This window comes from Shewanella waksmanii, from assembly GCF_043643685.1.
Taxonomy (GTDB): Bacteria; Pseudomonadota; Gammaproteobacteria; order Enterobacterales; family Shewanellaceae; genus Shewanella; species Shewanella waksmanii_A.
Window position 1 is genome coordinate 1 of record NZ_JBHZSN010000017.1, and the last position, 57,671, is coordinate 57,671.

Below are 57,671 nucleotides of genomic sequence, written 5' to 3' on the forward strand. Positions count from 1 at the left end.
TAAAATACAAAACGCCCGATGAAGTTCATCGAGCGTTTTAAACTGAAAAAGTGTCAACCTATTTCAGGACTAGTCACAATCATTGCTAATTACTTTAATGTCGTTAAGTAAAACGCAATATCTTGCAGTTCTTGGTAGCTGCTAATTGAACTATTCTCGATACGGTACTTACCGTTAACCACAATCGCAGGAACCCCAGAGATTTGCGCATTTTCTGTAGCACGTTTCATTTGTGACATCTGCGCATTGACCATAAATGAGCTCGCCGCAGCATCAAAATCTTTGGCCTCAACACCATAAGCAACAAATAGCTTTTTGATGTCATCTAAATTAGTAAAACGTTGCTTCTGATCGTGAATCGCTTTAAATAAAGCACCTTCAATTTTGTCTTCAACTTTTAATTGGTGAGCAATCGCAAATGCACGTGACATTTCCACACCCATGTTACGACCGATAAATTCAACATGGTTCTGCTTGAACGTTACTCCTTCAGGTAGATCCTTTTTAATTGCAGGAATCGCAGTCTTGTAGAAGTTATAACAGTGACCACAATAAAAAGAGAAAAACTCAGCAATTTCTGGCTTAGCGGTCGCAGGACCTTGGTTGATGACCGTGTAATGTACGCCTTCTTTATAGTTGGCAGCGAATGCGGCCATCGGTGCCATAATCAAAGCCAAGGCGACTAAGAATGCTTTTTTCATATTGTTGATATCCTTTGTTTGCAACAAACAGTTCATTTTCAAGTTGTGCCTAACATAATCAAATATTGGAGATTATCTCAAGCATTAAGTTCATTCTTGTGTGACAAAATGCGTCGAAAAGTTTACAAATCACACCTGACACAAATTAATAGTGTGGCGTTAATGACAAAGCGGGTTCATCTAACTTTGCTAACTGCTCTTTAAATCCTAAAATTTGCTGCTCCCAATATTTATCGTCAGCAAACCAAGGAAAGTTCATCGGAAAAGCAGGATCCTGCCAGCGCCGACTCAGCCAGGCATTATAATGCAACATACGCATAGCCCGCAGGGGCTCAATGAGTGATAACTGCCGCGTATCAAACGCACAAAACTCTTCGTAAGCGTCTAACAACACTTCCAACTGCAGTATTTGTTGTGGTCGCTCACCTGCTAACATCATCCAGATATCCTGAACAGCGGGGCCCATTTTAGCATCATCGAGATCAACAAACCCTGGGCCGTCTGGTGTCCATAAAATATTGCTTGGATGCAAATCACCATGTAAACGGATAATCTCAAATTCATCCTGTTGCCATAGTGATTTCGCACGTACCAATAACTGCTCCACCACAGTAAAATAGGCTTCGTGCAATGCGGCAGGAACATGCCCTGACTCACGCAACCAACTCAAGGATTCATCACCTAATAATTGCGGCGTTAAATGATCACGATGAGCAAAAGGTTGGTGTTTAGCATATTGATGAATACGACCGATAAACCGGCCCACATCCTCGAGTTGGTCTAAATTGTCTACTTCAAACGCGCGACCACCCATCGAAGTAAATAACGCAAAACGATAGCCTTGATATTCATGCAGGGTTTGACCATCAATCATTACCGGCGTCGCAATGGGAATTTCATGCTCTAATAGCGCCAAGGAAAAGTCATGCTCCTCCTGAATTTGCTCATTGCTCCAGCGTGCTGGACGATAAAACTTCACCACATATCGCTGGCCACGGTCACAGCGAAACTGATACACACGATTCTCGTAACTATTTAGCGCAAGCAATCCTGTTTCAGGGTAAATCGCGACACTCTCTATCGCATCTAAAATCAAATCAGGCGTGAGTGCTTGATAGTGAAACTCTGCAGAAGATTCATTGACACTCATACTGTTGGCCTCAATAACGTTTGCAGATAAGCAAGCACTTCCACATCTGCTGGGTTTTCTACGCTTAACCAGCAAATATCCCCATAAAATTCATAATTGAGCTCTAAAATTGTCCCTTCAAACTCTAACAGCCATTGATGACGATCTGCGCCCCAGTGTTTTTCAATAATACGGCAATCGATCGCCGCAGCTAAGGGCTGTGCAAATTGCTCAAACTGATCAAAATTGATATTGGAAACAATGGATAAACTTTTGGCGGCGTTATCCAGTTTAGTACTAACTATTTGAATACTCACATTCCACTCTCTTACCTTTTCATCTTCGATAAGCTAACACCTAGCTTAGCAACCTTGAGATGAACTAAAGATGAACGATAACAAGACTAACTACTACAGGACATAATTAACCCCTGCCCCCACTTGGGCGGACGTTCAGCATAATGTGCTAAGTCAGGGTGTTCATCATAGGGCTGCGTCAACAGTTGCTGTAGCTGGTGCAAGGGTTGTAGATCTCCCTCTTCCACTGCGACGATGGCCTCTTGAGCTAAATAATTACGCAAAATGTACTTGGGGTTTACGGCGCTGCGCTGCGCCTGCCACACAGACACGTCAGCAATATCACCCAGACGCTGTCGATACTGCTGCCACCAGCTGTCAAATCTGCTGCGGTCAACAAAATCATCAGCCCAATCTGAGCGAGTCGCTTGTGGGTCTATATAACTAAAACGGCGCAAACTTTGGGTATAATCAAGCTGACTTTGCTCTAGCATCATGGTCAGCTCACCAATGAGTGCCAAGTCAAAATCATCTTGCTGTTGTCCTATGGAGTCGGTACTTAGCCCCAATTTAGCGCGCATATTTTTTAAGTAATGCGCCACTAAATGCTGCTGGTAAGTATTTAAGGCTGCAATCAAGGTATCTGAATCAATCAAAGGTACCAGGGCTTGAGCTAGCCGTTGCAGATTCCACAGTCCGACTCCTGGTTGCTGACCAAAAGCATATCGCCCTTCGGGATCTGAGTGATTACAGATAAAGTCTTCACTAAAGGTATCTAAAAAAGCAAATGGACCAAAATCAAAACTATCACCCATAATCGACATGTTGTCGGTATTCATCACCCCATGGGCAAAGCCTACTGCTTGCCAGTGGGCAATCATTTTTGCGGTATCGGCAACGACGCGGTTAAACCATTGCCCATAACCGGATGCGTCACAGCACAAGTCTGGATAATGCTGCGAAATAGTGAAATCCACCAGCTGTTGCAGTTTGTCTTTGCCACCTTCCGGGCTATGACTAAAATACTCAAAATGACCAAAACGGATATGGCTACGCGCTAGCCTAACCGTAATCGCGGCCGTCTCCTGGCTCTCTCGCCACACGGGAATATCGGACCCAATTACCGCTAAAGCACGGGTTGTAGGAACGCCAAGATGGTGTAAAGCTTCAGAGACTAAGAATTCGCGCACTGCAGAACGCATTACCGCGCGACCATCACCTTGACGAGAATAAGGTGTCAACCCAGCGCCTTTTAATGCGACATCCCAGTATCCTTTTGGCCCATAGGCTTCTCCCAGTAGAATCGCTCTGCCATCTCCAAGTCTTGGCGTATAGCCACCAAATTGATGACCGCTATATACTTGAGCATAATAACTGGCCCCCGGCACCGGTGCGTTACCACTTAACTGTTGTAGCAGTTGTGGGGTTGGCTCGTTTAAGCCAACCAACTTAGCGGCATCATCGCTCCAAGCCAACCAATGAGGATTTGTGAGCCCTTGTGGATTAACTTGAGAGTAGTAGCCTACTAACTGCTCAAAGTAATCCTGTTTAAACTTCACAGCTCAACCTCATCTTCTAATCGTTGACAATCAACGCCGCCTTGCTCATTGGCCACACATAAATAGCCACATTGAAACGATCCGTTTTCATGACCACTTAAACGAATCAATCCCTTGCCTTTAGCGACGCACTGTTCAAGCTCGCTGTAATATCCCGCGATATGCTCACCAAGATCTTGCTCGGCAATTGATGATTGCTCTTCACTATAAAACAAAGTCCATTGCGGATTTTGCGTACATGCTGACAACAGCAATAAGCTAACAAATACGATGACTTGCTTTAGGCGCATCATTTCTCTCCAACAAAAAAGGCGACACCAAATGTTCGCCTTTTAATCATAGAAACATCTATCTTATTTTACACGCCTAGCTTGCTAGATACAGTAAAGATTACTTCGCAGCTTTGGCCTTGGCTCGTTCAATACGGGCCATACGTCCCTCAAACCCAGTCACAGTGCCATCACTGAGGCCATGCTCAATCGCTTGTTGGCACACCGCCAAGGCACTATCAAATTGACCACTGTCATTTAGCAACGTGGAAAGCTGCATAAAGCCAACACCTTTTTGCTCACTAGGTTTAGCTAATTTGGCAAATAAGCCGACATATTCCGATTGTAACTGGGCGCCATAATCACGATATTGCACTTGTTTACGTTGCTTGTAACATTCAGCAATCACCGCTAGTAATGCACCATGTTGGCTATCAACATCTGTGGCATTACGGTAATCCACTAATGCCGAAGTCAGTTTGTCATTTGCCCAAGACTCATCAAGATTTGCTGGCTCTGGCTCTGGCTCTGGCTCTGGCTCTGGCTCTGGCTCTGGCTCTGGCTCTGGCTCTGGCTCTGGCTCTGGCTCTGCAGCAGCTTTCAGCGCTGATGAGTCATTGGCAACCTCGGTAACGTCTTTATCAAAGCTCACTCCGTCATCAAGCGGTGTAGATACCTCAACCGACTTTTCTGCGTCATCCGTTGTAGGTTCAGCTTCAATAGCTTTGACTTCTTTTTCTACTGGACGCTCTGCTTGTTGTTGCTCTTCCTTGGCTAGTCGCTGCGCTCGTAAGTAAAGATAAACACCTACAGCAACCAGCAAAATAATGGCTATGATTTTCATTATTATCCACCGTTAATTGGTTTGCTAAAACTCGCCACTAAAGGTCTTCTCGACCTTTAGCAGTTAAACTTCTTTCGATACTTGTGTGCCTTATCATTGCCATCTAAAACTGTGGTTTAGTCATCTAACACTAGCCACTCAACAAATAGCAAAACACGGTTAGCCGAAGCTATGGGCAGTAAAATTGGCTTTAAGCACTGCAAAGATTGACCCAACAAACTGCAGTTTCGCCACTGCGCGCCCTTATCAATGAAAGACCACAGATTACTGAAAAACCACCGTGATAGTTCTTCAACCCAAAACATTCGCCCTTAGCTCTAGTCCAGTAACTTGGACAGATAGTAACCAATGTCATTATTCGGGTCTGGCTCTGGAAATCAACTATTTATACCTATTTTTAGCATACACATCAAAAAGCGAGTCAAAATTAGTCGAATTAGGTAATCATGGTAATGAAAAATCGGTTTATTTAAGGCTTTAAAGTGTTAGCACGTATTGATCCATAAGAAACCCGTATTTTGTGCGCATGTTCATAAAACACAGCGCTAGTTTTGTTATCAAACACCAGTCGGCCTAAACTAACCATAACCAAGCAATTCAGTCGGATTTATAATTAGGTGCAGTACCATGAAAAATGAAGAGATTTTAGGTGGCAAATTGCTACGTGAATTCAACACCATTTCAGCTATGGTCGAGATATACTGCCGCGCACATCATACCGCCAAAGGCGATATCGAGCACTGTGAGGACTGCCAAGCATTTCTAGAGTATGCACATACTCGGCTTGATCGCTGCCCCTACGGCCAACAAAAGCCAACTTGCAATAAATGTCCGGTACATTGCTATAAACCGCACATGAAAGCCAAAGCCAAAGAAATAATGATATTTGCAGGGCCAAGGATGCTATTGCCTCATCCCATTATGGCAATTAGACATTTATTATCAGAGCGCAGCCCAGTACCGGGTAAGCCACCTGCTGCCAGTTCTAATCGCCATATTCGATTGAATAAAAATCAACAAACAAACGCCAGTTAACCTGATTGATTTTTTAGTTTCATTTAACCTTTTATGGCTGTTTTAGCAGCGCGTTGTTGAGCTTTTACGTATAACGGCACTGATGTTCTGTCGCTGTCCCACATGAATCAATGCCAATGCGGCACAAGTGACTTCAAAAGATAAACAGCCCTAGCTGTTTTATTGTTCATATTGCTTGCATATCACCCCAAAATCGGCTGACAATGAAGCAATATGAATGAATACAATGCATTTTTAGCACAAGGTTATTGGTGGCTATCATTACTGGGCGGTATTCACTGTATCGGACTTGGCCTGTATATCCGTTACATCTACAAAGAAGCCAGCAATAACCACAAACTATTAGGCGGGATATTTAGCCTAATGGGACTGTATTTCTTCACCGGAATGCTCAGCAAAGATAACTCTCCAGTGCCAATGCACATTATCTACACCTTGATCATTCCCATCTATTTTATTCTGATGCCAACGCTGTATCTATACTGTTATCGCAGTTTGCATAACATCACAGCCAAGATTCGTTGGTCACCTCACCTCTACCTACCAATTATTGTTACTAGCATAGTTGCACTCACGGCTTTGCTTGATAAACATTGGGTTGAAGATATCAGCATTGATGCGTTTAGCCTGCAAAACTTAAGTTATTTTACCAGTGTAGGCATGCTGCTACCGGCACTGCTGAGCATACAAACCTTAGTGTATTTCGTGCTCATTTTTAAATTATTGCGTCGATATAAAAGCCGTGCAAGCCGCGCGCATTTAGGCAATTTACGTGATATTAAATTCCGCTGGTTGATGGTGCTAACCGTCGCACTATTAAGCAACTGGATCGTACGAACCCTATTACTGATTCTGCCATTTTATTTCGGCGACCATATAGGTCAATTCTCCCAAGCGATGACCCGTTTACTGCTATTAGCAACCGTATACGTATTAGCCATTTATGGCTTACAGCAGGTCACCAAAGCGGCGTTTTTACGTGGCAAATTAGCGCCGCAATCTCCCCAGCCCAAAAGCCCACAACGTAGTACAACTCAACTACTTAATTCTGAAGAACTCAATTACTTACAAAAATTAATTCAAGATGAGAAAAAAGAGTGATAGCGCATATTTATGCCCTTTTTAAATTGCGGTAAGGTGTTGGCGCAAACAGATCATTGAACCAACATAAACACATCATAATGAAAAGGGATGACGATGGGGCGAGTCACTACACTTTCAGCATTGACAATCATGTCAATGACGATGCTAGCCAGCAACCCTAGCTTGGCTTCAGAGCGCAATCACACTATAACAACAGATGACTACTTTACTATCGCGGGCATGAACACAGTTCAACTTAGTCCAGATGGTAAACAAGCAGTTTGGCTCGAATCACGATGGGATAAAGAACTGGATAAATCCCAGCGTGATTTATGGCTGGTCAACACCAAGACTCGCCAGACACAGCGGCTAACATTTACCAATGAAAGTGAGTCTAGCCCGCAATGGAGTCCGGACGGCAAATACGTTTATTACTTGGGCCAACAAGGTGATGAGGAGGGCAAAGCGCCTTACAATGGTAAACGCCAAGTATTCCGCCTCGATATTAGCAGCCAACAAACGGTGCCAGTGACTAAACAAAAGCGCGGCGTAAAGTCTTATCAACTAAGCCAAGATGGCCAGTCACTTTACTTTACGACCACGAAAGAAACGCAAGATACAGATACTTGGGCCAAGATGAGAACCCGCCACAGTGCGCCGCAATATGGCCATGGTAAACAAGATACTAATCCACTGTACCTGCTAGATCTGAAGCATTACACACAAACACTTTTACTCGATGATGACAAAGTCGTGTGGGAATTTAACGTCAACAATGACGGTAGCAAAATCGCTCGAATCACTACAACAGATACTGAATTAGTGTTTCTCGAAGGCTGGTCAGATGTAGAAGTCTTCAATACTAAAGATGGCAGTAATAAAGTGCTGAACGATCAAGCCTGGCGAGCGCAAGCACCATCACCTTATGGTTGGTTGTTAGGCCTAGCTTGGCACGATGACAATCAGCAACTTGCATTTCGTATCGACTACGATGGTCATCCTGGCCAGCTATTTGTTAATCAAACCAATCAAGACAAATTACTGGAAGTGACTCGTCCCGGTGATGCAACACTCAATGGCAGTAACATTACTTGGCGACCAAACAGCGATGAAATTTGTTATCGCGGCAGTGAGCATGGCCGAGTGAAACTGTTTTGCAGTGAGATCGACGATGGTCAGCAAGGAGACACCCGTAGCGTTATCAATGGCGATTTAGTGATTGGCAGTTACAGCTTTAGTCAAAATGGTAAGAAATTAGCATTTAGTCATAATGGCCTCGACCACTTTTATGACATGTTTATTGCCGATGCAAATAGTAAGCGCGCCAAATATAAGCGTATCACTAACATCAACCCGCAAGTCGACAGCTGGATATTACCGCAAATATCAACAGTTAGCTGGAAGGCGCCAGATGGCAGCATTGTCGAAGGTATTTTAGATTTACCTGCTGGGTATAAACCTGAAGATGGGCCCTTACCGCTCATCGTTCAAATTCATGGTGGCCCCACATCAGCAACCCCTTACGCTTTGCAGCACCGCACATATGGTCGCTCAACTTTTACAGCACAAGGCTGGGCACTGCTATCTCCTAACTATCGCGGCTCAACTGGCTATGGCGATAAATTCCTAACCGATTTAGTGGGCCATGAACATGAAATTGAAGTGCAAGACATTCTTGCTGGCGTTGACCATCTAGTAGCGCAAGGCATCGCCGATAAAGACAAACTGGCTGTGATGGGATGGAGTAATGGTGGCTACCTAACCAATGCTCTTATCACCACAACGGAGCGATTCAAAGCTGCCAGTTCCGGTGCAGGTGTGTTTGATCAACGCTTGCAATGGATCTTAGAAGATACCCCAGGACACGTGATTAATTTTATGGATGGCAAACAACCTTGGGAAGATCCAGAGCTCTATACCCACGGCTCATCTCTAAGCTTTGCCGATAAAATCAAAACACCAACATTGATTCATATTGGTGAGAATGATGAACGAGTACCGCTTGGGCACGCTCAAGGCTTATACCGCGCACTTAGGCACTATTTAAATGTGCCTGTGGAATTAGTCGTTTATCCGGGTGAGGGTCATGGTTTAAGCCACTATCAGCATCGAAAAGCAAAAATGGAATGGGATCAGCAGTGGTTTAACTACTACGTGTTAGGTCAAGAACCAGAGTAACAAAGCTGAATGTACCCTGACTGAATACAAAAAAGCGCCCTTAACGGGCGCTTTTTCATCACTGTGATTTGATTCTTAAGCTGATATCCGTATCCTGAAGGCTTATCTACTCGCTAGGGAGCGCAAATGAACACACTATTTAGCCGATTCTCAATGGTGGTGGCTATGATAGCCGCACTAATGTTTAACCCAGCGGCAATGGCTGACGAAAGTTACGGCGAAGCCATTAATAAATTTAAGCAAGCCTCTGCAACACAAAAGTTTTTTGATGATGCCTATGGCTTTGCCATCTTCCCAACTGTGGGTAAAGGCGGATTCGGTATTGGTGCAGCCTACGGTAAAGGCCGCGTTTATCGAGGTGGCACACACACAGGAGACAGCAGCCTTTCGCAACTGTCGATTGGTTTTCAAGTCGGCGGCCAAGCCTACAGTGAAATCATCTTCTTCAAAAACGAGAAGGCCTATAAAGAGTTCACCAGTGGCAGTTTCGAATTCGGTGCACAAGCTTCTGCAGTTGCTATTAATGTTGGTGCCAATGCCCAAGCTGGTACAACCGGTAATTCAGCTGGCGCAGGCCAAAGCGGCGCCAACAAGTCAGCCAAGGCCGCTTATATCAACGGTATGGCCGTCTTTACCGCAGCTAAGGGAGGCTTAATGTTTGAAGCCGCCCTTGCGGGTCAATCGTTCACTTTTGACGAAAAGTAACCATTGAGCTAAACAATACTGCTTGGCATAAATACAATCCGGCGCTAGTGAGCGCTGGATTGCTGCCCAGCTAAATTGGACTGGTTTTGAAAATAGTGCACTAAAAAGTCCAATAATAGCCGTACCTTTTTAGCCCCCGTTGAACCGGGTGGGTAGACGCCATAAACATCGATATCAGCCAATTTATAATCAGCCATGACCGGCTCCAGTAGTCCTTGAGCCACTTTAGGCTGAGCATCATAAATTGGAATACGCGCAATGCCATAGCCCCCCTCAACAAATGCTGTTCTGGCTGCGGCATTATTGGTAGAAATGTCACCAGAGACTTTAACTTTAAAAGAGCGGCTACCTTTGGTTAAGTTGATATAAGGCGCGCCTAACTGATAAATAACCCACTGATGTTCCGCTAAATCTGTTGGCTGAGTTGGACGTCCATGCTGATTGAGATAACTCGGCGCAGCGTACAATTGCGTGCCTAAACTCGATAATTTTCGTGCATGCAAATTTGAATCAACCAGCGGCGCCCCTCGAATGGCTAAATCAGTGCCAGACTGAATCAAATTCACCACTTCGTCACTGAGCAAGATATCCAATTCAATTTTTGGAAATTGCGCTTTAAAGGCTTTCAGCGCTGGCACCACCAGCTGTAATCCCATGTTCACCGGACAAGTCACCGACAACCGTCCTTCGGGCTCACTACGAAAATGTTCCATTTTTTGTTGTGCGGCTATGGCTTGCTCCACAATCAGCCGACTACTTTCATAAAAAGCTTTACCAGCTTCAGTCAATGACAAGCTTCGAGTCGAGCGATGCAATAGCTTAACCCCCACGCTCGCCTCTAGTTTTTTCATGTGGTAACTCACCACGGTGCGAGTCAATTTCAATTGCCGCGCTGCAGCACTAAAACTCCCTTGCTCAACCACATGGCTAAATACCACCATACTCTTTAGCTGTTCAAAAATATGACTCACAAGGCCACCTTACGACACCATTGATTTAAAATTTAAACCAATGTTATCAAATTTATCAGCATTGGCGAGGGCTAGAACAACTTCTATAGTTGATGACATCAAATTGAAACTAACAAGCAAGCTGACAATGAGCGGCGATACCAAGGATTCCCTATGACAACGACTAAACACATTTTGATGGTGCTCACCTCCCATGACCAACTCGGAGCCAGCGGCGAAAAAACCGGGTTTTGGGTAGAAGAATTTGCCGCTCCCTATTATCTGCTGGCCGATGCAGGTGTCGCGATTACGTTAGCCTCGCCAGCGGGTGGGCAACCTCCTATTGACCCTAAAAGCGAATTAGCCGATTTTCAAACAGATGCTACACGCCGATTTGCCCAAGATGACGCCTTAAAGTCGACCCTAGCTAATACCCAAAAACTGAGCGATATTGATATCTCCCAATTCGACGGCGTATTTTACCCAGGTGGTCATGGGCCACTGTGGGATTTAACTGAAAATAGCCATTCCATCAAACTCATTGAAGATTTTAACAGCGCTGGTAAACCGATTGCTGCTGTCTGTCATGCCACCGCAGCATTATTGTTTGCGAGTGAAAATGGTCAGCCACTGGTACAAGGTAAAGCAATAACTGGCTTTAGTAATTCTGAAGAAGATGCGGTGCAGCTCACTGATGTTGTGCCATTCTTATTGGAAGATGAGCTAATTAAACGCGGCGCTGACTATCAAAAAGTCAGTGATTGGTCAGCCTATGCAGTGCAAGACGGTAATATCATCACAGGCCAAAACCCCGCCAGTTCAGAAGCTGCTGCAGAAAAACTATTGCAAGCGCTTTAATCGGTCGACAAATTAAAGGTATTTAACATGTTCAATTTTAGTTTTCAGAACCCCACGACCATTCATTTCGGTGAAGGCCATATTGAGAAAATCGCCAGTGAAATCCCCGCCGATGCCAAAGTATTGCTGCTATATGGCGGTGGCTCAATTAAAGCCAATGGCGTTTATGACCAAGTGATTGCTGCGCTAAGTCAACATGAGTACTTCGAGTTTTCAGGCATTGAGCCAAACCCAAGTTACGATACGTTAATCAAAGCCCTAGATGTCATAGAAACCAACAATATCGATTACTTATTAGCAGTGGGCGGTGGTTCTGTTGTTGATGGCAGTAAGTTCGTTGCGGCAGCTGCATGCTTCGAGGGCGAAGACCCTTGGGATATTTTAGCTAAGCAAGCGCCTGTTAAACAGGCGCTGCCACTAGCAGCGGTATTGACACTCCCAGCGACAGGTTCAGAAAGTAACGGCAACTCTGTGGTGACTCGTGATGGTAACAAACTGGCTTTTTCAAGCCCGTTAGTTCGTCCTACATTTGCCATTCTTGATCCTAATGTCACGCTATCATTGTCGTCGCGCCAAGTTGCCAACGGCGTAGTTGATGCCTTTGTACATGTGATGGAGCAATATCTTACCTATAGTATCAATGCCAAAGTGCAAGACCGTTTTTGCGAAGGCTTGTTAATGACCTTAATCGAAGAAGGTCAACGGGTTATGCAGGCAGAAAACCAGCAAGATCTAACCTTGCGGGCCAACATTATGTGGTCAGCGACCATGGCCTTAAACGGCTTGATTGGGGTTGGGGTACCACAAGACTGGTCGACACATATGATTGGTCATGAGCTAACAGGCAGCCACGGTATTGATCACGCTCGCACCCTGTCCATCGTACTTCCCGCTGTCATGAAAGTGTGCCAACAGGAAAAACGCAGTAAGTTACTGCAATATGCTGAACGTGTTTGGCACATTTCGCATGGCAGTGAAGATGAAAAAATCGCCGCAGCGATTGAGCATACCGAACAGTTCTTTAAGCAAATGCAAGTGCCTATCAGACTTAGTGACGTCAATTTAGGCGCGAGCGATATTGACAACTTGGTCCAAGGTTTAGAAAACCATGGCATGCTTAAGCTTGGTGAACACGGCAATATCGATTTAGCTAAAAGCCGACAAATACTAGAAACCGCCCTGTAAACTGTACAAAGCAAGACTGAGTCAACTCGGCTTAGTCTTGCTCTAATACCTCGCCGACTTTTGTAAAGATTGCAGACTCATCCAGGTTTAGTCACACGCCGTCCCCACAGCTCAGCCACTCAAATTAACCAATAAAAATCATAGCATTAAGACAAATCACCTATAGAAAACCCGATTTATACAATCACAGGTTAAAATAGTAATAACAATAGTTACTATTTTCATTTATTGACGTAACAAATCAGACTGGTAAGATTTTTGCGCATTTACGTTTAACCCAAAATCAGGGTATCGACTTAATCGGTGCATCAGCTATGACCAAAAAAAACACCTTTAGCGCCATCAAAAGGCGTAATTTAATGGCGATTGTGCTGGCACTTGTGACGGCAACAGTCATGATTCCCGGAATGACGGTATACCTTCCTTTTGCATTAGAGCAGCAAATTTTATTGCCCATTTTGTTATTCCCACTGATTTGGTCAGGGTTATTTATTTACTCATATATGGCTGAAAAAGCGTGGCAGCCAATGGTATTGATGACACTACTCACCTTAAGTCATGCAGCACTGAGTTACTGGGCACTGACTCAAGGAGCCAACACATGAAAAGTTTAACCATTAAAAAGCTGTTTCAAATGCACAGCTGGGTGGGCATAGTGACTGGCATCTTGTTATTCATTGTGGCATTTACGGGGGCGGTTGCCGTCTTCTCAAGGCCTGAGCTCATCATATGGTCCAATGCCACTGGCAGCGAAGTGCCTCAAGCGGTCGCACCAAAACAAATTGAACAACTGGTCAATCAATACAGTAAACAAGTGCCATCAGAGTTTACTGAAAATATCCACATCTATATGCCAACGGGCTACAACTATACCGAGCTTACCCTGTTATTTGAATCTCATCATGGCGATGAAAATTATGACCAGCCTGTCGTGTATGCCTATGAAATTAATAGCAACACCCTCGCACTTGAACGTCAATTCTACGGCCTAACAGGCGACTACTATGAAGGACGAAAAGACACTGCAGGTGCGTTCATTGGGCATTTTCATGCAGACTTGCACCTTGGCCGCCCCATTGGACTCATATTGACTGGATTTATGGGGCTTACCTTGATGGTGTCAGTGATCACCGGTCTGTATATTCACCGCGAAATGTTCAAGCAATTGTTTACATTTCGACGCGAGAAAAGTTTGAGCGTCATCGTCAGCGACGGTCATAAATTATTTGGGTTATGGGGAAGCATCTTTCACTTTGTGATTGGTTTTACGGGTGCATTCTTAGGCTTGGCAACGGTGATCTTATTGCCTGCTGCGGCATATGTCAGCTTCAATGGCGACCAAGACAAGTTAATTGAAACCTTTACCGCCATGCCGGAACCAGTGATCAGTGAGCAGTACCAAGCCACAGAAATTGCATCCATCATGACACATATTCATCAACGGGATGAAAAAGCAGTTGTGCTCGATCTCACTGTCATGGCACTAAACGATAAAAACGCGACCGTGTATGCCCGCATGATGGGCGGCGAAAATTTCGCCTCAGAGATACTTGAATACCACGGCGATGGCCAGTTTAGCCAATCAATGAGCAGTTTTGGTAATATCGGCGGCTGGGCCATCACCATTATCGAATGGCTGTTCCCGCTGCATTTTGGCAATTTCTCTGGCGTATTTGTCAAACTATTGTGGGGCTTTTTGGGGCTCACAACCGCACTCATTCCACTATCAGGTGTGATGATGTGGTTGTCTAAACGCAGCCGAGGTAATAATAGTGATCTGTCCGTGCAAGCCTACCAGCGTTGGAATCGAATCATTATTGGCAGCTGTGGCGGTATTATACTGGCTTGTGCCGTGATGTTTCCCGCTCAAGTCATCCTCAATGCTACGGTGCATGGTGTGGCGCAAAACCCATGGTTTGCACAACTGTTTTTTGGGAGTTGGTTAGCATGGTTAATGCTATCGCTTATCCCTTTCAATTATCGCCTTTTACTGCGTATTAACGTGATAATCGTTGCCATGGCGCTACTGCTGGTTGTGCCATTAAAGCTAGCAACGGTCGATGGTTACTTAAATTTTGTATTTGCCAGCCACTACCGTTTAATTGCCGTAATAGACCTTAGCTTTACCCTACTCGGTGCACTGACTGCTTATCTGGCATGGCGACTCAATCAACAATCTGCGCCCGTCAACTATACTCAGTTAGAGGAGAAAACGGCATGATTTATTTGAGCTTTATTTTGGTCATGCTAGGCATCTACGTCGCGAAATATACTCGTAGTCCTGCCGCAGTGAGAATCAGTGTGTTAGTGGGCTTAAGTATCACATCGGTATTGATAAATATCCCAATTATCGGCATGGCAACGGCCATAGTCACCTTAATCGCAAGCCTATTATTAGCTGGGATATTCGTCGCAATGCTTGGACCAGTAAACCTTTCAAAAAATTAACCGCGTTTTTATTTCGAGCCAAAGATAAATCGCAAAGGGCTAAAGCACCAAGATCAGGCATTAGCGTAAACTCGCGCTAATGCCACTTTGTAGCCTAGGCCTCAAGACATGCCATCAAGCGGGATTCAATAGCACTATCTAGTGGATTACCAATCAACTCTACACGACTCTCAAAACAGTCATCTAACTCAATCTCCGTAATCCCATCAGCGGTTAAGTTATAACCGAATATCCCCAAATCCGTTATGAACACCGCCTTTAGCCGCTCCACATCCAATGATAATAAAAACTGTGTAAGGCTATGACGGTTAAATACTTTATCGGCAGAGAAGCGCCAGCCAACACTCTCAAACCCCTCGCCTTGATTGCAAGCTTTGATGATTCCGCTAGCGGGAAATGCTTGCTCTGATGCCATCACTTTGGCTTCAGAATGATGGTGATGATGGTGATGATGGTGATGATGGTGATGATGGTGCTTAGCTGGTACATAAGCCGCGGTTTCGCCCTCAAATTCACTCGCAGCAATATTACCATTAACGGCAAACACAATAGGCGTTGCATCCCCTTTGGTTGCCTTCACAAAATCCACTAGGCGTTGTTTATCATCTTCATGGTAAAGATCAGACTTACTGCCAATGACGGTATCAGCAATAGTGATTTGTTGCATGAAGATGTCATGTTCATAGTATCGAGAGTCTGCTAACTGCCGCGCATCAACCAAGGTGAGCGTTTTCTGTAATGAAATCAAAGACTGGTAGTGCTCTGATTGTAATACTTCTAACACCTCCTTTGGGTGTCCCAAGCCAGTTGGTTCAATCAACAGGCGATCAGGTTTTGCTTTATCAAGCAGTTGGTTTAAGGCAATTTGCATCGACAATCCAACGGTACAGCACATGCAACCTCCAGGCACTTCTCGGATAAACACTTGTGATTCATCTCGCTGTTGCCCTTGCATCAAACTGGCATCAATGCCTATTTCACCAAACTCATTAACCAGTACCGCCCAGCGTTCATGCTTGGGTTTGTGTTTCATTAACTGAACAATTGCCGAAGTTTTGCCGACGCCCAAAAAGCCAGTAATAATATTGGTTGGTACCGGACTATCCGTTACATTTAAGCTCATTGGCAATTCTCCGATATCCTTGCACTAAAGTATGGTTGGCAGAAACAACCGACTCGGAAAACGCCGAATACTCTGGTGGCACGGTTGAGATACGTGTTAAGTCGAATCCTTTGCCAATATTGAACATAGGCGGCACATGAAAATTTGCTGGAAGATCGACACCATCAACAACACAATTGTGTCGTATTACGCACCCTGAGCCGATAACCGCAGCAAAGACCACCGAATTAAACCCGATAAACACATCGTCACTCACTTCACAGGGACCATGAATAATTGCGCGATGAGCAATGGAAGAGCGCTGACCAATGGTGACAGCCGCTCCCGCTTTTGAATGAATCACCACCCCATCTTGGATATTGGTATCACGCTTAATCACAATGGGCGCCATCTCCCCGTTGTCATTGACTTCATCGGCTCGAATGACCGCGTAAGGGCCAATAAATACATTGTCTTCCACAACAACCTTGCCGCAAATAATGGCCGTAGGGTCAACAAACGCGGTTTCAGATACAACCGGCATATGACCGGTCGGATTTTTTCTCAACATATTCAACTCTCATCAATCGATGCACTAAATTGGTAAGAACATTGCGTTAACGGCAAAGGAAAGCCTATTAACGTAAGAAAGATAACGCCATGCCTGCGTGGCTATTGGCCACCAGCTGTTCACCATCAAATACCCTTTGGCCATTTACCCAAGTGGATTTAATGCTGGCGGGAAAACGATGATCAGCAAAAGGAGTCCACTGGCACTTATACAAACAGTTTTCCTGACTCACCGGAGTTGAGCCCTGCATATCCACCAATACCAGATCAGCAAAATAACCTTCGCGAATAAAACCTCTTTCTGCAATGGCGTAACGGATTGCTGGGTTATGAGCGACCTTTTCAACGACTTGAGTTAACTGTAATCGGCCTTGTTCGACATGCTCCAACAGCGTCAATAACGCATGCTGGACTAAAGGCAGTCCCGCTGGCGCCTGCTCAAAATCAAGTTGTTTCTCAGCTAACGTATGCGGGGCATGATCGGTGGCGATAATATCGATGTGATTAGTGTGAAGTGCTGCCAGCAAAGCATCTCGATCTTGCTGAGATTTAATCGCAGGATTGCACTTAATTTGGTTGCCCAATCTTGCATAGTCTCTGTCCGTGAACCATAGATGATGTACACAAGCCTCAGCGGTAATATGCTTGTTCGCTATAGGGCCTGGTGTAAATAGGCTTAGCTCTTTCTCGGTGGTAATGTGCAACACATGCAGTTGACTGCGATGTTTTTTTGCCAACGCTACTGCATAGGATGAAGACGCATAACAAGCCTCGGCATCACGAATAATAGGATGGTCCTCAATCCGTAATTGCGAATGAGTCTGCAATAAACGTTGGTGGTTACTGGCGATAACAGGGCCGCTCTCACAATGGGTCACAATCAAGACCGGCGAGTCTTTAAAAATGTTGTCTAGCGCTTGTGGGTTTTCTACTAATAGATCACCGGTAGATGCCCCCATAAACACTTTCACCCCGCAATGACGCGTGGGATCAAGACGCTTGATGGTGTCTAAGTTGTCCTCTGTAGCACCAAGATAAAAGGCGTAATTCCCCAGAGATTTGCTGTTTGCCAATGCATATTTATGCTCCAAGGCCGCTAATGTGGTGGTAGCAGGCTTAACATTGGGCATCTCCATATAACTGGTGATTCCACCCACGACGGCGGCCCGTGATTCGGAAGCAATATCGCCCTTATGGGTTAACCCCGGTTCGCGAAAATGAACTTGATCATCTATCATTCCGGGCAATAAATAGCATCCGCTGGCATCGACAATCTTATCTGTAGGCCGTGCACTAATGGATGGGGCAATTTTATCAATTCTATGGCCAGCAATACGCAAATCACTGGCAACAATTTGACCTTCATTAACCAGCAATGCATTTTTAATCAAGGTGGAGGACATGGTGTTTGTTACTCTCTCATTTCACACAAATTTTACTCACCGCGCTGTTAACCTAATTGATTAGCCAATTGGTTGCAGCCAGTGCGGGAAAAGGTTAATTACTCACTGCAACCACAATCTTGTGATTGGCTTTGGCGACATAATCGATAATTGAGCCAATGACCAACAACCATCATGCCAGCACCCAGTAGGGTCATGGCTTTTTCCCCAAATTCTCCAATGGCGTCCTCACCCAGTGCGATCGCCAGCACCAAGCAGGTTAATCCTGCCAATCCCCACGCCAGCACTTTGCCTTGTCGATGTTGCTTACAACCAACCGTTAAGCCGTACAAACTGATAGGTACCACAACTATCACCATCCACAGATGAAATAGTTCATTGCCTAACGGCAGTGCGGTCATACTTGGTACGAGCGTTAACATAATCGGTAGCGCCAAACAGTGAATGGCACAGATTGTTGAAAGGCCTATCGCAAATTTGTCACTTACAGCACGTAGTGTATTCATTGGAGATTCCATCTCGTCAAAGCTATTGTTATTGCTATGCAATCGCTGCTGGTATATCGCCGAATCACCAAAACCAGACGACTAACTAAAACCGGGCAACTAACCAAGGGTATTGTGCCTGCCACAATAACTGCAGCCGGTACGATCGCATTGAGGGTTAATACAAGCACTGTGGCAGTGCTCATCATCGATTAATCTATTACAACTCAAATAATGTTACGTTGTAACATATCTTTATGGCAAGAAAAAATTACTGAGAACCACCAGAGTAAGTACAAAAGATGCTTTACTGACCAAAATTGCTTATTAACAGCCTCGAGTAGGCTGCATTACAACTACATAGAACCTAAGCATCGTCATGGTGACAGGTAATCGAAGTGATTCAGCTCACAGCAAATTTATCCCTTTCTGAACAATTTCAGGTTACAATCAGCTGATATCATGATTGAATAGCTCGACGAATCTTTGCCAGGTAAGTCACCCATGACTTCCTACATTGTCGATAGCATAAATTTAAAAAACAGGTATAGCTTTGGTTGCTTCAAATAAATCGCTAGAAAGAGCAAAATCTCAATGTGACAGCAGTAATGTTAAGCTCACGCCCAAACGCGAGGCGGTATTAAATGCATTGCTCGTCAATCAAAAAGCTTGCTCAGCCTACGAGTTAATCGACTACTGTCGTCAAGAGTTCGACCTCAACCTTTCGGCCATGTCGATTTACCGCATTTTAGAATTCTTAAAGCAGCAACAGCTAGTGCATAAACTAGAGGTCACCAACAAGTACGTGGCCTGTGCCCACATTTGCTGTGACCACCAACATGGCACCCCGCAGTTTGTGATCTGTGAAAGTTGTCATCGAGTGGAAGAGGTGCATATTTCTCAAGAAGTGATCAGCGCACTGGAAGAAAATATCAAACAAACGGGATATAGCCTTAAGAGCCCACAGTTAGAACTGATTGGATTGTGTGAAAAGTGTCAAAGCAATGAAAAGTAAAGCCGTTACCCACCCTACAACATAGCGTTATCTAAACCACCCGAAACTTAAGTCATGTTGGCTCGTGCGGTGTTGAATTACCACGCCACCTCCCCATAGTAGATACCCTGCTAAACGAGCTATTTTAGTCAGCACTTCGGCGCCAATAAGCACAGCCCATAGCAAAGTACAGTGCAAGTTAAATTGAATAAGGCATGCCTAACTGGACCATTAGTACAATAAAAATGGCCTCTATCCAATGATATAGGCCATTATAGACATCCACTTAAGCACTTGTACTCAATCTAGTATCACCAATCCTTAGATTACTCATGTCCCCAAGGTACAGGCGGTAAAGCTACTGGCTTGCTCAGGTCGAAATCAACGCGGAAATCACGATTCTCTCGGGTCAAACGATAGGTAAATTCATTCGGCTTTATGTACATGTGCCAGATATTAGTGATAGACACATTTAAGCCATTTTCTCTAAAATTATTAATTGAATGCGCATCAGCAGGGAAAGACTGTTCAGTTGCAGTACCCATATCTGCTGTCATACCACCATACATGGTCACCTTGTCTTCGCTGCCATCTTCATGACGATGGTCATGGGCCAAATGCAAGCCGTATGGTGTCTTAGTAATCACCCAAGTACGAGAATGATCATCACCCACATGAAACGGCACTTTAAGCTGCTCATCAGTACACTCGCGCACATGCATTACCAGTTTTTTACCAGTAAATGCTGAATCAGCATCGTTACCCGCAGTCACCGTACCTTCATAGGCTTTACCGCAGTGGGCAGCGATATTATCGAAAAATTGATTTTGTTCAGAGGTCGTTGCCAGCGCAGGGGCTGCCATCATAGTGCTAGCGGTCACTAGCAATGCAAGCTGTGAATTTTTTGTTGTTGTCATTGTTGTTCTCATAGCGATTGATATTAGTTAGACAGACGAGGCTAACATAAACAGATAAAAATTAACTTAACGGCCTAATCAAACCAAGTGGCACACTTCTGTTCGGCTTGCTTGCGAACGTCATCATCGATATACAAACTCACCATGGCCAATGCCGCAGCTAATGCGCCCAAGTCATCAGAAAAGCCCACCATAGGAGTAAGATCTGGAATCGCATCCAGCGGCGCAATAAAGTAAGCCAATGCACCAAATATCACTGTTTTAGCCCATTTTGGGGTATCAGGCCGCTGCGCGGCATAGTACAAACACAGGGCATTATCGATAACCTCCCGCCCAGCTTGTTTAGCAAACTGTTTAACCTTTTGCCAAAAACTCTCTTCGCTGTAGCTCTCAGGACCATGGGGCGCACCGTTAGTGGGATCGTTTGACTGTGACATATTTAACTCCTAAAAAAATAGGGGAACATCAATGATGTTCCCCTATTTTACGTCAAATGACTACTACCTTTGATGCTTAGGCGTTGTGCCCCAGGCGTTTTTGGCCGGTCGGCGCTTATTATTTGCTGTGCCTTGACCACCTTTACCAGCCTGTTTACCACCCGCTTTTGCAGGATTGTGATTGCCAGACTTCGATTTGTGAGTAGGCTTTTTACTTGCTTTGCTAGCTTCTCTGTCTGCAAATTGATCGCCACTAAAGCGGGTAAACGCTTTCTTACTGCCATCACCTTTGCCGTTACCGCCACCTTTACGTTTACCACGATTAGCTTCACGCTCTTGGCGAGACTCAGCTGGAACTAAACAGTTAGGGCCATTACCGATTAACTTGGCTTTTCCCATATCAATAAGTGCTTCGCGAATCAGCGGCCAACCCGCTGGGTCATGGTAACGCAACAAGGCTTTGTGCAACTTACGTTGACGTCCACCTTTTGGCACATCAACCTGCTCACTACTGTGCTTAACGTTCTTTAGTGAATTAAGCTCTGTATGATAAATGGTAGTGGCATTCGCCATCGGTGATGGATAAAAGTTTTGTACTTGATCAAGCTTGAACTTCTCGCCTTTTAGCCACAACGCCAAGTTGACCATGTCTTCATTGGTTGTCCCTGGGTGAGCAGAAATAAAATAAGGGATCAGATATTGCTTTTTACCCGCTTGCGCAGAGTATTTATCAAATAGCTCTTTAAACTTATCGTAGGTGCCCATTCCGGGCTTCATCATTTTGTTTAATGGGCCTTCCTCGGTATGCTCCGGTGCAATTTTTAAATAACCGCCCACATGATGACTCGCCAGCTCTTTCACATAGCGTGGGTCTTCAGTTGCTAGGTCATACCGCACACCCGAAGCGATCAGTACTTTCTTGATGCCAGGCACATCACGAGCAGCGCGATAAAGATCAATGGTTGCCTGATGGTCAGTATCAAGATGGCCACAAATGGATGGGAAAACACACGATAAACGTCGACAGGTTTTCTCAGCCTTTTCACTTTTACATCCAAGACGATACATGTTGGCTGTGGGGCCACCTAGGTCGGAAATCACCCCGGTAAAACCAGGCACTTTATCCTGAATATCTTTGATTTCTTTGACAATCGATTCTTGCGAACGACTCTGAATAATACGTCCTTCATGCTCAGTGATAGAACAGAAAGAGCAGCCACCAAAACATCCTCGCATAATATTGATCGAGGTTTTGATCATGTCATAGGCAGGGATCTTCTCTTTACCGTAGCTTGGATGCGGAACTCGCTTATAGGCAAGGTCAAATACGCCATCCATTTCATCGGTATTCAATGGCCACGCAGGTGGGTTGACCCAAATAGCTCGTTTAGCATGAGGCTGAAATAACGCTCGCGCACAGCCAGGGTTTTGCTCTTGATGCAAAATCCGCGAGGCATGGGCGTACAGGTATTTATCCTCTGCGACTTTTTCATAGCTAGGCAACAGTACATAGGTTTTTTCCCACGGCTTAGGGCGTGGAGGCTGCACTGAAATCGCTTTAGGCGCATCATTATCGAAGATTTTCTCATCCGTGGGGCCAGATAAGTTTTTGCACCCTACATCATCGGCACCATAGGGATTCGGAATAGGGTCTATCTTGTGCAGTTGATCCAGCTTACGTGAATCCATGCCTTTCCATTCAGGTAAGGGCTGATTACGGATCACCGCAGTACCACGCACATCATGAATATCACCAATAGACTCACCAGCAGCGATACGGTGAGACAACTCAACCAATGGTCGCTCGGCATTGCCGTATACCAAAATGTCGGCTTTGGCATCTAAAATGACAGAGCGACGCACTTTATCAGACCAGTAATCATAGTGAGCAATACGTCGCAGGCTCGCCTCGATACCGCCAATCACCACCGGCACCTGTTTATAAGCTTCTTTACAGCGCTGAGTATATACCGTTACCGCACGGTCTGGGCGCTTACCACCAACATTACCCGCAGTGTAGGCGTCATCGTGACGTAAACGACGCTCAGCGGTATAGCGGTTGATCATCGAGTCCATGTTGCCGGCAGTGACCCCAAAATACAGGTTAGGCTTGCCTAGCTTCATAAAGTCATTTTTATTAGACCAATCTGGCTGCGAGATAATCCCTACACGAAAGCCTTGGGCTTCCAACATACGACCAATCACCGCCATACCAAAACTGGGATGATCCACATAGGCATCGCCGGTCACAATAATGATGTCACAACTATCCCAGCCTAGCTTATTCATCTCTTTACGAGACATAGGCAAAAATGGCGCCGCAGATTTTTGCTCTGGGCGATATTTTGGGTGGGTAAAGAGTGTTGATTCAACTTGCATGGGTGCCGGTGCCTAACTCACTAAACTGATGACTGGTTAAACGCTAAGTATAATCTGCCACCTAAAAAACGCGGATCTATATCACCGAGTCTCTGCAAAAGGAGACGAACACACTCGCTAAAATGGAGGCGGAGTATAACAGGCTCCCCCCCTCATAGGCGAACAAAAATCCATCAAATCACTAAGAAAATGCCTTGATTGCGAAAAAAATGATATTAACCACAGCCAGTGTAAGGACAAGCAACCAACTAATTAATCCCCCCATAAAGCGACCATAATGGTAACCGCCATTGCCTTGAGTTAACCCCATGGCATGTAATAAGCGTGCCACAATCCAGCTAATTCCAGCTAAGTGTAACCATAAAGGTGCCAACCCTTGCGATTCTGCAGCAACCATCAAAAGCAGTACAAATGGTGCATTCTCAATCAAATTTCCATGTACTCGACAAGCCAAAGCGAGGGCACGATTATCTTCAGTGCCTATGCCTATTTTATGGCGCCGACGCAACTTCACCACACGCATGGCCAGAACAACCACTAAAATGGCGGTCAAACTTATATAAAACCCCGAAATAGCCAAATTCATATCGATTCCTTGTTATTGTGTTGCAGGCACTGACCCCCGCTATCTAATACGCAACTCACAGCCAACGTGCTGTACGACTCAGTCGGTTACAGATTCAGTCGCGACCCTGTTAGGCTAACTTAAGGCGGATGCTAAGGGTTTGCAATGGCTTTAAAAATAACCCGCTAATTTAGGTTAGGGTCCATTGGAACGCGATTTAGTACTCGTGGTTGAGACTTATCAAAATGATGCAAAAAAACCTGCAACTCATTAACCTTTTTGGCACAAGATAGGTTACTATGCGCTCGCTTGAGCCTAGGCTCACGAATTGATTAATAAGTGGAATCATCAGTGACCAACGAAGAGTTTATTGAAAAAAGGCGATTTATCATCAAACTGGGCAAATCTTTGCACAAGTTTGGCACCCCCGCCTACCGATTAGAAGCTCACCTACAGGCGGTGTCTAACCTACTGGGTATTGATGGTTATTTCCTTATTTCCCCCACCTCAATGACCTTTGTTCTGCAACATGATACCGATCAGGAATACAATCATGTTGCTCGAGTTAAGCCGGGCGAACTGGATTTAGGCTCATTAGCCCGCACTGATGAATTAGTTGATGAGTTAGTTACCGGCAAGCGCACCCTGAGTGAAGCGCTAGACCGGCTCGAAGAGATCGCAAATAAACCTAATCCTTACGGCAATCTACTCACTTTGCTAGCGTTTGGTAGCTCGGCTGGCGCCTTTGCCATGTTAATGGGCACCAGTTGGAATGATGTCTTTTGGTCGGCGATTTTGGGCTTTATGGTCTACGGATTAGTGTACCGTGCAGAACGCTCCAAGCGCATGGCTGAAACCTTAGAACCCCTTGCAGCAATCTTATGTGCCATCGCCGCCTGTGGCATTGCCCAGTATGATCCCAGTATCAATATTCCAGTGGTGATCTTATCGGGCATTATTATTTTTATCCCAGGACTTGCACTCACATTAGGTCTAGCTGAGCTGGCAGCGCGGGATCTTATTTCTGGAACAGCACGTATCATGGATGCATCCATGTTGCTGTTTAAGCTCTATTTTGGAGCCATATTTGGAATGGTGATCGGCCAAGCCATTTTCGGTGAAGCCATCTACTTTGAACCGCAACCTCTGCCCCAATGGGCAATATGGTCGGCGGTACCCATACTCTCCATGGCGCTGGTGATTATTTTTAAAGCCCGTTTAAAAGACTCACCTTGGGGGGTACTGGCTGGTATCGTGGCATTTTTCTCAGCCATGTTAGGTGGCATCTATTTAGGCGACTCCATTGGTATTTTCTTTGGCGCGCTGGCAGTAGGGGTTTACTCCAACTTATACGCCCGTTGGATGAAAGCACCAGCGTCTATTGCTTTGCTGCAAGGCATTGTGATTTTGGTGCCTGGAAGTAAAACCTATATCGGCCTTAATACGCTGATCTTAGGTGAAACCATGCTCAATCAAAGTCACATTGGCACCCAAATTTTCCTCATCTTTATGTCGCTTATCGCTGGCCTCATTTTCGCTAACGTTGCAGTACCACCACGTAAAACCCTATAGCTTATCCCGCAAGGCAATCACTCATTTACAGCCAGTATCTGAGTGATTGTTAATGTAAAATCATCAACTTATTTTGCCCAACTGCTTGACTAACTTTCAATCTAGGTCTGTTATTAATAGGTCACTATACCGATAAGTACATTGCCTATGTCACCCTAAATTGATGGTTAATAATATTGAATATCCGCCTAGCGCTACTCACTCTTTTACTCCCTTTAAGCCAGATGGCTTGGAGCGATGCGCGACAAACCAACCATGTGGCCGTCAGTGAGGAAAAAGACAAGCACAGCGTAAAAAAAATTGTTGTCGTCAGTAATCCTATTTTTGACGAGTCCGACGAAGATGCATTTTTTATCCACGATTGGGCTAACTATCTGCACATTAACACCCGCGAATCGGTCATCATTAATAAGCTAGCCTTTAAAGAAGGCGATACTGTCTCAAAAAAAGATCTGGCGGAAGCACAGCGGATCCTGCGAAAAGAAGCGTATTTACGCGATGCAAAAATCACCTTTACCCAACAAGACAGTAGCAGCGATGCTCAGCCACACGACAAAGAACAAGTCGTCTTAGTTGAGACTTGGGATAACTGGTCTTTGTTACCGACATTTAGCCTTAGCCATAGTGGCGGAGAGAGTAAGTTTTCGGTGGGATTAAAAGAGGATAACTTACTCGGTTACGGCATTCGCACTCGCTTAAGATACTCCTCAGATGATGACCGCAGCGGGTATAAACTTGCCGTTGAAGCACCGCTAGATGGCTTTATTAAGCACTCCACTGTCGCGGTCGACTTTCATGACAATAGCGATGGCCAGGCAACGCAGTTTACCTTCAACAAGCCATTTTATACCCTCAACACCACTGACATGTATGGCCTAAATTACATTGATAATTTACGCACAGATACCATCAAGCAAAATGGACAAGATATCAGTGAGTTCGCCCACCAAATTGATTACATCAATATTCAATATGGTCGGCGTATCACCCTCAACAAAAGCTCTCGCAGTCGACTACTGTTTGGTCTGACCCAAGATAAGCACCAGTTTGACCATGTGGACGCCTACCCCGATGTCGCCTTGCCACAAGATAGAGACTTTCTCTACCCTTGGTTGGCGTATGAGTACTTAGATGATGACTTCAGGGTGCTTAACAATATTCACCTTATTAGCCATAACGAAGATCTCAACTTAGGCTGGCACCACTTTATTAAGCTCGGGTTTGAGACCCAAGATTTAAATAACCAAGACCCACTTGGATATCATCTCAGCTATTATGGGTCCCGTGGCTACCAAAAAGATAACCACTTAACCTTACTGTCACTTAACGGTGACGGTGTGTTTGCCACTGCGCAGCAAGATCGTTATCGACTGACATTTACTGCGGAGTATTTTTATCATATTACCCCTAAATGGACCTCCTACAGCAAAGTTCGTCTCACAAGTTCGCGTAATAATTATCTCGATCAACCGATGACATTAGGCGATGAAACTGGAGTCAGAGGCTATCCCAACGACTACCAACACGGTGATAATCAATGGGTATTAACCACTGAAATTCGTAACTATCCCAATATCAATTTATATCAACTGGCCGATTTAGGTTGGGCGGTGTTTACCGATTTAGGCGAAGCAAGTGGCGGCGAATATCAAACCAATGCTATCGACGGGCCAATTGGTAGTGTTGGCATTGGCGCACGCATCTATTCATCTCGCTCAAGCTATGGCAACGTCGCCCATATTAACTTTACCGTTCCCTACAAAACTGGCCCCAATGTCGATAAATGGGAGTGGCAATTCCAAGTAAAACGCCACTTTTGAACAGTTTTCCTTTGCTACAGAGCTATATATCGGCTTGAATTTGCTATTTTTTTATGCCAATGCGGGACGAAAAAAGCTGCGCTCATAGCTGATAATACACTGAGTTTGCTCAGCATAATCAATCGCCTTTTGACAATCAGAACAAGCTAAAGATTGTCGGCGATAGACCTCATAAGCCGCCAAACTTTCAAATGTAAATAAAGCAAGCGCGACGTTGTTTGCCCCTTCAGATGGTAAAAAATAGCCATTGTGTGAACCGCCAAATTGTTTAACCAGTGGAATCCACATTTTGGCGTAAACTTCAAATTCAGCTAATTTTGTCGGGTCAATAATATAACGAACATAACAAGTGACCATGATAATACTCCCTATTTATCAATAACTTTGATTAACGCGCTGCCCGCTGGCCTTTTAGTAACAACAAAATAAAGTACAAGCCGCCCACCACTGACACCACAGTGCCAGCAGCGATTTGCGATGGGTAAACCACGTTTTGACCAATCCAATCAGACAAAATCATCAGCCCAGCGCCCATCATGGCTGCAACAGGAATTTGCTGTTGTACTTTCTTTGCCCCCAACATCACAGCCATATGAGGCGCGAGCAAGCCAACAAATGCCACAGGCCCCATCGTCGCGGTGACAAAAGCACACAACAACGCAACACAACAAAGCAGCAATAAAAATGCTCTAGGTACGTTCAGTCCCCGTGCTTTAGCAAAATCACGCCCGGTTGAAATCAAGGTTAACCAGCGTTGAGTTGCCATTGCAAATCCCACTAACAGGCCTATGCCGAGTAACAACCACAGCGCGGATGATTCTGCCACGCGATACGTCGAACCTGCCAACCAACTTAAGATGGTATAGGACGTTTCATCACCCCGCGCGAGAGCAAACTGCACTAAGGCTTCAATCAGCGCAGTCAATGCGATACCGGTCAGGATTAACATGGATGGTGCAAACTGATGACGACGCCCAAGTAGCAACAACAGCCCTAACACGCCCATACTGCCTGCAAATGCAATGAAGGGGGCAGCGTCAAAAATATTCAAGCCAATAAACACACTACCAGCAACTAACGCACAAGTTGCGCCAGCTGAAATACCAAGAATATCTGGACTCGCCAACGGGTTGTAAATCAGCCTTTGCAGCAATACCCCTGCTACAGCGAGTCCGGCTCCCGCCGCTAAGCTCGTGACCAGCCTTGGCCATTGTATTTGCCATTGGAAACTGTCTGGCAGTTGCCATTGCCATAACACCTCGGTGCCTTGAGTGACTTGGCCAAACAGTAGCGACACCGCAGCTAATACGACGACAACGAGCGCCATCAATGCCACACCTGCTGTATTCATGTGATAGCGACTTTTAGGCATCGCAAATGAAAGCTGATCTTGTGCGGTTAGCTTACGGCGAGTAAACCAGATAAGCGCTGGCGCGCCAATCAATGCCGCTGCGGTGCCAGAGGGAACCACATCAAAGGTTAACATACTCATGGTCATAGCCAGTGCATCGGTCGCAACCAGCACGGTTGCACCAAGTAGCATACTCAGCAATAGCTCATCCTTGGGAGTACGTGCACCAAGTTGGCGAGCGATATTCGGTGCCAGTAAGCCAATAAAACTAATCACCCCGACAGTGGTGATGGACACAGAAACCAACCAAATCCCTAAGGTAAACAGTCCTAGAATGGCCGGAATAATGTTTAACCCACGCGCTGCCGCGCCAGCTTGTCCCATACGAAGTAGCGCTAAAATGCGCGGCGCAAACAGGAAAATGAACACCGCAACTAGCAATTTAGGCCATAACCATTGTACTTGTTGCCATCCATTTTGGGCGAGGTCGCCAGCCCCCCAAATAAATAGGTTTTTAGCGTATTGGTCATTAAGTAAAATGATCGCGGTTGCCACCGCTCCCAATAAAATATTCACCGCCATACCGGCTAATACCACAGGTAAACCAGATAGATTTTTCATCCCTGCAATTAATATGACCAACCCTAAAGTCAGCATCGCGCCGACAGTGGCTGCAATCGACGCATAATCGCCCACCCAAGTGGGGAACCAGACGTTCATTACCACTAACGCCAACCAAGCTCCCGATGCAGTACCTAACGTCATTGGCGATACTAGCGGGTTTTGGGTCAGCTGCTGCATTAAGCTACCGACTAACCCCAACACCGCCCCGACCATCAAGGCCATAACGATTCGCGGCAGCTGCGCGTCGACAAACATGATGGCGTCGAAATCTGTCGCTAATACACTGCGGTCACCAAAATGACTAAACAGCTGCCATTGCTGAGCTAAGCTAATTTGGGTATCGACTTGCGCAGATACACAACAAAACGCCACCAGCAACAACAGACAAAAACCATAACGGCTCATGGAGAAACTTATCATGGTGCCTCCACTGGTGCCGCGACCGCGTTTGGCGCTATCGCTAACAAACTCGTGGTGAGCGCCTCGGCCATATACTCAATTGACACTGCACCACCATAGTTCCAAGCAGAGGCCACCGCATTCATTCGGCCATTACGTACAAAAGGCATGGCATTCCACATGACACTTTGTGCCAGCTGAGATTGTTGAGCAAATGGCTCAAAGTACAATGCCACCCCCTGGTCAATATGCCGCAGGTTCTTTAATCTCTGCTGCTTAACGCCCCATTGAGTTGCACTTTGCGCAATCGCGGGCTGTATCCCCAATCGCTGCAAGGCATATTGTGCTGTGGAGTTATCACCATATTGGTAAACAGACGTCAAACTGGCAAAACGAAACGTAGTGACTTTTGGCAGCTGACCATTGTAAGCCTCTAATAACTGGGTCTTTAACTGCAGTAATTTTTCATCCATCTGCATGAGGCGTTGTGTCGCCTGCTGTTCTCGTCCCAACAGTTTGGCAATATGTTTGAAATTATCGATCGCCGCTTGAGCATTGTCGTGTTGTTCACTGTAAGTTTGATAAAACAACACTGGGGCGATTTGCTGTAAGCGCGGCATTAAATCTAACTGCGGTGATGCAATAATGATCACATCAGGCTTCAGTGCCGCTAGTCGTTGTAAATTAGGTTCAACCCGACTGCCGATATCCATAACACTGTCAGGCACTTTAGGCTTCATCACCCACTCTCGGTATTCACCGATATCAGGCATCGCAATGGGAGTAACACCTAAGGCAAGCACTTGTTCAGCAATATCCCAATTGAGCGCCGCGACCCGCTGTGGTACCTCAGCAAACTGATGTTGACCTTGGCTGTCCTGCACTAACAAGGGTTGTGCGTAGCTATCAAAGCTAATAAACAGGTGTAATAGCCCCGCCAATAGTAGCGCTATGGCTGCTCGACTTAACATACAATCGCCACCTTGTGCGGCTGATGTGGATGATCCACTAATGTCACTGGCGTGGCATAAAGATCAGATAAGCGCTGCTCATCTTGTAGTAGTGCCACATCACCATTAAACGCGACTTTACCGCCTTTTAGTGCCACAATTTGTGTGGCATAACGCAGTGCAAGGTTAAGGTCATGCAGAATAACGATGACACCTTTACCCGTGGCTTTATTTAATCGGCTCAGTAGATCCATCAGTTGATATTGATGTTGAATATCCAGTGCAGAGGTCGGCTCATCCAAGATCAATAATTCAGCCTGTTGCGCTAACAACATTGCCACCCATGTGCGTTGGCGCTCTCCTCCGGATAATTGGTCCGCTAAGGTATCTTTAAACTTGGTCACACCGGTTTCTGCCATCGCCTCGGCAATAATTTGCTCATCTTCCTGACGCCAACGCCCCAGAGTACCGCGCCAAGGGAAACGGCCTAACCTAACTAGCTCAGCCACATTGAGCCCAGCCACTTCAGGAAGCTTTTGTGGCAAATATGCCACCGTTCGTGCTAACGATTTAGCCCCATAGTTTGCTAACGCTTTACCTGCTAACGTGACTTGGCCGTGCTCAGGTTCAAATTGATTGGCTAGCAAATTGACCAAGGTAGACTTACCGGAACCGTTGTGACCTAACACCACGGTCAATGCATGGGGATCAATGCTTAAATCTTCAATATCTAAAATAGTTCGCTGCTCGCGGATCACTTTGACATTTTTCAATTGGTACATGAATTACTCTTTATTTGAGCCGGGGGCAATTGGCACATTTGCTACCGCTAGCAGTTTTATACACAGCGCAACAACTGGTGCGCTGTAACACTAATTGGTTAGCGCAATTACGACGTACAGTGTCGAGGTAGTCATTAGATAACGACATGGCTTCAAGCCACCAAGCAATGTGTTGTTGTAGTTGTTCAGGTGACATCTCAGGGTGAGTTTGTTGTAGCAACAACAAGCGAGTGATTAAGGTATCAGCTAACAGTGCATCGGTAAATTTAGGCCGACAGCGAACCGATTGATCAAGTTCGACGCGATAATGGTCGAACATGGCCCGTAGCTGCTTGCCCGCTTGCATCACCAACTGCTTAATTGAGCCACTGGCACATGCGGTGCAGCTAAAGCTAAAACCGGCAACGACTCCAGCGCAATGACGTTGCTGCATCTGCTGTAAATTAGGCAGAGCCTGGCATTGATAAATGGCGGTGACGGCTAAATACAAGGGCTGCCAAGTCAGTAAATCCCAACTTCTGGTAAGCCAATAACTGCGACCTGCCTCTGGCGCTTGCTGTTGTAGATGATGATGAAGCGACTTGATCACTTCAAGGTTGGAGTCACTACCGCGAATTGGCATTGCATCAGGTTGCACATCAGCTGTTGCTATCGCCTTAAGGTAGGGCGATAACTGCTCACAGTGTTGGTAAATCTGTTGAATAACCTGTTGTGTCATTGTTCACCAAACGCATTAAGCGGTGAGGATTACTCACCGCTTAATCAATACGTTAGAAATTGTACTTAAAGTTGAGTTCAATGTTGCGCTCTGCGCCATACCAGCAGTTCACTGAATCATAGCAAGTGTAATACTCTTCATTGAACAGGTTGTTGGCAACGAGGTTAACACTCGCACCTAGCAGGCTACCGCTTAGTTCACTTAAGTCATACCCAAGCGATAAATCAACTAAAGTGTAGGATTCAACCGTATCAGTGTTCATGGCATCCATCTGCATTTCGCCGACATAGCGGACACCACCGCCAATGCGCAAACCGACAAGGGCGCCATCATCGATATAGTAGTTTGACCATAGAGAAGCAGCATGCTTAGGCACATAAATAGGCTGAGTACCTTGCAGACCGTTGCCAGCATCTTTGGTAATTTCCATATCAATGTAGGTATAGTTCAATGCAACATCAAAGTTATCAGTCATATACCAATGACCCTCAAACTCTGCACCACGGGATTCAATTTCACCAATTTGAAGCTTGTCACCCCAAGGATCATCAGGGTTCGCCATCAGTGCATCACTTTTAACGATGTTAAAGAATGAAATCGCCGCAGTTCTGCTAGCATCATCTGAGCTATATTTTAAACCAAACTCAAATTGCTCACCCATCTCAGGCTTGTAAGTTGAGCCGTCTGTTTTAGTCCCTGCAACTGGTTCAAAGCTAGTGGCGTAGCTAATGAATGGTGAGATGCCGTTTGCAAATTCATACATGGCACCAACACGATAAGAAAACTCTTGCTGATCGGCTTGAGTTTTACTCGCACCATAATCATCAGAGTAATCACTTGAAGAGGTGTAATCATCCCAACGACCACCAAAAATCATGATCAATTGGTCAATACGCATTTGGTTCTGGAAATACACACCAAGCTGCTCAACCTTAACATCGTCAGTTGCATCGTAAGTGGAAGACAACTGAGATGGGTCGATCATGTCATTGTTTGGATTAAAGATATTGAACGTACCAAATTGACTTGTAGTGCCATACTCAGAGTAGGCCGATACGCCGTCCAACTTTTGATAGTCCAAACCAAACAACAAGTTATGCTCGACATTACCCGTCATGACTAAGCCAGACAGTTGGTTATCAATGGTGTAACCCGTTGAGCTTTCTTCGGTGCTATAGATATTACGATCTAGGTTACCTGTCGTTGGATCAAAATTATCCGCAATATGATAGGTATTTTTCTGAGTAAGCGATGCATCCATATAGCGGAAGTTCTGTAGGAATGACCAGTTATCATTGAAATCATGATTGATCTTATACCCAGCTAATACGAACTCACGCTCAAATTCAGACCAGTTCTTGTCGCCAGCAAAGGTTGATAGACTCGTACTGCCATTGGGGTTGTCATAAATCATCCCAGAAGCGGGTAATGATGAGTTCATTCCCATAGACGGATCATTTTGATAGTACAGATTAAAGTTCACATAAGTGCTGTCAGAAATGTTCCAGTCAACAGAAGGCGCAAACACGAAACGCTCTTCTTTAGTATGATCAACTTGACCATCTTTACTGCGCGCCAAGGCAATAATTCGATAAGAGAAATCACTATCACCAATCTGTCCAGTAGTATCAATTGACGCTTCTTTTAGATTATGCGAACCGGTTGCGACATTCAGCTCAGTGCTGCTGGTGCTTTGCGGTGTTTTAGCAATCATATTCACCATGCCGCCTGGTGGCATAGAACCATAAAGCACAGATGTTGGGCCCTTAAAGACTTCAACCTGCTCTAAAGCAATTGGATCAATTTGGGGTTGCAAGTTCCAACCATTGAGATATTGCAGCACTAGACCATCATAGTAGCTTTGGTTGACATCAAAACCACGAATATTAAAGGTGTCATACATGGTGACCGCACCACCTTTTTGCTCTGTGGTCACCCCTGGCACATAACGTAATGCTTGGTTAAGTGATTTAACGCCGCGCTCTTTCAGTAGTTCACTATCAATCACTGTCACACCTTGCGGCGTTTCCATTGGTGTTAGGGCGGTTTTGGTTGCTGTATTACGGTATGCATGACCCAGCACCGTAATCGTTTCCATTGTTGGAATCTCCGCTTTGAGATCCTCGTTTTCAGCTGCCACGACTTGTGCTGAACAAGCTAACGACACGCCAACCGCTGTGGCGACCATTGTTAACTTAAAAGACTTGTTGTTTGTTGCTGAGACCATACCGCCCTCTTTACCCGGTAAACGTGTCCAGAATTAAATCAACCTGAACACTAATGAGAATGATTATCAAGTGCGGATGATATACTGTTTCATTTGCTCACATTTAACAATTTGGTGCATCAACCGAGGAAAGTGATCGTAGAAGCTTCAATTCGAGAGTGGAATCACAATTTTTTACGTGGCTGTGTGACAGGAATGACGGGTAACCAATACTCCATTTGACTCGGTTGATGGCCATGTAGAGCCAACTCACCGTAACACTCTAGCTCAAAGCCATTAATGCTGTCGTAGCCTGAATCAGGAAGCCATTCACATATCAACCACTCCACTAGCTGGCTAAAACCGCTTAATTGTCCCTGATAAGAAACCACCGCATATTCTTGAGCTGGAATCGCCAAGCGAGATAAACAAGATTGGCTTTGCAGCTGTTTAAGTTGAGCCAGATAATCTAAGTGCACATTTAATCCTGCCCAATACTCAATATGTTGCTGGCTATCATGGGTTAGTCGCGTATCAACCACCCCTATCATCTGCGCCTCCAAGCCATCAAGCTGCGCCACTTGTGATAATAGCTTCTCCCAAGTCAAAGGCACTTGAGTGTAAAAATCGGGTTTTTCCGCGAGCACGCCTTGCAATGCGGTAGACAAACCGAAAATAGCAAAAGGCTCACGGTACTCTATACGTGTCTGTAAAAATGCATGGTCAATTTGATTACTGCGGCCAATTTGAATCGGATTACGTAGCCCGACTCTAATACCACGGCGTCGATAAGCACTGGGACTGAGTCCAAAAAATTGCTTAAATGCACGACTAAAACTCACCTCCGATGCAAAACCATGTTGATAGGCAATATCTAACATTCGTCCATCACTTTGCAGTACCGTATCGGCGGCCAAGCTCAGTTTTAATTCGCGCACATATTGGGCAACATTCAGCCCAGTTTGTTGCTGAAAAATGCGTTGTAGCTGCCAGCGAGAAACACCACAAACACGCGCAAGATCGTCCAATGTTAACGCTTGCTCTAAATTGTCATGGATATATGCCAATACTCGCTCGGTGCGAGTAAAAGGACTTTGACGTGTCATGCTGTTTCCTACGCTAGTGCTTCCTTAGATAAGCTACGCTATATAAGATTTTTAGCAAGTTCCATCGCATGTAATGCATTGCGCTGAAAACTCAAAATCATCACTCTCCCATGGCATTATCATAACCAAGACCGTAATACCAATCGGCATATTAATAGCTTAATTGACCCAATAAAAAAGCCGCCATAAAGGCAGCTTTATCTGAGTGCGGCTCGCTATCGAATCATTAACCCTGTAGGTACTGAGCATGAAAACGAAGGTGATTCTCAATAAAACTCGCAATAAAGTAATAGCTATGATCATAACCTTCTTGCATATTGAGAGTTAATGGATATTGGCTCACCTTAGCCGCCGCCACTAATACTTCAGGTTTTAATTGCTCGGTAAGGAAATCGTCTGCTTCCCCTTGATCAACTAAAGCTGGCACAAACTCTGTGGCCTGACGCATCAGCAAACTTGCATCATACTCAGCCCAAGTGCTGGTATCACGGCCTAAATAAGCAGTAAACGCCTTTTTGCCCCAAGGACAATTAACCGGATTAACAATTGGACTAAAAGCCGATACCGACTGATAGGCATGAGGATTTTTCAGTGCAATCGTTAATGCGCCATGGCCACCCATTGAATGACCTGCAATAGCGCGCTTTTGACTGACTGGGAACATAGACTCAATTAATTGCGGCAACTCATTGACCACATAGTCATACATTCTGTAATGACGATTCCAAGGCGCCTGTGTGGCATTAACATAAAAACCGGCACCTTGGCCTAAATCATAACCTTCGTCATTGGCGATATCATCGCCCCTTGGACTCGTATCCGGTGCGACTATTGCGATGCCTAATTCAGCGGCAATGCGTTGTGCACCAGCTTTTTGCATAAAGTTCTCATCAGTACACGTTAATCCTGATAACCAATACAGCACAGGAACCTTATCACCCATAGCCGCTTGAGGCGGTAGGTAAATGGCAAACCGCATCGCACAATTTAGTGATGTAGATTGATGGGTATATTGCTTATGCCAACCACCAAAGCTTTTGTTAACGCTGATGTTCTCGACGGTCATAAAGGCGCGTCTCCTTTAAAAGATTAACTTTCTCCGCTCAATGAGTCGGATAAATGAACCAAATAAAACACAACAAGCGCAGTTAAGCGCTTGTTGACTTACCCCATGACGTTATTTGTCAAAGTGAATCACAGTACGAATACTTTTACCTTCATGCATCAAATCAAAAGCATCATTGACTTGTTCAAGCCCCATGGTGTGGGTGATAAAATCATTCAACTGGAACTCTCCAGCCATGTAGCGCTCAACATAATCAGGCAACTCTGAACGTCCTTTAACACCACCAAATGCACTGCCCTTCCAGACTCGCCCAGTGACTAGCTGGAATGGACGTGTTGAGATCTCTTGACCTGCACCTGCAACACCAATAATCACTGATTCACCCCAACCTTTGTGACAACACTCAAGTGCACTACGCATGATATTCACGTTACCAATACACTCAAATGAGTAGTCAACACCGCCATCTGTGAGTTCAACAATTACTTCTTGAATCGGCTTGTCGTAATCTTTAGGGTTGATGCAGTCAGTAGCACCCAATTTACGGGCCAAATCAAACTTACTTTCATTGATATCAATGGCAATAATACGAGAGGCTTTTGCCATAGTGGCACCAATCACCGCTGATAAACCAATACCGCCCATACCAAAGATGGCAACAGTTGAGCCCTCTTCAACTTTTGCAGTGTTCATCACCGCACCCATACCTGTGGTAACACCACAGCCGAGTAGACAAACTTCTTCAAGCGGCGCTTCTGGATTGACTTTAGCTAAAGAGATCTCAGGCAATACCGTGTATTCAGAAAACGTTGAGGTCCCCATGTAGTGATAAATAGGTTGACCGTCTTTAGAAAAACGCGTGGTGCCATCGGGCATCAAGCCTTTACCTTGTGTTTCACGAATTTTCTGACATAAATTGGTTTTGCCAGACTTACAGAACTTACATTCACCACACTCTGGGGTATACAGTGGAATAACATGGTCACCTACTTTTACACTGGTAACACCCTCACCCACTGATTCAACAATACCGCCACCTTCATGGCCCAAAATACAAGGGAAAATTCCTTCAGGATCATCACCAGACAGCGTGAATGCATCCGTATGGCATACGCCAGTGGCAATCATTTTTACCCGCACTTCGCCTTTTTGTGGTGGCATAACATCCACAATTTCCATCGAAAGCGGTTCACCAACGGCCCAAGCAACTGCGGCTTTTGATTTAATCGTTTGTGCTGTCATCTTGTATTCCTACTCTTATATAAACTGGAAAATACGGTGTATTACCGCAGTGGGTATGGCTAGAATTATATCGACCTATTGAAACTTGATAATCCTATCAATAGGTAATTAACTTTTTCCATATAGTAATAATCTTTTGCGTGCAGTACCTCCAATAAGCGGTACTGCACGCTGTTTGTGATTCTCAATATCTACCGCAACTGACTATCTTTGCTACCGCGACGGTTAAATAACTGCTGTTTGGCTTTATCGCGATCTAACATGTTCTGGCACTCAATACAGTAACGAACACCCACAACGGCTACTTGCCTCGCTTTTGGGATGGGCTCGCCACACTCCTGACAGAACGCCAGACTGTCGCCTCGATTCAATAAGTTTCTTGCTGCTGCAACAGCATCATCGATACTGCTATCAATCTGCTCTTGTACAGCGCCGTCTTTCGACCATCCTCCCGCCATGTAGTCACCTCTTTATGGCAATCGTATCGCTCAATGGCTCGGTAGCTCGACTCATAACCAAAGTCATTAATCTATAGCCTAGTGCAGCTCATTCGTCGACAAACACTGAACATATTTCATCTGATTCAATAAAATCATCACTGTGCTCATCAAGCGATGATCGTAAAACTTAAGGTCATTATATTTATTCCTATATAAAAGATAATTAGCTTAAAATGAAAATATCTTTTACCATTTGGTAATAATTAACAGCGGTATTTAGGGGGCATAGCTATGTTTAATTGGGAAGGCGTCAGTGAATTTGTAGCGGTTGCTGAAGCTGAAAGCTTCACTAAAGCATCACAACGCCTCGGCATTTCTACAGCCCAAGTCAGCCGACAAATTAGTGCATTAGAAACCCGGCTTGCAGCAAAGTTGTTTCACCGTACCACCCGCAAGGTTTCAGTCACCGAAGTCGGCCGTATCTATTATCAACATTGTCGCCAAGTATTAGATGGCTTAGATGAAGCTGAACGCGCAATCACCAATTTGCAAACCACGCCTAGAGGGTTGTTAAAAGTCACCGCCCCTGTAACCTACGGGGAAATGACCTTAGCTCCCCTAATTAACGATTTTGCAGCGCTATACCCTGAACTTGAAGTCAAACTCAATCTAAGCAACCAAAAATTAGATCTAATAGATGAAGGCTACGATTTAGCCATTAGATTAGGTCACTTAGAAGACTCAAGCATGATGGCAAAGAAACTCAGCAACCGTACCCAGTATGTTTGTGCAGCGCCAAGCTATCTCTCTACCTACGGGATACCTCACTCACTATCAGAGCTTGATCAGCATAACTGTTTAATTGGCACCATGGACTACTGGCGTTTTCAAGAGAGTGGCAAAACCAGAAATGTACGAGTAACTGGCACGTTAAGCTGTAATAGTGGCCATGCATTAGTCGATGCCGCAATCAAAGGGATTGGTATAGTGCAGCTGCCTGACTACTACGTCTTACCCTATATTGACAATGGCCAACTAACACCATTACTTGAGCAAAACCGTCAACCCAAAGAAGGTATCTGGGCACTGTACCCACAAAATCGTCATCTATCACCTAAGGTACGTATATTGCTTGAGCATTTAAGTACTGCACTAAAATAGATGGCGTCAAATATTTCAACCAGATTTGACCTTTAGCTTGGGCTATAGGTCAAGTCAATAAATACAACTAGTTAAAATTACAAAGAAAGTTAACTTACCCTCTATATCACCTAGCAATTATTACCAAGTAGTAAAAGTTATTTGCGTTTTAAGCCAATTGTTCCCGATATAACAATAACTATAATCTCCACCCTCTAAGCCAGCAGTCGGTCATACCTATCGTATCCCCAACAGATTCATGGCTAATTCAAATTACATCTGCATCCAAGGATGCCTAAAGGAGTGATTATGTCTCGTATTGTTATAGTTGGTGGCGGCGCAGCCGGACTTGAAATCGCAAGTCTGCTAGGCCGCAGTGTAAATCGCCAAGATGAAGTTATTTTAGTTGAAGGCGAAACCCACCACTATTGGAAACCTCGGTTTCATGAAATCGCCGCAGGTACTTTTGATACTGATTTAGATAGCCTTTGCTATTTCACTCATGGCGCACAAAACGGCTACATGCATTATCAAGCTTGGATGACCGATATCAATCGAGCAAGCAAACAGCTAATTGTTCGCAAACCAAACGGCGAAGCAGATCAAGTCGCCTACGATTATTTGATCATTGCCGTCGGTGCAATCAGTAATGACTTTGCAACTCAAGGTGCGATTGAACACTGTTTATTTTTAGATACGCCACAACAGGCTCGAAATAACTGGCATCATATCAGCAACTTACTACGTTCAGGCCAAAACCGTACGGTGAATATTGTTGGTGCTGGTGCGACGGGCTTAGAACTTGCGGCTGAACTGGCAAAAGTCAGCGAAAAGCTAAGCCGCAACCCTTATGCTGCAAAGCTAAACATCAACTTAATTGAAGCTGCAGACAGGGTGCTGCCCAACGGCCCAATAAAGATGTCAGAACAAGCCCTACTGAGACTAGAGCAATATCAAGTCAATGTCAGACTTAACACTCGTATCGCAAGCGTAGAAGCAGAACGGATGACGACGGTAGATGGCCAAATACTTAATGCCGACATACAATTTTGGGCAGCAGGCATAAAAGCACCGGATTGGCTGAATGAGATTGGCGGCCTGCAGAGCAATTCGCTTAACCAACTGGTCGTTGAACAAACGCTAGTAACCACCTTTGATTCATCTATTTTTGCTCTCGGCGACTGCGCTGCAATTCCCCAAACCGATGGTCATCAAGTGCCACCTAAAGCACAGGCAGCCAATCGTGCAGCAGTACATTTAGCAAAGAGCCTAACAGCTTATTTGAAGGGTAAGCCACTTAAACCTTTTATTTACAACGATGGCGGTATGGTCGTTGCAATCGGACACAATTTTGCAATCAGTACCATGATGAATGATAAGTTGATCTTAAAAGGGCGATTAATCCGCCGCCTATACGATACAATTTTCCGCTTACACCAAAAAACCGTTAGCGGTTACTTAACCATGTCACGTTTGATTATTTTTAAACGGCTAAAATGCCTATTAAAACCTGCATAACTACCGAGCATTACACCATGCCCATTTGCCTTTTAGGTAATTGGGCTTTAATGCTTACCCTAAGCTAAAACTTTAACCCATTCACACTTAAACAAGCTCTATCACTCCCATAACTCGGCTTCACGATTACATTTTTATTTACAGAAACTAAATATCGACTATATTGTATACAGAATATTTTATCCCCACCTTCTCTCCAACAAAGTGGAAGACTCGGGCTGGTAAAGCAGTTATTCATTTTAACCTACATATTTGTGGGTTCAGGAGTAAAACAAACTAACCAAAATTGATAATAAGAGTAACTAACAATGAAAAAACACATTAAAATATCCCTTTGTGCAGCAGTTATCAGCACTTCTTCTCTTGCGCTAGCAAAACAACCCGAATTTAGCCAACACCATTGTAAAGCCGAAGAAATTAACGCTCAGCACTATCGGAACTTTCCCAGTGCATTGCGAGAAGCTCAAGAACGCCACGCAACTATCGGTCAACATCTGCAATCCAGAGCGAAATCGCAAACAGATGCTTTTAGCACCGCAGACTTTTCCATTTCAGCAGATAATGAAACTCATCCAGACTACATCATCCCTGTGGTTTTCCATGTCTACGGCACCATCCACAATGGGGATACTGTCAACGATGCGATAATCATTGATGCACTGAATAAAACCAATGCAGACTTCCAAGGAAGAACCGCTGATTTTGCCGATATTGATTCTGAATTTCAGTTAGTTAAAGACACTTTGAATATTGAATTTCGTCTCGCAACAATAGATCCAAATGGTAACCCAACCTCTGGCATCAACTATTATCCGGAATCTTCTGGGGCGGGTAACTACTCCAGCTCTGATGTTAAACGCGATCATTGGGATAATTATCGTTATATGAATGTGTATATTCAAAACGACCTCTATGCAGATGGTGTAACCAATAACTCCGGCGTAGCTTGGTACCCTGATACTGGCATGTCAGATGATGGCTTAGCACGTGTTGCATATAATGGAGCCTACCTAGGAACCAATACTGATGAAAACTTCCGATCGGTTCTCACCCATGAATTTGGTCACTTCCTCGATCTGATTCATACTTTTGAGGGAGGCTGTAAACGTGGAGCAGAACGTCGCTGTGCAATCACCGGAGATAATACTTGCGATACGCCTCAACAGAACAGCTGGCAGATGAACCCTGGCGACGGCGGTATTCTGAACTGCATGGGTCAAACGATTAATTGGCAGAACTTTATGGCGTATTCCGACCAATATGCCAACTACACCCGACAACAAGTAGACCGTATGATTAACGGTTTAGCTAGCCCCTCAAGAGAAACCCTGTGGTCGGCGACAAACCTCGTTGCCACAGGCGTAGCTAATTAATCTTACATCATCGGCGGAAAATGGGACTACATGCCTACACAAGAACAAGCTAACGATTAGCGAGACGCCATAAAGCTAATGAACGCTTTAACTTGAAATAGCCAAAACAAAAGGCCCCACATTACTGTGAGGCCTTTTATTGATAATTTGGTGAATTGGCCGATAAGCCGCCACGCCTTGATCGAGTGTGGAGTGGACAGTTATTCATCTAATCCTACAATCGCTGTTTGTAAAAACAAAAAAGCTCCCAACATTGCTGTTGAGAGCTTTCTCGATAATTTGGTGAGCTGGCCCCACGCCTTGATCAAGTGTGGAGTGGACAGGTATGCATCTAATCTTACAATCGCTGTTTATAAAAACAAAAAAGCTCCCAACATTGCTGTTGAGAGCTTTCTCGATAATTTGGTGAGCTGGCCGATAAGCCGCCGCGCCTTGATCAAGAGGGGAGTGGGTAGTTATTCGTCCAGGCCTGCAATCGCTGTTTATAAAAACAAAAAAGCTCCCAACATTACTGTTGAGAGCTTTCTCGATAATTTGGTGAGCTGGCCGATAAGCCGGGTCCTGTCGTGGACAGTTATTCATCTAGGCCTGCAATCGCTCGCAGGCTCAAGCGACCTACCCGGTTCCAACGCGAGCAGCGCCATACGGAACCCTATTTGGTCTTGCTTCGGGTAGAGTTTACCTTGCAACGGACTATTACTAGCCGCCCGGTGCGCTCTTACCGCACCCTTTCACCCTTACCAATCCGAAGATTGGCGGTCTCCTCTCTGCTGCACTTGTCGTCGGTTTACACCGCCCAGGCGTTACCTGGTACCCTGCTCTGTGAAGCCCGGACTTTCCTCCCCGTTCATAAATGAACGCAGCAACTGTCTGGCCAACTCGGCGCGGATTATAGCCTAAGCACAAGCAACTCTCCAACACTTAATCCATACTGCCAAGGATAAATGTTACAAACCAATATTTAGGCCATGTTTGTAAAGAGCATTTTTCTTCAAGCCATGGATCTGAGCGGCTAATGCCGCCGCTTTCTTGAGTGGCAACTCTGCACTCAAAATGGTTAAGGTATCAATCGCTACTTGAGGTAACTGTTCAGTTTCTTGTGTCCTAAAGCCGTGACACATCAATACGATCTCGCCTTTTTGCTGGTTAGCATCAACTTCAACCTGCGCTAATACATCATGGGCTTCACCACTAAGAAACGTCTCAAAGGTCTTGGTCACTTCCCTTGCCATCACGATCTCTCTATCTGCACCTAGCGCGGTCACAATCGATTTTAAGCTGTGCACAATGCGATGAGGGGATTCGTAAAATATCAAGGTGCGCGGATCTTCACGCAATGCGGCTAACTTATCGAGACGGCCTTTTTCTTTAGCCGGTAAAAAGCCTTCAAATGAAAACCTGTCTGACGGTAAGCCTGACGCACTTAATGCGGTAATTGCCGCACAAGCACCTGGCAATGGAATGACCTTGTAACCGGCTTGACGGACTTGCGAAACCAAGTGATATCCAGGATCAGAAATTAACGGGGTCCCCGCATCAGAAATCAACGCCACCGACTGAGAGTCAGCCAACAGGTTTATGATGTCCTTTGCTCTGTCACGTTCATTATGATCATGAATCGCGATTTTTCTGGTTTCGATACCGAAATGGCTAAGTAACTTTCCACTGTGGCGGGTATCTTCACAGGCGACTAAAGACACCTGATTTAGCACATCCAGTGCCCGCTGAGTAATGTCGGCTAAATTGCCAATCGGTGTTGGCACAATGTAAAGTGCGACCGCTAGGTCCATATCTACCTCGGTATTCATTGTCACAAGACTTTCGTCAAGCGTAAGAGAAGGTTAAACTACGGACAGCATCTTACCAGAGTGAAGCCCTGTGTTAAAAAGACTGAATTCAACTAAATTTATCTCGGTCGCGTTATTTTCGTTAGTCTTATTTGGCTGCGCGACAACTAAAGCACCAGAAAAACAGGAAGTTAAAGAGATTTCGCTGGTGAGCGCTCCCTTACCTGCCAGCCAGTATTTGGCCGATGCGGCCAAACAAACTGACGCACAAAGACGCGATAAATTAATGCTGTTAGCTGCCCACGCTTTCATTAATCAAGGCGATAGTGGTAGCGCGCGCAAAACATTGGCCTCAATAAAGCCAACTTTAAGCCCCAATCCAATGCTTCAAGCCGAACATCTCTACTTGTCTGCGCGAGTATTGGAAATGACTTCAACCTATGATGACGCGCTGGCATTACTTAACTACCCAAAACAGTGGTCACTCCCTGATTGGCAATGGGTTGCTTATTACCAATTCAAAGCACATTTGTACCAGCTAACCCATCAGCCAATCGAGCAAGTTCGCCAGCTGAGCTTGTTAAGTCAGCATCTTCCACCTCAGCAAGTCACCGAGGTGAGTGATGAGATTTGGCAGATCTTACAACCCATGCAAGAAGAAACCGTATTGGCATTTAGCCAAGACAGTGACAACCCTATTTTTGCCGGTTGGTTACAGCTAGCCTATATCGCCAAACATTATGCGGTTGACCCAAACCAATTGATCACTCACTTAGGTGATTGGCAGCGACAAAACCCGCAGCACCCTGGCGCAATAAAATTACCCACAGATCTTGAAAACGCGCTTAACACTAAGCCCTATGCACCAAAAAATATTGCGGTGTTACTGCCGTTATCAGGCAAACGTGCTGCACTGGCTGACACAGTAAAGCAAGGCATTATTTCTCGCTACCTCGCTGATGCAGATGAGTCGGTCACGCTTAACTTTTATGATTCAGCCAAAGGTGCAACGGTTGCCTACGAGCAAGCTGTAGCGGCGGGGGCTGAATTTATTATCGGGCCACTATTACAATCTGAAGTGGAAGAGTTACAGCAAATACAGCATCAACAAAGCAGTGAACAGATTGAAACGGCACCAGCCACTATTCCACAATTATTTTTGAACCATATTGATAACTTTACGCCTAATAAAGACCAGTTCTACTTTGCGTTATCACCGGCCCATGAAGCAGCTGATGCCGCGCAAAAACTGTATGACGATGGGGTGACGACGCCACTATTGCTCGCCAGCAATAATGGTATTGGCAAGCGCATGGCACAGGCCTTTAACGATGCGTGGTTAAGCCTTACAGATAAGCCAGCTGAAATTCATTACTATGATGCTGGCGACGAAATGAAAGTCACGGTACAAAAAGCATTAGGTGTCATTGATAGTAAAGAGCGTATCGCCCGTATAAAAGCGTTACTGGGCAATAAGATTGAAGCGGACTTTCGCTCACGTCGAGATATCGACGCAATATATATGATTGCCAGCAGTCAGGATTTGCCTTTGCTGAAACCATTTATTGATGTCAATTTCAGTGTGTTTACCGATCCGGTACCGCTTTACACGACCAGTCGTAGCCGTATAGAGTCCAATCGCGCTCAATCGGTGCAAGAGTTAAATAACTTAGCCATTAGCGATATTCCTTGGCTATTAAAAGACAGCAATGAAACAGCGTTAGTCTCGGAATTATGGCCAAGATGGACCAATAGCCAAAAACGGCTCTACATTATGGGCTATGATGCATTGGAGTTGGTTAATAAATTAGCCCAGATGCGAGCTCTGCCTGGTTACCAATACAATGGACGCAGTGGTACATTGTCGGTCACTTTAGATGGCACGGTAAATCGCAAGCTCAGCTGGGGTCGCTATCAACGCGGGCGCTTGCGGGCGATGTAATTGAATACTCAAGGGCAACAGGGTGAAGTCACAGCACGCCAGTTCCTAGAACAACAAGGGCTCAGCTTCGTTGCCAACAATGTACGTTTTCGTTTTGGGGAAATTGACCTCATTATGAAACATCAGCAAACTTGGGTTTTCGTCGAAGTAAAATATCGCAAAACCAGCCAATATGGCGGCGCAGTTAATGCGTTAAGTCAGGCACAGATAGGACGTATCCGTAAAGCCGCGAGCGCCTATCTTCAACAACACAATATTCATGCGCCCTGTCGTTTCGACGTGGTTGCAATTGAAGCCAGTAACATTACTTGGCTTGAGAATGCTTTTTAGTGAATAGACTGATAATGCACTAGTCACTAAAGATAAAAATTTGAATTATATACAGGATTGTCCTTATGTTAGAACGTATCAAAGACAGCTTTACTCACTCTATCCAAACCAAAATTGACGCGTCAGAAGCGTTGCCTGAATCGATTGAAAAAGCCGCTGAGATGATGGTGCAATGCCTGTTAGGTGGTAACAAGATTTTGGCCTGTGGTAATGGCGGCAGTGCTGGTGATGCACAGCATTTTTCTGCTGAGCTATTAAACCGTTTCGAAGTAGAGCGTCCGCCACTACCGGCAATTGCCTTAACAACAGATACCTCTACTATCACAGCGATTGCCAATGACTACAGCTATGATGAGATTTTTTCAAAGCAAATTTTAGCCCTAGGGCAACCAGGCGATATTCTACTGGCTATTTCTACCAGTGGTCACTCTGGCAACGTGATTAAAGCTATCGAGGCAGCCCTTAGCCGTGACATGACGATTGTTGCACTAACAGGTAAAGATGGCGGCCCAATGGCAGGCTTATTAAGTGTTAATGATGTTGAAATCCGCGTGCCTTCAAATAGCACTGCACGTATCCAAGAAGTGCACTTACTAGCGATTCACTGCTTGTGTGACAACATTGACCGTACCCTGTTCCCACAGGACGAGCAAGCATGAGAAAACTGCTGCCATTAATCGCCATTGTTGCAATACTGCAAGGCTGCGCCGGAGCCGTAATGGTTGGTGCAGTTGGCGGTGCTGTAATGGTGAATGATGAGCGAAGTTTTTCAACTCAGCTAGATGACACAAATGCTGATTTTACCATTTCAAGTGCGCTGTCTAAGCATGACGATTTGCAGAATCAGACCAATATCAGTGGCATTAGCATGAATGGCAACGTGTTGTTGATTGGTCAAGCCCCTAACTCTATGCTGCGCGATAAAGCGGTAAAAGTGGTTCAGGAACTAAAGCTTGGTGGCAAAATTCACAACCAAATCCGTATTGGCAACCCGACGTCATTCACCACCCGTAGCAACGATACTTGGATCACCACTAAAGTAAAAAGCCGCATGCTTGGTACCGACGACCTTGATGTTACCCGCATCAAGGTGATTACCGAAAACGGTGAAGTGTTTTTACTTGGTATCGTTGAAAGGCAGCAAGCCGACCTTGCTGTCGATGTGGCACGTAATACCGCTGGAGTCCGCAAAGTCATCAAGGTATTTGAATACCCAAGCAGCTAACTCTGCTTGGGTTTACTGCCGACTTGTCACTTAAATTTTGGCGCTTAAATTTTGCTGCTTTAGTTATTGGCGCTCAAGGTTAATGATTTACGCTGCTTACTCTTCACCGTGGCCTTAGCAATTAACGGCAGTAGCAGCGACGGCAAGACCACCAACGCAACCCCTAGCCAACTTAAGCTATCAAGCCATTCATCAAACCATAACCAACCAAAGAACACACAAAATAGCAGTCCAGAGTATTCAGCGACAGCGATGTCGCTGGCTTGCGCGCGTCGGTAGGCCAATACACAAAGCCAGTGATAAGCTAATAGAAAAACATTGCTCAACAGGGCAATTAACAGCATTGGCCAACTCAGTCCTTGCATACCTTGATAAACGGCCACCAGCAACAATACCGGAATGCCTAGCAAGTTATAGGCAAGCAAAGTGACGTAGGCCGGTTCGGTATTTGGCACTTTACGTAATGCCAACTGATTGCCGCTAAATATCAACGCTGCCAGCAATACCACAATACCAAATATGCTCATTTCGCTGGGACGCAAAATGATCAATACACCGGCAAACCCAAGTAACGTAATAATCACTTTTTGGCGACTAATACGCTCACCCAACAGCCACCATCCCAACAAGATGATCCAGATAGGCGCGGTGAAAAACAGTGAACTTACCGTCGCTAGCGGCAAGCTCATTAAGCCCATGATCAAAAATAAGCCACCAATTGCACCACTATTTGCCCGCAGCATATGCAGCTGTAGGTGCTGAGTTTTAGGGCGACCGCAATACCACCAAATCGGCAGCAACATTAATACCGAGGTCACTTGACGGATCAATAGAAACGATGCGGCATTAGCATCATCAGGCAGCCACTTTATCGATACATCATAAAGGGCGCTAAATAGGTTACCACCAATCAAGATAAGTAATGCGATAACTACAGGTGTTTTCATTCCAGCACCAAATCGACAATTTTCTCGCATGATAACCAGCACAATTACCGGCGAAAAATGATGTTTTTTAATAAATAATGAATTAAATTCATACCATGACAGCAATCACACAAATGAATTCATAATGAGAAAATTGCCACCGTTACGTGCACTGCAGGTGTTTGAGGTTGCTGCGAGGCAGTTACACTTTTCTCAAGCAGCACAAGAGCTTTGCATCACCCAAAGTGCAGTTTCCCATCAAATAAAGTTACTAGAGCAGCACTTCGATACCGCACTGTTTCACCGTAAAGGTCGCGCCTTCTCGCTCACAGAACAAGGACAGCTGTTATACACTGAAGTCAGTAGGATTTTTAACGAGTTAAGTGACATCAACCAACAGCTGCTTGGTCAGCCTAGCGCTGCGATTCGGTTAGCTGTATTTAGCTCTTTTGCAGTGAAATGGTTGATTCCTCGACTGACAAGTTTCAGGCAATTGCACCCTGAAATAAAAGTGCGCTTAGATATGATCACCGAAGAGCCTAGCTTATCTGACAGCGTCGCCGACATGTTTATAACCGGTCAAAGTCAGCAGCAACATTATTTCCAACGCTTACTTCATAAAGAGCGTTTAATCCCTGTGTGTAGCCCACAGCGATTGGCCGAACACCCCATCCATAATGTCGACTCACTATGGCAACATCCCTTGCTGATCGTCGATGAAGGCCCGTTAGGCATGGATTGGCATAACTGGTCCAATGCAAACGCTATCGCGCTCTCACCCCATTGCCAACAGCACTTATTCAGTCATGTATTACTGGCAATAGAAGCGGCAATCGCAGGACAAGGAATCGCATTAGCTTCTGACTTTATGGTCGAGAGTGACATTGAAGCAGGCAAACTAGTGGCGCTTGAACTCCCCAGCGTTGAAACGGGATTTGAGTTTAATTTCCTCTGTAAGCAGCGACGCTTAAAAGAGCCTGCCATAGCCACTTTTAGTCATTGGCTATTTAACCAAACCCTATCGGTTCACTAGGGCGTGTTGATCTTTCAAGATGATTTTTGCAGCAGTTTGTGGGTTCTTTATTCAAGGCAGAGGCTTTGATATGTAGGTGGCCTACTTGATAAGCCGATAACGACGTAGAAAGAAGCCACAAACACTGCCCAGAGGGTTCGGCTGCAAGCGTTTTACTCTTTGTTGAGCAGTATTTTGCTTAGCGTGCTAGGCGGCAAACTGCTCGTCGCGATTAAAACGCTTGTATCTCGAACAAAATTTAACCGTGAAAGATCAACACGCCCTAGCATGTATTGAGCTTTGACACTGGAGCTCTGTTGCTGGAGCTTTCGTGCCTGAACTTTCGTGCTAGGGATTTCGCTAAGAAGCCTTGTAGAGATGAAGATACCTAAATAACGTGTTTTAGCGGCACCAAGCAGTGTGTTCCCTTATGGCGCTATGCAAAGGTGCCTTTTTCAAGCCACGATTTAAATAACAAAAAGCCGGCACTGGGGCCGGCTAGTGTTTGTTGCAAACAAGCAAATTAAACCAATAGGCCAATTTTCTCGTAAACTTGTTTTAGCGTCACTTCCGCTCTTGCCTGCGCTTTTTCAGCACCATCTTTCATCACTTGATCAAGGAAGGTTTGATCAGCTCTAAACTCGTTATAACGTGCTTGAAGTGGCTCTAACATTCCCACAACGGCTTCACCCGCTGCCACTTTAAGGTGACCATACATTTTGCCTTCAAAGTCAGCTTCAATACTGGCAATACTTTGCCCAGTCACACCTGACATTAAGCTCAGTAGGTTAGAAACCCCAGGCTTGTTCTCAACATCAAAACGCACCACAGGTGGCTCATCACTGTCAGTCATGGCTTTCTTAAGCTTTTTCATCACCGCTTTAGGATCTTCAAGCAAGCCGATGACATTATTACGATTGTCGTCCGACTTAGACATCTTCTTCAGCGGATCTTGCAGCGACATCACTTTAGCGCCTAACTCAGGAATAAACGGCTCAGGAATAGTGAAAGTTTCACCATAGGCGTTATTGAAACGCGTTGCGATATCTCGGGTTAGCTCTAAGTGCTGCTTTTGATCTTGGCCAACTGGGATCTCATTGGCTTGGTACAACAAGATATCCGCCGCCATCAAAACTGGGTAACCGAATAAACCCACATTGATATTATTCGCGTGCTTTTGCGACTTGTCTTTAAACTGAGTCATACGATTTAACTCACCCATTTGGGTGTAACAGTTAAGCGCCCAACTCAATTGTGTGTGCTGTGGTACCTGAGACTGAATAAATACCGTGCTCTTCTTAGGGTCAACACCACAGGCCAAATACAAAGCTAACGTGTCTAAACAAGCTTCTCTAAGCGCTTTAGGATCTTGTCTAACAGTAATAGCATGGAGATCAACCACACAGTAAAGGCAGTCATGGCTGTCTTGCATAGCAACCCATTGACGTAACGCGCCCATGTAATTACCAATGGTTAATTCACCAGACGGCTGGGCACCGCTAAGAACGATAGGTTTACTCATACGTTTTGTTACTCCATTTCATTTGGGCGATGATTAACATGCGCCAATATATTGCTAAACTGTTCACACACGGCATCAGGGCCGGATAGAGAGATATCTTCACCGTAGTTGTAGCCATAGGTCAAGCCTATCACCGCAATACCTGCAGATTTTGCCGCAAAAATGTCATTTTTTGAGTCGCCAACCATCAAAAGCTGATGTTGACCCAGCTGCCAATGCGCCAACAAATGGTTAAGCGGCATAGGATCTGGTTTCATTTTCGCTAAAGAATCGCCACCGAGCACCACATCAAACAAGCCATCTAACCCGAAAGCTTGTAACAGAGGCACAGTGAACTTATAAGGTTTATTGGTGACCACTGCCAAAGCAAAGCCCGCTTGCTTTAACTGGGTCAACACCTCCAGTACGCCATCATAAAGACGACTATGCTGTTGTAAATTAGCTTGATAATGCGTCATAAACAAAGGCAAAACTTGCTGCAGATAATCGTCGTCTATCTCGCGATCAGATTTAGCAACAAGTGCCCGTTGCACTAATTTTTTAGCACCATTACCGACCCAAGATCTCACTTCAGTTTCACTGCAAGCGGCAAAACCCAGCTCAGCCAGCAAGGCGTTAGTTGCCGCAGCAAGATCAGGCACACTGTCTATCAGTGTTCCGTCGAGATCAAAGGCAATCGCCTTGATGGCATTCATACTCATAATTTACGCGTCTACCTTAGCTAATTCTGCGCGCATCTGATCAATCACCGCTTTATAATCTGGCTGGTTAAAAATGGCACTTCCAGCAACAAACATGTCTGCACCGGCGGCTGCGATTTCGGCAATATTATCAACTTTTACGCCACCATCGACTTGTAGGCGGATCTCATAACCGCTAGCGTCGATGCGCTCACGCACCTGCTTTAGCTTGTCCAACGTTGATGGAATAAACGATTGTCCACCAAAGCCCGGGTTAACAGACATCAGTAGAATCACATCCAGTTTATCCATTACATGATCAAGATAGTGCAGTGGCGTTGCAGGGTTAAATACTAATCCCGCCTTGCAACCGGCTTCTTTAATCAACTGTAAGGTGCGGTCGATATGTTCTGATGCTTCAGGGTGGAAAGTAATAATTGAAGCACCCGCTTTTACGAAATCAGGAATAATACGATCAACCGGTTTCACCATCAGGTGCACATCAATATCAGCAGTCACACCATAATCTCTTAATGCCTGGCAAACCATTGGGCCTATGGTTAAATTGGGCACATAGTGGTTGTCCATCACATCAAAGTGGACAACATCAGCGCCTGCTTTTAGAACGGCATCGACATCTTCACCTAAGCGGGCAAAGTCGGCAGAAAGAATGGAAGGTGCTATTTGAAAAGGTCGCATACTAAACTCACTAAGGGCTGTAGAAGAAGTACGCTATTCTACCTTTAGATGGCCAAAGCCTCTATAGCACAACAGTCATTTTGGCATCCCTTGTATACATTCGAATGATATTTTGGTTCAAGTAGCGACTTTGTTATAAAAAGGTGTTCAAAATATAAACGTATTTGCTATAATCCCGAGACCTGTATGTTTGCATGATTGTAAGGATGTCGAGATGAAAGCAAGGACTAAACTTTCAGCTAGTATAAAATCAGCAACATTACTCGCTACTGTGGCGGTGATGGTAGCCGGTACGGCTATTGGTGTTCAGCAGCTCAACAAGGATGAGTCGGCGTCTGCGTGCCTATGTGATGCCAACACCAGTTATAACCCAACACTACCAGCGAGCCACCCTAGCAACCGTTGCGCACAACAATCTAACGATGTCAGTTGGAAAAACTGGTTCACTGGAAAAAGTCGCTCAGGGCAATTTCACTTCGTAGATCTGCTAGAACTACTCCACGGCCATCAAGACAGCCCCATTGATGACGTTCCAGCTAACAGCAATCAAACTCGTTACTAATCTAAGGTGTCGCGGCTACTGCAAGTTTTCACTAGTACGCTCGCGGCATTTTTTGGTGTACAAACAGAAAGTAATCGCAGTCGGGATTTTCAGTCTCAATCCCCAATTCCATTTATCATCATGGGAATACTCATGGCAGCCATGTTAGTGATAGGGCTGATTTTTACCGTAAGATGGGTACTGGGCTAGATAATCAACAGCTTGCAATAACACAGTGCTAACTTAATTGTTAAAGCTCAACCGGGTCTAGTCATTTTCACTATGATAACGGTCATCATATAACGCCATTAGTTCATCAACTTTTTTGCGTCCATTGCCCTTCTGGCTGATATTACGTTGCACTTGAATAGTACCAAAGCGCGCGCCATGGTATAGCTCACGGGTCAGCGGAATATCATGATTGCTGATCAGCACCGGTATACCGCGATCGATTGCTGTATGTCTCGATTTTCGCGCCAACAAGGCTTGGTCATCCAAACTAAAACCAGCACCAACATAGGTTGTGAAACTGGCTGTAGTCGACAATGGCGCATACGGTGGATCACAATAAACCACATCACCGGGCTGCGTCAGCGCAAAAGCCTGCTCGTACCCAATACATTTAAACTCAGCACGCTGGGCTTTTTCTGCAAACGCCATGATTTCCGCTTCAGGAAAATAGGGTTTCTTATACGAACCAAACGGCACATTAAAGCCGCCTTTTCGGTTATAGCGACAAAGGCCATTAAAACCATGACGATTCATATACAAGAAATACACTGAGCGTAGCAAAGGATCTTGGGTTTGGTTAAACTCTGAACGAACCTGATAGTAAGCATCTTTATCGTTCATACTTGGTACGAACATCGCTTTAGCTTCACGAATGTACTTTTCAGGCTGTGATTGAATAATCTTATATAAATTAATAAGATCCTGATTGATATCACAAAGCAGGTAACGATCGTAGTGGGTGTTTAGAAATACCGATCCTGCTCCGACAAAGGGTTCAACGAGTCTATCTCCCTCAGGCAAGTAATCACTGAGAGCGTCAACCAATTTGTATTTACCACCAGCCCACTTAAGAAAGGCTCTTTGTTTTTTAACCATCTAAATCGATTGAACGCTGAGAGAAGACAAGCTGACGATTGTACTCTGTTTATTATTGAATTTCACGACTAGGAACAGCCTTCTGTATATCATAATGGCCAATATCTCGCCAAGCGCGTAACCAAGGCTGGCCAATTTGATATTCGGTTACCAATCTTTTGCCTTGCTGCTGTGCTTCTAAGTTAGTCGCAAAATCCCCATATAAGACAACCCAGCGCTGTTTATCCTTGGCCACTCTGACATTTGGCTCATTGGACAACTGAGCCAAAATCCTATCAAGGGATTGGCGCTGCTTAACACTGGCAAGTTGCAAGGTATACAGCTTAGTTGGCATCTGCAATGACGTTACTGCTGCGCTTTGACTCGAGATGTCTGTGCTGACATCAATATTAACGCGACTATCATCACTTACATCAGCAGCCTCATCTTGAACTGCTGCAGGCTTAGTTGCCGACGCTAATGCTTCCCTTGTCTCAACTTCAGCCTTCACTGTCGCACTCAGCTTAGAACCAGTATCGGCCATACTAGCCTGCTGCTCAGATTGGGCTGAAGGTTCTTCCCTTACTGTAGCTAAAGGCTCTTTACTCTCAGAAGCTGAAGACTCTTTACCCTCAGAGGCTGAAGGCTCCTCACTCTCAGCATTTGGGTTATCTGTGCGCTGAGATACTGAGGCGTCGCTCATTTGAGTTAACTGATGACGATATTGAAAATAGGGCAGCAAAATTCGATGGGCATACTTTAAGTTCGCCGCATTAGCCCGCGCTTCACTGACCGTCATCACTTTACTGACAACCGGCTCTGCTGTTTGGTTGGTAAAAAAAGCATAACCTATAGCAGCAAACATCATCGCAATCACCATTACGAGAAGCGGCTTCATCCAAGATGCTTTCGCCGCAACTTCAGGTTCGCCATTCAGTGCTAACTCAAACAGTTTAACCACCTCATCGGGCCGCCCTGTTTGCTTCGCAAGTTGTTCAGCAACGATCTCCCTTGGGGTAAACGGAACTTGCTCACTGCGACTCAGTAAGAGGTAATATAAGCCTTCACGCTCTTCGTTATCTAACGGCTCAACCGCCATTGGTAACAGCGGCATCTCATCGGTATCAGGCAACTGCGCAACAACAGAATCAAGGTAATCTGCTGTTGTAGAGAGGGTCACGGTGATACGACGCCCATTCAAAGACAACTGACTGAGTACAATACACTCAGCCCAAATCTCTAACGGCAAATGATGGGCGTCATCAAGCACAATATGTGATGCAACAGGCAGAGATGATGCCAGTTTTAATAGGGTTTCCGGCATGGGGATTTCATCGTCAAATGCCGGTTCACTCAACAATTGTACTAATACTTTACGACGGATTTCAGCGCTATCGCAATGCATTGGACAAGTCACAAATGCACTGCTGACTTCAGACAGTTCTTCGACTAGCTCAGTTAGAATACTGGTTTTGCCACAGCCGTTATCACCAGTCAGAACGGTAAGTTGCTGACCGTATAGCACCACATGCTGCAAACGCTGCAACAACGCATCTTGGCTAGGTAATAAGAATGAAGAGTTTAACGTCACACGGCCACCAAACGGTAATTAGTTGCGGCTAATGACCCCTTCCAGTAGAGATTCAGGTACATCACTGTATATACCTGCTTGACCAATTGCCTTTGGCAAAATGACTCTTAACTGACCCTGAAGGACCTTTTTGTCGCGCCGCATATGCTTGATAAATTGTTCATAATTCATCGTTTCAGGAGCTAAAATCGGTAGGTCAAAAGCCTCGAATATCGCACTAATGCGACAAACGATTGACTCATCAACTAAGCCCATCTCCTGTGCAGTTTTTGCAGCAAGTACTGTGCCAGCAGCCACGGCTTCACCGTGCAGCCAAACTCCATAGCCCATTTCAGCTTCAATAGCGTGGCCGAAGGTGTGCCCCAAGTTTAGCAGTGCGCGCACCCCTTGCTCGGTCTCGTCCTGTTCGACAACCTCAGCCTTAATCTCACAACAACGGGCAATGGCATACTTTAGAGCCTGCTCATCCAGTGATTTAAGTGCTTGAGTATTATCTTCAAGCCAAGCAAAGAATTCCGCATCCCAGATTATGCCGTACTTAATCACCTCGGCCATCCCAGCTGCAAACTCACGCGCTGGCAGGGTATGCAAACATTGAGTATCTATCATGACCATTTTCGGCTGATAAAAAGCACCGATCATGTTTTTCCCAAGTGGATGATTAACTGCAGTTTTGCCACCAACAGAAGAGTCAACTTGAGAAAGTAATGTGGTAGGAACCTGAATAAAATCAACACCACGTTGATAACAGGCTGCAGCAAAACCAGTCATATCACCGATAACACCACCACCCAAGGCGATCAGAACCGTATCTCTACCTAAGTTCTGCTCCAATAAAGCAGTATAAATAGCATTGGTCTGTTCAAGGGTTTTGTATTGCTCACCATCGGGAAGAATGACAGGTTCAACGCAATTAAATGAAGCCAATAGCGCTTGTAACTGGTCAAGATACATGGGCGCTATGGTGTCATTTGTGACGATTAGAAGCTTTTTATTCTGCACATAGTCAGCGAAAAGCTCACCCTGCTCCAGAAGATTCCGGCCAATGAAAATAGGATAACTACGTTCACCAAGTTCAACCTGAATCTGCTTCATTTTTCCGCCTAAATTAAAAGCCTAATTGTTCGATAATTTGGTTTGCGACAACTTTTGCACTTTGCTCATCAGTCTTAACGATGACATCAGCAATCTCTTCGTAAAGAGGGTTACGGGTTGCAGCAAGATTTTCTAGCACTTCTCTTGGGTCTTCAACTTGCAATAACGGACGGCGTTTATCACGCTGGGTACGCGCTACTTGCTTATCGATAGTGGTTTCCAAATAAACCACAATACCTCGTGCAGAAAGGTTGTTACGGATCTCTTTGCTCTGAATAGAGCCACCACCTGTTGCTAAGACAATACCTTGTTTTTCGGTAAGGTCTGCGACAACTTGTGTTTCGCGACGGCGAAACCCTTCTTCACCTTCAACGTCGAAAACCCAAGCGATATCTGCGCCTGTACGGTTCTCAATCTCTTGATCTGAATCGTGGAACTCTAAATGAAGCATCTGTGCGAGATGACGACCTATAGTGCTTTTACCAGCCCCCATAGGACCTACTAGGAAAATATTACGTTTTTCAGCCATTGCTTTACGTCTGAATCTTATATGAAGTTTGCCTATGCCAGCCAAAAAATCCGGCCGACCTTAAATGTTACCTTGCTCTATTGAGACTTGACCGCGGATTATCTCAGTTTACCCCCTATAAAGGCAAGAGAAGTCAGCGAATTCTATGAAATTATCCGTTATAACACATGGCGCTGTGGAGGACCCACCAGCGCCAACATGTGCAAAAATAGTAAGTTATATCTCTTCTGAGACAATTTTAGGGGTCACAAAAATAAGTAACTCTTGACGTTCGTTCTTATCGGAAGTGTTCCTGAATAGATAACCA

57 protein-coding genes and 1 other RNA gene (1 of these 58 running past the window's edge) are annotated in these 57,671 nt (G+C 45.1%); 22 read left to right on the forward strand and 36 right to left on the reverse strand.

The window, feature by feature from the left end; all coding sequences use genetic code 11:
* Positions 1–89: 89 nt before the first annotated feature.
* The 6 genes from ACHUFW_RS19575 to ACHUFW_RS19600 form a co-directional block, all read right to left on the reverse strand.
* Positions 90–701: a thiol:disulfide interchange protein DsbA/DsbL gene (locus tag ACHUFW_RS19575; protein ID WP_394205502.1), complete on the reverse strand. Its 612-nt coding sequence runs from the start codon at positions 699–701 to the stop codon at positions 90–92.
* A gap of 145 nt (positions 702–846) precedes the next feature.
* Entirely contained in the window at positions 847–1,851 is a 1,005-nt protein-coding gene (locus tag ACHUFW_RS19580; protein WP_394205504.1) for a serine/threonine protein kinase, read from the reverse strand.
* Positions 1,848–2,141 (reverse strand): DUF3630 family protein, encoded by a 294-nt coding sequence (locus ACHUFW_RS19585; protein WP_394205612.1) that lies wholly within the window; start codon positions 2,139–2,141, stop codon positions 1,848–1,850. Before ACHUFW_RS19585 ends, ACHUFW_RS19580 begins: the two co-directional genes overlap by 4 nt.
* Positions 2,142–2,233: 92 nt before the next feature.
* The gene (locus tag ACHUFW_RS19590) at positions 2,234–3,685 is read right to left on the reverse strand and encodes a protein adenylyltransferase SelO (RefSeq protein WP_394205505.1); all 1,452 of its coding nucleotides are present in this window, start codon (positions 3,683–3,685) and stop codon (positions 2,234–2,236) included.
* Entirely contained in the window at positions 3,682–3,978 is a 297-nt protein-coding gene (locus tag ACHUFW_RS19595; RefSeq protein WP_394205507.1) for a hypothetical protein, read from the reverse strand. The genes ACHUFW_RS19590 and ACHUFW_RS19595 overlap by 4 nt, the downstream gene beginning before the upstream one ends.
* Positions 3,979–4,075: 97 nt before the next feature.
* Positions 4,076–4,798: a hypothetical protein gene (locus ACHUFW_RS19600; protein ID WP_394205509.1), complete on the reverse strand. Its 723-nt coding sequence runs from the start codon at positions 4,796–4,798 to the stop codon at positions 4,076–4,078.
* A gap of 627 nt (positions 4,799–5,425) precedes the next feature.
* Here ACHUFW_RS19600 and ACHUFW_RS19605 point away from each other — a divergent pair.
* The 4 genes from ACHUFW_RS19605 to ACHUFW_RS19620 all read left to right on the forward strand — a co-directional run bounded on the left by ACHUFW_RS19605 (position 5,426) and on the right by ACHUFW_RS19620 (position 9,799).
* Complete coding sequence (locus ACHUFW_RS19605) at positions 5,426–5,833, forward strand: nitrous oxide-stimulated promoter family protein (RefSeq protein WP_394205511.1); 408 nt, start codon at positions 5,426–5,428, stop codon at positions 5,831–5,833.
* A 213-nt stretch (positions 5,834–6,046) separates the two neighbouring features.
* Positions 6,047–6,934 (forward strand): hypothetical protein, encoded by an 888-nt coding sequence (locus ACHUFW_RS19610; RefSeq protein ID WP_394205513.1) that lies wholly within the window; start codon positions 6,047–6,049, stop codon positions 6,932–6,934.
* Between the two features lie 96 nt (positions 6,935–7,030).
* Positions 7,031–9,094, forward strand: a complete 2,064-nt coding sequence (locus ACHUFW_RS19615) for a S9 family peptidase (RefSeq protein WP_394205515.1) — start codon at positions 7,031–7,033, stop codon at positions 9,092–9,094.
* A 180-nt stretch (positions 9,095–9,274) separates the two neighbouring features.
* Complete coding sequence (locus ACHUFW_RS19620; RefSeq protein WP_394205614.1) at positions 9,275–9,799, forward strand: lipid-binding SYLF domain-containing protein; 525 nt, start codon at positions 9,275–9,277, stop codon at positions 9,797–9,799.
* Between the two features lie 44 nt (positions 9,800–9,843).
* Here the strand turns inward: ACHUFW_RS19620 and ACHUFW_RS19625 are convergent, their stop codons facing one another.
* A complete protein-coding gene (locus ACHUFW_RS19625; RefSeq protein WP_394205615.1) occupies positions 9,844–10,740 on the reverse strand; it encodes a LysR family transcriptional regulator in 897 nt (298 codons plus the stop codon).
* 183 nt (positions 10,741–10,923) lie between these two features.
* On the opposite strand from ACHUFW_RS19625, the gene ACHUFW_RS19630 reads away from it, so the two are divergent.
* The 5 genes from ACHUFW_RS19630 to ACHUFW_RS19650 all read left to right on the forward strand — a co-directional run bounded on the left by ACHUFW_RS19630 (position 10,924) and on the right by ACHUFW_RS19650 (position 15,240).
* Positions 10,924–11,607: a type 1 glutamine amidotransferase domain-containing protein gene (locus tag ACHUFW_RS19630; RefSeq protein WP_394205517.1), complete on the forward strand. Its 684-nt coding sequence runs from the start codon at positions 10,924–10,926 to the stop codon at positions 11,605–11,607.
* A 27-nt stretch (positions 11,608–11,634) separates the two neighbouring features.
* Positions 11,635–12,792, forward strand: coding sequence for an iron-containing alcohol dehydrogenase (locus ACHUFW_RS19635; protein WP_394205519.1), 1,158 nt, complete (start codon positions 11,635–11,637; stop codon positions 12,790–12,792).
* Between the two features lie 314 nt (positions 12,793–13,106).
* A complete protein-coding gene (locus ACHUFW_RS19640) occupies positions 13,107–13,397 on the forward strand; it encodes a hypothetical protein (RefSeq protein WP_394205521.1) in 291 nt (96 codons plus the stop codon).
* On the forward strand, positions 13,394–15,013 hold the full coding sequence (locus tag ACHUFW_RS19645; protein WP_394205522.1) for a PepSY-associated TM helix domain-containing protein: 1,620 nt from the start codon (positions 13,394–13,396) through the stop codon (positions 15,011–15,013). The genes ACHUFW_RS19640 and ACHUFW_RS19645 overlap by 4 nt, the downstream gene beginning before the upstream one ends.
* Entirely contained in the window at positions 15,010–15,240 is a 231-nt protein-coding gene (locus tag ACHUFW_RS19650) for a hypothetical protein (RefSeq protein ID WP_394205523.1), read from the forward strand. Before ACHUFW_RS19645 ends, ACHUFW_RS19650 begins: the two co-directional genes overlap by 4 nt.
* A 94-nt stretch (positions 15,241–15,334) precedes the next feature.
* On the opposite strand, the gene ACHUFW_RS19655 is transcribed toward ACHUFW_RS19650, so the two are convergent.
* The 4 genes from ACHUFW_RS19655 to ACHUFW_RS19670 all read right to left on the reverse strand — a co-directional run bounded on the left by ACHUFW_RS19655 (position 15,335) and on the right by ACHUFW_RS19670 (position 18,821).
* Complete coding sequence (locus tag ACHUFW_RS19655; protein ID WP_394205525.1) at positions 15,335–16,363, reverse strand: CobW family GTP-binding protein; 1,029 nt, start codon at positions 16,361–16,363, stop codon at positions 15,335–15,337.
* Positions 16,341–16,913: an LbetaH domain-containing protein gene (locus ACHUFW_RS19660; RefSeq protein ID WP_394205526.1), complete on the reverse strand. Its 573-nt coding sequence runs from the start codon at positions 16,911–16,913 to the stop codon at positions 16,341–16,343. Before ACHUFW_RS19660 ends, ACHUFW_RS19655 begins: the two co-directional genes overlap by 23 nt.
* 67 nt (positions 16,914–16,980) lie before the next feature.
* On the reverse strand, positions 16,981–18,315 hold the full coding sequence (locus tag ACHUFW_RS19665) for a dihydroorotase (RefSeq protein WP_394205528.1): 1,335 nt from the start codon (positions 18,313–18,315) through the stop codon (positions 16,981–16,983).
* Between the two features lie 98 nt (positions 18,316–18,413).
* The gene (locus ACHUFW_RS19670) at positions 18,414–18,821 is read right to left on the reverse strand and encodes a MerC domain-containing protein (protein ID WP_394205530.1); all 408 of its coding nucleotides are present in this window, start codon (positions 18,819–18,821) and stop codon (positions 18,414–18,416) included.
* A gap of 532 nt (positions 18,822–19,353) precedes the next feature.
* Between ACHUFW_RS19670 and ACHUFW_RS19675 the strand changes: the two genes are divergently transcribed.
* Positions 19,354–19,815, forward strand: coding sequence for a Fur family transcriptional regulator (locus ACHUFW_RS19675; RefSeq protein WP_394205532.1), 462 nt, complete (start codon positions 19,354–19,356; stop codon positions 19,813–19,815).
* A gap of 305 nt (positions 19,816–20,120) precedes the next feature.
* On the opposite strand, the gene ACHUFW_RS19680 is transcribed toward ACHUFW_RS19675, so the two are convergent.
* The 4 genes from ACHUFW_RS19680 to ACHUFW_RS19695 form a co-directional block, all read right to left on the reverse strand.
* Positions 20,121–20,711 (reverse strand): hypothetical protein, encoded by a 591-nt coding sequence (locus ACHUFW_RS19680; RefSeq protein WP_394205533.1) that lies wholly within the window; start codon positions 20,709–20,711, stop codon positions 20,121–20,123.
* A gap of 74 nt (positions 20,712–20,785) precedes the next feature.
* Positions 20,786–21,148 carry a YkvA family protein gene (locus ACHUFW_RS19685; protein WP_394205535.1) on the reverse strand — a complete coding sequence of 121 codons (363 nt, stop codon included), beginning with the start codon at positions 21,146–21,148 and terminating at the stop codon, positions 20,786–20,788.
* Positions 21,149–21,211: 63 nt separating this feature from the next.
* Complete coding sequence (locus tag ACHUFW_RS19690) at positions 21,212–23,527, reverse strand: YgiQ family radical SAM protein (RefSeq protein WP_394205537.1); 2,316 nt, start codon at positions 23,525–23,527, stop codon at positions 21,212–21,214.
* Between the two features lie 181 nt (positions 23,528–23,708).
* On the reverse strand, positions 23,709–24,113 hold the full coding sequence (locus ACHUFW_RS19695; protein ID WP_394205539.1) for an MAPEG family protein: 405 nt from the start codon (positions 24,111–24,113) through the stop codon (positions 23,709–23,711).
* A gap of 330 nt (positions 24,114–24,443) precedes the next feature.
* Here ACHUFW_RS19695 and ACHUFW_RS19700 point away from each other — a divergent pair, with 330 nt between their 5' ends.
* On the forward strand, positions 24,444–25,664 hold the full coding sequence (locus ACHUFW_RS19700; protein WP_394205541.1) for a threonine/serine exporter family protein: 1,221 nt from the start codon (positions 24,444–24,446) through the stop codon (positions 25,662–25,664).
* Positions 25,665–25,888: 224 nt separating this feature from the next.
* On the forward strand, positions 25,889–27,484 hold the full coding sequence (locus ACHUFW_RS19705) for a ShlB/FhaC/HecB family hemolysin secretion/activation protein (protein ID WP_394205617.1): 1,596 nt from the start codon (positions 25,889–25,891) through the stop codon (positions 27,482–27,484).
* 51 nt (positions 27,485–27,535) lie between these two features.
* Here ACHUFW_RS19705 and ACHUFW_RS19710 read toward each other — a convergent pair whose 3' ends face one another.
* From ACHUFW_RS19710 to ACHUFW_RS19755, 10 genes are all read right to left on the reverse strand, one after another.
* Positions 27,536–27,841: an NIPSNAP family protein gene (locus ACHUFW_RS19710; protein WP_394205543.1), complete on the reverse strand. Its 306-nt coding sequence runs from the start codon at positions 27,839–27,841 to the stop codon at positions 27,536–27,538.
* Positions 27,842–27,872: 31 nt separating this feature from the next.
* Entirely contained in the window at positions 27,873–29,879 is a 2,007-nt protein-coding gene (gene fhuB, locus ACHUFW_RS19715) for a Fe(3+)-hydroxamate ABC transporter permease FhuB (RefSeq protein ID WP_394205545.1), read from the reverse strand.
* Entirely contained in the window at positions 29,876–30,829 is a 954-nt protein-coding gene (locus ACHUFW_RS19720; protein ID WP_394205547.1) for an iron-siderophore ABC transporter substrate-binding protein, read from the reverse strand. The genes fhuB and ACHUFW_RS19720 overlap by 4 nt, the downstream gene beginning before the upstream one ends.
* Positions 30,823–31,590 carry an ABC transporter ATP-binding protein gene (locus tag ACHUFW_RS19725; RefSeq protein ID WP_394205549.1) on the reverse strand — a complete coding sequence of 256 codons (768 nt, stop codon included), beginning with the start codon at positions 31,588–31,590 and terminating at the stop codon, positions 30,823–30,825. The genes ACHUFW_RS19720 and ACHUFW_RS19725 overlap by 7 nt, the downstream gene beginning before the upstream one ends.
* Before the next feature lie 10 nt (positions 31,591–31,600).
* Complete coding sequence (locus tag ACHUFW_RS19730) at positions 31,601–32,308, reverse strand: siderophore ferric iron reductase (RefSeq protein WP_394205551.1); 708 nt, start codon at positions 32,306–32,308, stop codon at positions 31,601–31,603.
* A gap of 52 nt (positions 32,309–32,360) precedes the next feature.
* Entirely contained in the window at positions 32,361–34,535 is a 2,175-nt protein-coding gene (locus ACHUFW_RS19735; protein WP_394205553.1) for a TonB-dependent siderophore receptor, read from the reverse strand.
* Between the two features lie 164 nt (positions 34,536–34,699).
* The gene (locus ACHUFW_RS19740; RefSeq protein ID WP_394205555.1) at positions 34,700–35,620 is read right to left on the reverse strand and encodes a helix-turn-helix domain-containing protein; all 921 of its coding nucleotides are present in this window, start codon (positions 35,618–35,620) and stop codon (positions 34,700–34,702) included.
* Between the two features lie 226 nt (positions 35,621–35,846).
* Positions 35,847–36,686: an S-formylglutathione hydrolase gene (gene fghA / locus ACHUFW_RS19745; RefSeq protein WP_394205557.1), complete on the reverse strand. Its 840-nt coding sequence runs from the start codon at positions 36,684–36,686 to the stop codon at positions 35,847–35,849.
* 111 nt (positions 36,687–36,797) lie between these two features.
* Complete coding sequence (locus tag ACHUFW_RS19750) at positions 36,798–37,928, reverse strand: S-(hydroxymethyl)glutathione dehydrogenase/class III alcohol dehydrogenase (RefSeq protein WP_394205559.1); 1,131 nt, start codon at positions 37,926–37,928, stop codon at positions 36,798–36,800.
* A gap of 191 nt (positions 37,929–38,119) precedes the next feature.
* Entirely contained in the window at positions 38,120–38,386 is a 267-nt protein-coding gene (locus ACHUFW_RS19755; RefSeq protein ID WP_394205561.1) for a DksA/TraR family C4-type zinc finger protein, read from the reverse strand.
* A gap of 273 nt (positions 38,387–38,659) precedes the next feature.
* On the opposite strand from ACHUFW_RS19755, the gene ACHUFW_RS19760 reads away from it, so the two are divergent.
* The 3 genes from ACHUFW_RS19760 (at position 38,660) to ACHUFW_RS19770 (ending at position 42,399) form a co-directional block, all read left to right on the forward strand.
* Positions 38,660–39,529, forward strand: coding sequence for a LysR family transcriptional regulator (locus ACHUFW_RS19760; RefSeq protein WP_394205562.1), 870 nt, complete (start codon positions 38,660–38,662; stop codon positions 39,527–39,529).
* A 288-nt stretch (positions 39,530–39,817) separates the two neighbouring features.
* Positions 39,818–41,026: an NAD(P)/FAD-dependent oxidoreductase gene (locus tag ACHUFW_RS19765; protein ID WP_394205564.1), complete on the forward strand. Its 1,209-nt coding sequence runs from the start codon at positions 39,818–39,820 to the stop codon at positions 41,024–41,026.
* 308 nt (positions 41,027–41,334) lie between these two features.
* Positions 41,335–42,399 carry a M43 family zinc metalloprotease gene (locus tag ACHUFW_RS19770; protein ID WP_394205567.1) on the forward strand — a complete coding sequence of 355 codons (1,065 nt, stop codon included), beginning with the start codon at positions 41,335–41,337 and terminating at the stop codon, positions 42,397–42,399.
* A 534-nt stretch (positions 42,400–42,933) separates the two neighbouring features.
* Here the strand turns inward: ACHUFW_RS19770 and rnpB are convergent.
* Both rnpB and rsmI read right to left on the reverse strand, forming a co-directional pair.
* Positions 42,934–43,281, reverse strand: an RNA gene (gene rnpB, locus ACHUFW_RS19775) — RNase P RNA component class A.
* Positions 43,282–43,346: 65 nt separating this feature from the next.
* Positions 43,347–44,189 (reverse strand): 16S rRNA (cytidine(1402)-2'-O)-methyltransferase, encoded by an 843-nt coding sequence (gene rsmI, locus ACHUFW_RS19780; protein WP_394205619.1) that lies wholly within the window; start codon positions 44,187–44,189, stop codon positions 43,347–43,349.
* A gap of 88 nt (positions 44,190–44,277) precedes the next feature.
* Between rsmI and ACHUFW_RS19785 the strand changes: the two genes are divergently transcribed.
* The 4 genes from ACHUFW_RS19785 (at position 44,278) to dolP (ending at position 47,683) form a co-directional block, all read left to right on the forward strand.
* On the forward strand, positions 44,278–46,128 hold the full coding sequence (locus ACHUFW_RS19785; RefSeq protein ID WP_394205569.1) for a penicillin-binding protein activator: 1,851 nt from the start codon (positions 44,278–44,280) through the stop codon (positions 46,126–46,128).
* On the forward strand, positions 46,129–46,458 hold the full coding sequence (locus tag ACHUFW_RS19790) for a YraN family protein (RefSeq protein ID WP_394205571.1): 330 nt from the start codon (positions 46,129–46,131) through the stop codon (positions 46,456–46,458).
* A gap of 65 nt (positions 46,459–46,523) precedes the next feature.
* On the forward strand, positions 46,524–47,117 hold the full coding sequence (locus tag ACHUFW_RS19795) for a phosphoheptose isomerase (RefSeq protein ID WP_028775275.1): 594 nt from the start codon (positions 46,524–46,526) through the stop codon (positions 47,115–47,117).
* Positions 47,114–47,683 carry a division/outer membrane stress-associated lipid-binding lipoprotein gene (gene dolP, locus ACHUFW_RS19800; protein ID WP_394205572.1) on the forward strand — a complete coding sequence of 190 codons (570 nt, stop codon included), beginning with the start codon at positions 47,114–47,116 and terminating at the stop codon, positions 47,681–47,683. The genes ACHUFW_RS19795 and dolP overlap by 4 nt, the downstream gene beginning before the upstream one ends.
* 59 nt (positions 47,684–47,742) lie before the next feature.
* Here the strand turns inward: dolP and ACHUFW_RS19805 are convergent, their stop codons facing one another.
* A complete protein-coding gene (locus tag ACHUFW_RS19805; RefSeq protein WP_394205574.1) occupies positions 47,743–48,630 on the reverse strand; it encodes a DMT family transporter in 888 nt (295 codons plus the stop codon).
* A gap of 124 nt (positions 48,631–48,754) precedes the next feature.
* Here ACHUFW_RS19805 and ACHUFW_RS19810 point away from each other — a divergent pair, with 124 nt between their 5' ends.
* Entirely contained in the window at positions 48,755–49,642 is an 888-nt protein-coding gene (locus ACHUFW_RS19810) for a LysR substrate-binding domain-containing protein (RefSeq protein ID WP_394205575.1), read from the forward strand.
* A gap of 502 nt (positions 49,643–50,144) precedes the next feature.
* Here the strand turns inward: ACHUFW_RS19810 and trpS are convergent.
* Genes trpS through rpe form a run of 3 tightly spaced genes read right to left on the reverse strand, consistent with a single transcriptional unit; the run spans position 50,145 to position 52,522 of the window.
* A complete protein-coding gene (gene trpS / locus ACHUFW_RS19815) occupies positions 50,145–51,143 on the reverse strand; it encodes a tryptophan--tRNA ligase (protein ID WP_394205576.1) in 999 nt (332 codons plus the stop codon).
* An 8-nt stretch (positions 51,144–51,151) separates the two neighbouring features.
* Complete coding sequence (locus ACHUFW_RS19820) at positions 51,152–51,844, reverse strand: phosphoglycolate phosphatase (protein ID WP_394205577.1); 693 nt, start codon at positions 51,842–51,844, stop codon at positions 51,152–51,154.
* A gap of 3 nt (positions 51,845–51,847) precedes the next feature.
* Positions 51,848–52,522 carry a ribulose-phosphate 3-epimerase gene (gene rpe, locus ACHUFW_RS19825; RefSeq protein ID WP_394205578.1) on the reverse strand — a complete coding sequence of 225 codons (675 nt, stop codon included), beginning with the start codon at positions 52,520–52,522 and terminating at the stop codon, positions 51,848–51,850.
* Positions 52,523–52,736: 214 nt separating this feature from the next.
* On the opposite strand from rpe, the gene ACHUFW_RS19830 reads away from it, so the two are divergent.
* Positions 52,737–53,084 (forward strand): hypothetical protein, encoded by a 348-nt coding sequence (locus ACHUFW_RS19830; protein ID WP_394205579.1) that lies wholly within the window; start codon positions 52,737–52,739, stop codon positions 53,082–53,084.
* Positions 53,085–53,090: 6 nt separating this feature from the next.
* On the forward strand, positions 53,091–53,273 hold the full coding sequence (locus tag ACHUFW_RS19835; protein ID WP_394205580.1) for a DUF2970 domain-containing protein: 183 nt from the start codon (positions 53,091–53,093) through the stop codon (positions 53,271–53,273).
* A gap of 57 nt (positions 53,274–53,330) precedes the next feature.
* Here ACHUFW_RS19835 and ACHUFW_RS19840 read toward each other — a convergent pair whose 3' ends face one another.
* From ACHUFW_RS19840 to ACHUFW_RS19860, 5 genes are all read right to left on the reverse strand, one after another.
* The gene (locus ACHUFW_RS19840) at positions 53,331–54,170 is read right to left on the reverse strand and encodes a Dam family site-specific DNA-(adenine-N6)-methyltransferase (protein WP_394205582.1); all 840 of its coding nucleotides are present in this window, start codon (positions 54,168–54,170) and stop codon (positions 53,331–53,333) included.
* Positions 54,171–54,222: 52 nt separating this feature from the next.
* Positions 54,223–55,740: an AAA family ATPase gene (locus tag ACHUFW_RS19845; RefSeq protein WP_394205583.1), complete on the reverse strand. Its 1,518-nt coding sequence runs from the start codon at positions 55,738–55,740 to the stop codon at positions 54,223–54,225.
* A gap of 18 nt (positions 55,741–55,758) precedes the next feature.
* Positions 55,759–56,835, reverse strand: a complete 1,077-nt coding sequence (aroB, locus tag ACHUFW_RS19850; protein WP_394205584.1) for a 3-dehydroquinate synthase — start codon at positions 56,833–56,835, stop codon at positions 55,759–55,761.
* 13 nt (positions 56,836–56,848) lie between these two features.
* The gene (gene aroK, locus ACHUFW_RS19855) at positions 56,849–57,364 is read right to left on the reverse strand and encodes a shikimate kinase AroK (protein ID WP_394205586.1); all 516 of its coding nucleotides are present in this window, start codon (positions 57,362–57,364) and stop codon (positions 56,849–56,851) included.
* Between the two features lie 216 nt (positions 57,365–57,580).
* Positions 57,581–57,671 carry the 3' portion of a type IV pilus secretin PilQ gene (locus tag ACHUFW_RS19860; RefSeq protein ID WP_463602315.1) on the reverse strand. The gene runs 1,961 nt beyond the window's last position, so 91 of the gene's 2,052 nt are visible here — the last part of the coding sequence; the start codon falls outside the window, past its right edge; the stop codon is at positions 57,581–57,583.

Bases quoted from the DNA above. Each gene is read 5' to 3' on its own strand.
- ACHUFW_RS19810 (WP_394205575.1), top strand. From the start codon at position 48,755: ATGAGAAAATTGCCACCGTTACGTGCACTGCAGGTGTTTGAGGTTGCT.
- ACHUFW_RS19630 (WP_394205517.1), top strand. From the start codon at position 10,924: ATGACAACGACTAAACACATTTTGATGGTGCTCACCTCCCATGACCAA.
- fhuB (WP_394205545.1), bottom strand. From the start codon at position 29,879: ATGATAAGTTTCTCCATGAGCCGTTATGGTTTTTGTCTGTTGTTGCTG.
- ACHUFW_RS19755 (WP_394205561.1), bottom strand. From the start codon at position 38,386: ATGGCGGGAGGATGGTCGAAAGACGGCGCTGTACAAGAGCAGATTGAT.
- ACHUFW_RS19665 (WP_394205528.1), bottom strand. From the start codon at position 18,315: ATGTCCTCCACCTTGATTAAAAATGCATTGCTGGTTAATGAAGGTCAA.
- ACHUFW_RS19625 (WP_394205615.1), bottom strand. From the start codon at position 10,740: ATGGTGGTATTTAGCCATGTGGTTGAGCAAGGGAGTTTTAGTGCTGCA.
- trpS (WP_394205576.1), bottom strand. From the start codon at position 51,143: ATGAGTAAACCTATCGTTCTTAGCGGTGCCCAGCCGTCTGGTGAATTA.
- ACHUFW_RS19595 (WP_394205507.1), bottom strand. From the start codon at position 3,978: ATGATGCGCCTAAAGCAAGTCATCGTATTTGTTAGCTTATTGCTGTTG.
- ACHUFW_RS19680 (WP_394205533.1), bottom strand. From the start codon at position 20,711: ATGACAACAACAAAAAATTCACAGCTTGCATTGCTAGTGACCGCTAGC.
- ACHUFW_RS19575 (WP_394205502.1), bottom strand. From the start codon at position 701: ATGAAAAAAGCATTCTTAGTCGCCTTGGCTTTGATTATGGCACCGATG.
- ACHUFW_RS19605 (WP_394205511.1), top strand. From the start codon at position 5,426: ATGAAAAATGAAGAGATTTTAGGTGGCAAATTGCTACGTGAATTCAAC.
- aroB (WP_394205584.1), bottom strand. From the start codon at position 56,835: ATGAAGCAGATTCAGGTTGAACTTGGTGAACGTAGTTATCCTATTTTC.
- fghA (WP_394205557.1), bottom strand. From the start codon at position 36,686: ATGACCGTCGAGAACATCAGCGTTAACAAAAGCTTTGGTGGTTGGCAT.
- ACHUFW_RS19690 (WP_394205537.1), bottom strand. From the start codon at position 23,527: ATGCAAGTTGAATCAACACTCTTTACCCACCCAAAATATCGCCCAGAG.
- ACHUFW_RS19725 (WP_394205549.1), bottom strand. From the start codon at position 31,590: ATGTACCAATTGAAAAATGTCAAAGTGATCCGCGAGCAGCGAACTATT.
- ACHUFW_RS19730 (WP_394205551.1), bottom strand. From the start codon at position 32,308: ATGACACAACAGGTTATTCAACAGATTTACCAACACTGTGAGCAGTTA.
- ACHUFW_RS19705 (WP_394205617.1), top strand. From the start codon at position 25,889: ATGGCTTGGAGCGATGCGCGACAAACCAACCATGTGGCCGTCAGTGAG.
- ACHUFW_RS19760 (WP_394205562.1), top strand. From the start codon at position 38,660: ATGTTTAATTGGGAAGGCGTCAGTGAATTTGTAGCGGTTGCTGAAGCT.
- ACHUFW_RS19820 (WP_394205577.1), bottom strand. From the start codon at position 51,844: ATGAGTATGAATGCCATCAAGGCGATTGCCTTTGATCTCGACGGAACA.
- ACHUFW_RS19670 (WP_394205530.1), bottom strand. From the start codon at position 18,821: ATGAATACACTACGTGCTGTAAGTGACAAATTTGCGATAGGCCTTTCA.
- aroK (WP_394205586.1), bottom strand. From the start codon at position 57,364: ATGGCTGAAAAACGTAATATTTTCCTAGTAGGTCCTATGGGGGCTGGT.
- ACHUFW_RS19735 (WP_394205553.1), bottom strand. From the start codon at position 34,535: ATGGTCTCAGCAACAAACAACAAGTCTTTTAAGTTAACAATGGTCGCC.
- ACHUFW_RS19710 (WP_394205543.1), bottom strand. From the start codon at position 27,841: ATGGTCACTTGTTATGTTCGTTATATTATTGACCCGACAAAATTAGCT.
- ACHUFW_RS19635 (WP_394205519.1), top strand. From the start codon at position 11,635: ATGTTCAATTTTAGTTTTCAGAACCCCACGACCATTCATTTCGGTGAA.
- ACHUFW_RS19660 (WP_394205526.1), bottom strand. From the start codon at position 16,913: ATGTTGAGAAAAAATCCGACCGGTCATATGCCGGTTGTATCTGAAACC.
- ACHUFW_RS19580 (WP_394205504.1), bottom strand. From the start codon at position 1,851: ATGAGTGTCAATGAATCTTCTGCAGAGTTTCACTATCAAGCACTCACG.
- ACHUFW_RS19805 (WP_394205574.1), bottom strand. From the start codon at position 48,630: ATGAAAACACCTGTAGTTATCGCATTACTTATCTTGATTGGTGGTAAC.
- ACHUFW_RS19620 (WP_394205614.1), top strand. From the start codon at position 9,275: ATGTTTAACCCAGCGGCAATGGCTGACGAAAGTTACGGCGAAGCCATT.
- ACHUFW_RS19770 (WP_394205567.1), top strand. From the start codon at position 41,335: ATGAAAAAACACATTAAAATATCCCTTTGTGCAGCAGTTATCAGCACT.
- dolP (WP_394205572.1), top strand. From the start codon at position 47,114: ATGAGAAAACTGCTGCCATTAATCGCCATTGTTGCAATACTGCAAGGC.
- ACHUFW_RS19750 (WP_394205559.1), bottom strand. From the start codon at position 37,928: ATGACAGCACAAACGATTAAATCAAAAGCCGCAGTTGCTTGGGCCGTT.
- ACHUFW_RS19615 (WP_394205515.1), top strand. From the start codon at position 7,031: ATGGGGCGAGTCACTACACTTTCAGCATTGACAATCATGTCAATGACG.
- ACHUFW_RS19695 (WP_394205539.1), bottom strand. From the start codon at position 24,113: ATGAATTTGGCTATTTCGGGGTTTTATATAAGTTTGACCGCCATTTTA.
- ACHUFW_RS19830 (WP_394205579.1), top strand. From the start codon at position 52,737: ATGAAAGCAAGGACTAAACTTTCAGCTAGTATAAAATCAGCAACATTA.
- rpe (WP_394205578.1), bottom strand. From the start codon at position 52,522: ATGCGACCTTTTCAAATAGCACCTTCCATTCTTTCTGCCGACTTTGCC.
- ACHUFW_RS19740 (WP_394205555.1), bottom strand. From the start codon at position 35,620: ATGACACGTCAAAGTCCTTTTACTCGCACCGAGCGAGTATTGGCATAT.
- ACHUFW_RS19795 (WP_028775275.1), top strand. From the start codon at position 46,524: ATGTTAGAACGTATCAAAGACAGCTTTACTCACTCTATCCAAACCAAA.
- ACHUFW_RS19650 (WP_394205523.1), top strand. From the start codon at position 15,010: ATGATTTATTTGAGCTTTATTTTGGTCATGCTAGGCATCTACGTCGCG.
- ACHUFW_RS19840 (WP_394205582.1), bottom strand. From the start codon at position 54,170: ATGGTTAAAAAACAAAGAGCCTTTCTTAAGTGGGCTGGTGGTAAATAC.
- ACHUFW_RS19720 (WP_394205547.1), bottom strand. From the start codon at position 30,829: ATGTTAAGTCGAGCAGCCATAGCGCTACTATTGGCGGGGCTATTACAC.
- rsmI (WP_394205619.1), bottom strand. From the start codon at position 44,189: ATGGACCTAGCGGTCGCACTTTACATTGTGCCAACACCGATTGGCAAT.
- ACHUFW_RS19640 (WP_394205521.1), top strand. From the start codon at position 13,107: ATGACCAAAAAAAACACCTTTAGCGCCATCAAAAGGCGTAATTTAATG.
- ACHUFW_RS19600 (WP_394205509.1), bottom strand. From the start codon at position 4,798: ATGAAAATCATAGCCATTATTTTGCTGGTTGCTGTAGGTGTTTATCTT.
- ACHUFW_RS19610 (WP_394205513.1), top strand. From the start codon at position 6,047: ATGAATGAATACAATGCATTTTTAGCACAAGGTTATTGGTGGCTATCA.
- ACHUFW_RS19685 (WP_394205535.1), bottom strand. From the start codon at position 21,148: ATGTCACAGTCAAACGATCCCACTAACGGTGCGCCCCATGGTCCTGAG.
- ACHUFW_RS19655 (WP_394205525.1), bottom strand. From the start codon at position 16,363: ATGAGCTTAAATGTAACGGATAGTCCGGTACCAACCAATATTATTACT.
- ACHUFW_RS19765 (WP_394205564.1), top strand. From the start codon at position 39,818: ATGTCTCGTATTGTTATAGTTGGTGGCGGCGCAGCCGGACTTGAAATC.
- ACHUFW_RS19645 (WP_394205522.1), top strand. From the start codon at position 13,394: ATGAAAAGTTTAACCATTAAAAAGCTGTTTCAAATGCACAGCTGGGTG.